This window comes from Erwinia sp. PME.40.26/001, assembly GCF_055556675.1.
The window spans coordinates 56,191-113,185 of record NZ_JBVHNP010000009.1; the positions used below are offsets into that span (position 1 = coordinate 56,191).

Annotated in this window: 56 protein-coding genes (2 of these 56 running past the window's edge); 22 read left to right on the forward strand and 34 right to left on the reverse strand. The window is 54.7% G+C overall.

Going from position 1 to position 56,995, the window contains the following annotated elements; all coding sequences use genetic code 11:
- Positions 1-544 carry the 5' portion of a glycosyltransferase gene (locus ACZ3HG_RS19480; protein ID WP_465333975.1) on the reverse strand. The gene continues 458 nt to the left of window position 1, outside the view, so only the first 544 of its 1,002 coding nucleotides appear in the window; it begins with the start codon at positions 542-544; its stop codon lies beyond the left edge, outside the window.
- A gap of 290 nt (positions 545-834) precedes the next feature.
- Between ACZ3HG_RS19480 and ACZ3HG_RS19485 the strand changes: the two genes are divergently transcribed.
- A complete protein-coding gene (locus ACZ3HG_RS19485; RefSeq protein ID WP_191935388.1) occupies positions 835-1,851 on the forward strand; it encodes a glycosyltransferase family 9 protein in 1,017 nt (338 codons plus the stop codon).
- Positions 1,852-1,893: 42 nt separating this feature from the next.
- Here ACZ3HG_RS19485 and ACZ3HG_RS19490 read toward each other — a convergent pair whose 3' ends face one another.
- Genes ACZ3HG_RS19490 through rfaQ form a run of 3 tightly spaced genes read right to left on the reverse strand, consistent with a single transcriptional unit; the run spans position 1,894 to position 5,188 of the window.
- Positions 1,894-2,997, reverse strand: coding sequence for a glycosyltransferase (locus tag ACZ3HG_RS19490; RefSeq protein ID WP_191935339.1), 1,104 nt, complete (start codon positions 2,995-2,997; stop codon positions 1,894-1,896).
- Positions 2,994-4,124, reverse strand: coding sequence for a glycosyltransferase family 4 protein (locus ACZ3HG_RS19495; protein WP_191935338.1), 1,131 nt, complete (start codon positions 4,122-4,124; stop codon positions 2,994-2,996). Before ACZ3HG_RS19495 ends, ACZ3HG_RS19490 begins: the two co-directional genes overlap by 4 nt.
- Positions 4,121-5,188 carry a putative lipopolysaccharide heptosyltransferase III gene (rfaQ, locus tag ACZ3HG_RS19500; RefSeq protein WP_191935337.1) on the reverse strand — a complete coding sequence of 356 codons (1,068 nt, stop codon included), beginning with the start codon at positions 5,186-5,188 and terminating at the stop codon, positions 4,121-4,123. Before rfaQ ends, ACZ3HG_RS19495 begins: the two co-directional genes overlap by 4 nt.
- Before the next feature lie 178 nt (positions 5,189-5,366).
- On the opposite strand from rfaQ, the gene ACZ3HG_RS19505 reads away from it, so the two are divergent.
- The gene (locus ACZ3HG_RS19505) at positions 5,367-6,329 is read left to right on the forward strand and encodes a polysaccharide deacetylase family protein (RefSeq protein ID WP_191935336.1); all 963 of its coding nucleotides are present in this window, start codon (positions 5,367-5,369) and stop codon (positions 6,327-6,329) included.
- A 60-nt stretch (positions 6,330-6,389) separates the two neighbouring features.
- Here the strand turns inward: ACZ3HG_RS19505 and galE are convergent, their stop codons facing one another.
- Positions 6,390-7,406, reverse strand: coding sequence for a UDP-glucose 4-epimerase GalE (galE, locus tag ACZ3HG_RS19510; protein ID WP_465333979.1), 1,017 nt, complete (start codon positions 7,404-7,406; stop codon positions 6,390-6,392).
- 303 nt (positions 7,407-7,709) lie between these two features.
- Here galE and ACZ3HG_RS19515 point away from each other — a divergent pair, with 303 nt between their 5' ends.
- Positions 7,710-8,786, forward strand: a complete 1,077-nt coding sequence (locus ACZ3HG_RS19515) for a glycosyltransferase family 9 protein (RefSeq protein WP_465333981.1) — start codon at positions 7,710-7,712, stop codon at positions 8,784-8,786.
- A 43-nt stretch (positions 8,787-8,829) separates the two neighbouring features.
- Here ACZ3HG_RS19515 and ACZ3HG_RS19520 read toward each other — a convergent pair whose 3' ends face one another.
- The 5 genes from ACZ3HG_RS19520 to rfaD form a co-directional block, all read right to left on the reverse strand.
- Positions 8,830-9,990: an O-antigen ligase family protein gene (locus ACZ3HG_RS19520; RefSeq protein ID WP_191935335.1), complete on the reverse strand. Its 1,161-nt coding sequence runs from the start codon at positions 9,988-9,990 to the stop codon at positions 8,830-8,832.
- On the reverse strand, positions 9,977-10,876 hold the full coding sequence (locus ACZ3HG_RS19525) for a sugar glycosyltransferase (RefSeq protein ID WP_191935334.1): 900 nt from the start codon (positions 10,874-10,876) through the stop codon (positions 9,977-9,979). The genes ACZ3HG_RS19520 and ACZ3HG_RS19525 overlap by 14 nt, the downstream gene beginning before the upstream one ends.
- A 103-nt stretch (positions 10,877-10,979) precedes the next feature.
- Positions 10,980-11,948, reverse strand: coding sequence for a lipopolysaccharide heptosyltransferase RfaC (rfaC, locus tag ACZ3HG_RS19530; protein WP_191935333.1), 969 nt, complete (start codon positions 11,946-11,948; stop codon positions 10,980-10,982).
- Positions 11,949-12,995 carry an ADP-heptose--LPS heptosyltransferase RfaF gene (gene rfaF / locus ACZ3HG_RS19535; RefSeq protein ID WP_191935332.1) on the reverse strand — a complete coding sequence of 349 codons (1,047 nt, stop codon included), beginning with the start codon at positions 12,993-12,995 and terminating at the stop codon, positions 11,949-11,951.
- 16 nt (positions 12,996-13,011) lie between these two features.
- A complete protein-coding gene (gene rfaD, locus ACZ3HG_RS19540; RefSeq protein WP_191928182.1) occupies positions 13,012-13,944 on the reverse strand; it encodes an ADP-glyceromanno-heptose 6-epimerase in 933 nt (310 codons plus the stop codon).
- A 229-nt stretch (positions 13,945-14,173) separates the two neighbouring features.
- Here rfaD and ACZ3HG_RS19545 point away from each other — a divergent pair, with 229 nt between their 5' ends.
- Positions 14,174-15,385: a glycine C-acetyltransferase gene (locus tag ACZ3HG_RS19545; protein WP_465333985.1), complete on the forward strand. Its 1,212-nt coding sequence runs from the start codon at positions 14,174-14,176 to the stop codon at positions 15,383-15,385.
- Positions 15,382-16,410 (forward strand): L-threonine 3-dehydrogenase, encoded by a 1,029-nt coding sequence (gene tdh, locus ACZ3HG_RS19550; RefSeq protein ID WP_191935329.1) that lies wholly within the window; start codon positions 15,382-15,384, stop codon positions 16,408-16,410. Before ACZ3HG_RS19545 ends, tdh begins: the two co-directional genes overlap by 4 nt.
- 37 nt (positions 16,411-16,447) lie before the next feature.
- Here tdh and ACZ3HG_RS19555 read toward each other — a convergent pair whose 3' ends face one another.
- Together ACZ3HG_RS19555 and envC are read right to left on the reverse strand one after the other, a co-directional pair.
- Positions 16,448-17,365, reverse strand: a complete 918-nt coding sequence (locus ACZ3HG_RS19555) for a divergent polysaccharide deacetylase family protein (RefSeq protein ID WP_465334031.1) — start codon at positions 17,363-17,365, stop codon at positions 16,448-16,450.
- Between the two features lie 3 nt (positions 17,366-17,368).
- On the reverse strand, positions 17,369-18,676 hold the full coding sequence (gene envC / locus ACZ3HG_RS19560) for a murein hydrolase activator EnvC (RefSeq protein ID WP_465333987.1): 1,308 nt from the start codon (positions 18,674-18,676) through the stop codon (positions 17,369-17,371).
- 352 nt (positions 18,677-19,028) lie between these two features.
- On the opposite strand from envC, the gene ACZ3HG_RS19565 reads away from it, so the two are divergent.
- The 5 genes from ACZ3HG_RS19565 (at position 19,029) to cysE (ending at position 22,179) form a co-directional block, all read left to right on the forward strand.
- Positions 19,029-19,460, forward strand: a complete 432-nt coding sequence (locus ACZ3HG_RS19565) for a rhodanese-like domain-containing protein (protein WP_191935326.1) — start codon at positions 19,029-19,031, stop codon at positions 19,458-19,460.
- 17 nt (positions 19,461-19,477) lie between these two features.
- Positions 19,478-19,729, forward strand: a complete 252-nt coding sequence (grxC, locus tag ACZ3HG_RS19570; protein ID WP_191935325.1) for a glutaredoxin 3 — start codon at positions 19,478-19,480, stop codon at positions 19,727-19,729.
- Between the two features lie 82 nt (positions 19,730-19,811).
- Entirely contained in the window at positions 19,812-20,273 is a 462-nt protein-coding gene (secB, locus tag ACZ3HG_RS19575) for a protein-export chaperone SecB (RefSeq protein ID WP_062746879.1), read from the forward strand.
- Entirely contained in the window at positions 20,273-21,292 is a 1,020-nt protein-coding gene (gpsA, locus tag ACZ3HG_RS19580; protein WP_191935324.1) for an NAD(P)H-dependent glycerol-3-phosphate dehydrogenase, read from the forward strand. The genes secB and gpsA overlap by 1 nt, the downstream gene beginning before the upstream one ends.
- 65 nt (positions 21,293-21,357) lie before the next feature.
- The gene (gene cysE / locus ACZ3HG_RS19585; protein WP_062746875.1) at positions 21,358-22,179 is read left to right on the forward strand and encodes a serine O-acetyltransferase; all 822 of its coding nucleotides are present in this window, start codon (positions 21,358-21,360) and stop codon (positions 22,177-22,179) included.
- Between the two features lie 154 nt (positions 22,180-22,333).
- Here cysE and trmL read toward each other — a convergent pair whose 3' ends face one another.
- From trmL to cpxR, 3 genes are read right to left on the reverse strand one after another with little or no spacing between them, the layout of a single operon-like run.
- Entirely contained in the window at positions 22,334-22,807 is a 474-nt protein-coding gene (gene trmL, locus ACZ3HG_RS19590; protein WP_191935323.1) for a tRNA (uridine(34)/cytosine(34)/5-carboxymethylaminomethyluridine(34)-2'-O)-methyltransferase TrmL, read from the reverse strand.
- A 38-nt stretch (positions 22,808-22,845) separates the two neighbouring features.
- Positions 22,846-24,225 carry an envelope stress sensor histidine kinase CpxA gene (gene cpxA / locus ACZ3HG_RS19595; RefSeq protein WP_191935322.1) on the reverse strand — a complete coding sequence of 460 codons (1,380 nt, stop codon included), beginning with the start codon at positions 24,223-24,225 and terminating at the stop codon, positions 22,846-22,848.
- Complete coding sequence (cpxR, locus tag ACZ3HG_RS19600; protein WP_191935321.1) at positions 24,222-24,923, reverse strand: envelope stress response regulator transcription factor CpxR; 702 nt, start codon at positions 24,921-24,923, stop codon at positions 24,222-24,224. The genes cpxA and cpxR overlap by 4 nt, the downstream gene beginning before the upstream one ends.
- Positions 24,924-25,075: 152 nt before the next feature.
- Here cpxR and cpxP point away from each other — a divergent pair, with 152 nt between their 5' ends.
- The 5 genes from cpxP to ACZ3HG_RS19625 all read left to right on the forward strand — a co-directional run bounded on the left by cpxP (position 25,076) and on the right by ACZ3HG_RS19625 (position 29,862).
- The gene (cpxP, locus tag ACZ3HG_RS19605) at positions 25,076-25,585 is read left to right on the forward strand and encodes a cell-envelope stress modulator CpxP (RefSeq protein WP_191935320.1); all 510 of its coding nucleotides are present in this window, start codon (positions 25,076-25,078) and stop codon (positions 25,583-25,585) included.
- A gap of 117 nt (positions 25,586-25,702) precedes the next feature.
- A complete protein-coding gene (gene fieF / locus ACZ3HG_RS19610; protein ID WP_191935319.1) occupies positions 25,703-26,620 on the forward strand; it encodes a CDF family cation-efflux transporter FieF in 918 nt (305 codons plus the stop codon).
- 196 nt (positions 26,621-26,816) lie between these two features.
- A complete protein-coding gene (gene pfkA, locus ACZ3HG_RS19615; RefSeq protein WP_062746860.1) occupies positions 26,817-27,779 on the forward strand; it encodes a 6-phosphofructokinase in 963 nt (320 codons plus the stop codon).
- A gap of 144 nt (positions 27,780-27,923) precedes the next feature.
- Entirely contained in the window at positions 27,924-28,913 is a 990-nt protein-coding gene (locus tag ACZ3HG_RS19620; RefSeq protein WP_191935318.1) for a sulfate ABC transporter substrate-binding protein, read from the forward strand.
- Positions 28,914-29,106: 193 nt separating this feature from the next.
- Entirely contained in the window at positions 29,107-29,862 is a 756-nt protein-coding gene (locus ACZ3HG_RS19625; RefSeq protein WP_465333994.1) for a CDP-diacylglycerol diphosphatase, read from the forward strand.
- 57 nt (positions 29,863-29,919) lie between these two features.
- Here the strand turns inward: ACZ3HG_RS19625 and yhjD are convergent, their stop codons facing one another.
- A complete protein-coding gene (yhjD, locus tag ACZ3HG_RS19630) occupies positions 29,920-30,933 on the reverse strand; it encodes an inner membrane protein YhjD (protein ID WP_191937088.1) in 1,014 nt (337 codons plus the stop codon).
- Positions 30,934-30,987: 54 nt separating this feature from the next.
- A complete protein-coding gene (locus ACZ3HG_RS19635) occupies positions 30,988-31,887 on the reverse strand; it encodes a LysR family transcriptional regulator (protein ID WP_191935315.1) in 900 nt (299 codons plus the stop codon).
- Positions 31,888-32,001: 114 nt separating this feature from the next.
- Here ACZ3HG_RS19635 and ACZ3HG_RS19640 point away from each other — a divergent pair, with 114 nt between their 5' ends.
- Positions 32,002-32,760 (forward strand): SDR family NAD(P)-dependent oxidoreductase, encoded by a 759-nt coding sequence (locus ACZ3HG_RS19640; protein WP_465333996.1) that lies wholly within the window; start codon positions 32,002-32,004, stop codon positions 32,758-32,760.
- Between the two features lie 40 nt (positions 32,761-32,800).
- Here the strand turns inward: ACZ3HG_RS19640 and ACZ3HG_RS19645 are convergent, their stop codons facing one another.
- On the reverse strand, positions 32,801-33,652 hold the full coding sequence (locus tag ACZ3HG_RS19645) for a PhzF family phenazine biosynthesis protein (protein ID WP_191935313.1): 852 nt from the start codon (positions 33,650-33,652) through the stop codon (positions 32,801-32,803).
- Positions 33,653-33,765: 113 nt separating this feature from the next.
- On the opposite strand from ACZ3HG_RS19645, the gene ACZ3HG_RS19650 reads away from it, so the two are divergent.
- Positions 33,766-34,389, forward strand: a complete 624-nt coding sequence (locus tag ACZ3HG_RS19650) for a glutathione S-transferase family protein (protein WP_465333999.1) — start codon at positions 33,766-33,768, stop codon at positions 34,387-34,389.
- Positions 34,390-34,413: 24 nt separating this feature from the next.
- On the opposite strand, the gene ACZ3HG_RS19655 is transcribed toward ACZ3HG_RS19650, so the two are convergent.
- On the reverse strand, positions 34,414-35,865 hold the full coding sequence (locus tag ACZ3HG_RS19655; RefSeq protein WP_191935311.1) for an aminotransferase class I/II-fold pyridoxal phosphate-dependent enzyme: 1,452 nt from the start codon (positions 35,863-35,865) through the stop codon (positions 34,414-34,416).
- A 137-nt stretch (positions 35,866-36,002) separates the two neighbouring features.
- Between ACZ3HG_RS19655 and ACZ3HG_RS19660 the strand changes: the two genes are divergently transcribed.
- Positions 36,003-36,590, forward strand: a complete 588-nt coding sequence (locus tag ACZ3HG_RS19660) for a LysE family translocator (protein ID WP_465334001.1) — start codon at positions 36,003-36,005, stop codon at positions 36,588-36,590.
- 39 nt (positions 36,591-36,629) lie between these two features.
- Here ACZ3HG_RS19660 and mqo read toward each other — a convergent pair whose 3' ends face one another.
- Both mqo and ACZ3HG_RS19670 read right to left on the reverse strand, forming a co-directional pair.
- On the reverse strand, positions 36,630-38,228 hold the full coding sequence (mqo, locus tag ACZ3HG_RS19665) for a malate dehydrogenase (quinone) (RefSeq protein ID WP_191935310.1): 1,599 nt from the start codon (positions 38,226-38,228) through the stop codon (positions 36,630-36,632).
- A gap of 286 nt (positions 38,229-38,514) precedes the next feature.
- A complete protein-coding gene (locus tag ACZ3HG_RS19670; protein ID WP_191935309.1) occupies positions 38,515-38,970 on the reverse strand; it encodes a carboxymuconolactone decarboxylase family protein in 456 nt (151 codons plus the stop codon).
- Positions 38,971-39,030: 60 nt separating this feature from the next.
- Here ACZ3HG_RS19670 and pdxR point away from each other — a divergent pair, with 60 nt between their 5' ends.
- Positions 39,031-40,458 carry a MocR-like pyridoxine biosynthesis transcription factor PdxR gene (pdxR, locus tag ACZ3HG_RS19675; RefSeq protein WP_191935308.1) on the forward strand — a complete coding sequence of 476 codons (1,428 nt, stop codon included), beginning with the start codon at positions 39,031-39,033 and terminating at the stop codon, positions 40,456-40,458.
- A gap of 32 nt (positions 40,459-40,490) precedes the next feature.
- On the opposite strand, the gene tpiA is transcribed toward pdxR, so the two are convergent.
- Positions 40,491-41,258 carry a triose-phosphate isomerase gene (gene tpiA / locus ACZ3HG_RS19680; protein WP_062746833.1) on the reverse strand — a complete coding sequence of 256 codons (768 nt, stop codon included), beginning with the start codon at positions 41,256-41,258 and terminating at the stop codon, positions 40,491-40,493.
- Positions 41,259-41,376: 118 nt separating this feature from the next.
- Positions 41,377-41,970, reverse strand: coding sequence for a YiiQ family protein (locus ACZ3HG_RS19685; RefSeq protein WP_191935307.1), 594 nt, complete (start codon positions 41,968-41,970; stop codon positions 41,377-41,379).
- Between the two features lie 90 nt (positions 41,971-42,060).
- Between ACZ3HG_RS19685 and ACZ3HG_RS19690 the strand changes: the two genes are divergently transcribed.
- Positions 42,061-42,504, forward strand: coding sequence for a DUF805 domain-containing protein (locus ACZ3HG_RS19690; protein WP_465334005.1), 444 nt, complete (start codon positions 42,061-42,063; stop codon positions 42,502-42,504).
- On the opposite strand, the gene fpr is transcribed toward ACZ3HG_RS19690, so the two are convergent.
- Entirely contained in the window at positions 42,495-43,241 is a 747-nt protein-coding gene (gene fpr / locus ACZ3HG_RS19695; protein WP_191935305.1) for a ferredoxin--NADP(+) reductase, read from the reverse strand. The genes ACZ3HG_RS19690 and fpr overlap by 10 nt on opposite strands.
- A gap of 309 nt (positions 43,242-43,550) precedes the next feature.
- On the opposite strand from fpr, the gene emrD reads away from it, so the two are divergent.
- On the forward strand, positions 43,551-44,729 hold the full coding sequence (gene emrD, locus ACZ3HG_RS19700) for a multidrug efflux MFS transporter EmrD (protein WP_191937084.1): 1,179 nt from the start codon (positions 43,551-43,553) through the stop codon (positions 44,727-44,729).
- Between the two features lie 75 nt (positions 44,730-44,804).
- Here the strand turns inward: emrD and glpX are convergent, their stop codons facing one another.
- The 3 genes from glpX to ACZ3HG_RS19715 form a co-directional block, all read right to left on the reverse strand.
- On the reverse strand, positions 44,805-45,815 hold the full coding sequence (gene glpX, locus ACZ3HG_RS19705; protein ID WP_465334007.1) for a class II fructose-bisphosphatase: 1,011 nt from the start codon (positions 45,813-45,815) through the stop codon (positions 44,805-44,807).
- 98 nt (positions 45,816-45,913) lie between these two features.
- Positions 45,914-47,428: a glycerol kinase GlpK gene (gene glpK, locus ACZ3HG_RS19710; RefSeq protein WP_062746819.1), complete on the reverse strand. Its 1,515-nt coding sequence runs from the start codon at positions 47,426-47,428 to the stop codon at positions 45,914-45,916.
- A gap of 33 nt (positions 47,429-47,461) precedes the next feature.
- Entirely contained in the window at positions 47,462-48,304 is an 843-nt protein-coding gene (locus tag ACZ3HG_RS19715) for an MIP/aquaporin family protein (RefSeq protein ID WP_062746816.1), read from the reverse strand.
- A gap of 446 nt (positions 48,305-48,750) precedes the next feature.
- On the opposite strand from ACZ3HG_RS19715, the gene zapB reads away from it, so the two are divergent.
- Positions 48,751-48,990, forward strand: coding sequence for a cell division protein ZapB (zapB, locus tag ACZ3HG_RS19720; protein ID WP_062746814.1), 240 nt, complete (start codon positions 48,751-48,753; stop codon positions 48,988-48,990).
- A 75-nt stretch (positions 48,991-49,065) separates the two neighbouring features.
- Here the strand turns inward: zapB and rraA are convergent, their stop codons facing one another.
- The 7 genes from rraA to priA form a co-directional block, all read right to left on the reverse strand.
- Complete coding sequence (rraA, locus tag ACZ3HG_RS19725) at positions 49,066-49,551, reverse strand: ribonuclease E activity regulator RraA (RefSeq protein ID WP_062746810.1); 486 nt, start codon at positions 49,549-49,551, stop codon at positions 49,066-49,068.
- Between the two features lie 107 nt (positions 49,552-49,658).
- A complete protein-coding gene (locus tag ACZ3HG_RS19730) occupies positions 49,659-50,585 on the reverse strand; it encodes a 1,4-dihydroxy-2-naphthoate polyprenyltransferase (protein ID WP_191935303.1) in 927 nt (308 codons plus the stop codon).
- A 166-nt stretch (positions 50,586-50,751) separates the two neighbouring features.
- A complete protein-coding gene (gene hslU, locus ACZ3HG_RS19735; RefSeq protein ID WP_191935302.1) occupies positions 50,752-52,083 on the reverse strand; it encodes an HslU--HslV peptidase ATPase subunit in 1,332 nt (443 codons plus the stop codon).
- A 12-nt stretch (positions 52,084-52,095) separates the two neighbouring features.
- Entirely contained in the window at positions 52,096-52,626 is a 531-nt protein-coding gene (gene hslV, locus ACZ3HG_RS19740; protein ID WP_013200194.1) for an ATP-dependent protease subunit HslV, read from the reverse strand.
- Between the two features lie 90 nt (positions 52,627-52,716).
- Positions 52,717-53,634, reverse strand: a complete 918-nt coding sequence (gene ftsN, locus ACZ3HG_RS19745; protein WP_191935301.1) for a cell division protein FtsN — start codon at positions 53,632-53,634, stop codon at positions 52,717-52,719.
- 171 nt (positions 53,635-53,805) lie between these two features.
- A complete protein-coding gene (gene cytR / locus ACZ3HG_RS19750) occupies positions 53,806-54,843 on the reverse strand; it encodes a DNA-binding transcriptional regulator CytR (RefSeq protein WP_465334011.1) in 1,038 nt (345 codons plus the stop codon).
- 206 nt (positions 54,844-55,049) lie between these two features.
- Positions 55,050-56,995: the 3' portion of a primosomal protein N' gene (priA, locus tag ACZ3HG_RS19755; RefSeq protein ID WP_465334013.1), read on the reverse strand. The gene runs 253 nt beyond the window's last position; the window shows 1,946 of its 2,199 coding nt (coding positions 254-2,199); its start codon lies off the right edge, out of view; the stop codon is at positions 55,050-55,052.

Sequence of the window (56,995 nt, forward strand, 5' to 3'; positions counted from 1 at the left end):
AGGTCAGGTTACATTGCCGGATGAGTGAAACGCGATAGATACCCAGCCACACGACGTGCAGATAGCGATGCGTTTTCAGCGCCCGATTTAACCACGAGGCACCACTGAGGACCGGAGTGGAATGCAGCCGGCGGGCAGGAATTAATACCTTTTCCTTCCTCCCAGGAGTACTGGTTCGCCAGGCATTACACTGCGCGGCATCCAGATCGTCTGTGGTAGCCATAGCGACTAACGTGCTGAACATCTCCGGTTCAAGAATATCGTCCGCATCGGGGAACGTGACATATGTTCCCCTGATGTACTTCATCCCAGTGTTACGCGCCCGCGAAACGCCGCCATTCTCCTGATGGATAACCCTGATATGAGAGGCCCTGCGGGCATACTCCTCTGCCCGCTCTCCTGAACCATCCGTCGAGCCATCATCCACGATAATGATTTCCAGATCGCGAAAGGTCTGTGACAGCAGAGAGGTCATAAAAGGGGCAAATAACACACCCGCGTTATACAGAGGAACAATCACACTAAGCAGTGGTGTGGCAGACATTGCAGCGTCCTTTTCATTTAAGAAAATCTCAATCCATTGAAATTTCAACTAGTTAGTGAATATTAAATGTTTTGCTGGATTTTTTTTAGCATTAAGTGTGCAATCCATAAAGTAAGATTGTCAGAGCACGACAGGACGTCATCGTGTTACACGCATAGGTTTGCGAATCCACTGGGAAAGTGTGGGCAGAAGGTGGTTTTCACCAGAACAAGGAGGGTTATCAGGCGAGTCACGTCCAGCAGGACGGAACTCCGGTAGACATAAGCAGACTGTTTGTTAGCAGGTTGGTAATGAAGAATATTTTGATTATACGCCGTGACAATATTGGCGATTTGGTGTGTACCACCCCGTTAATCGAGGGGGCAAAAACCGCCTTTCCGGATGCTAACATCTACCTTTTGATTAATACCGTTAGCCACGATGTGGTAAAAAATAATCCTTTCATTAAGCAGGTTTTTATTTACCGTAAAGCCAAACACCGAACAGAAAATGAATCGAAAGTCGGCATCTATGTCGAAAGGATAAAAATCATTTTGCAGCTGCGGCGGATTGCGTTTGATGCGGTGATTCTGGCTAATCCAACACCTTGTAAATACAGCCTGAGAATGGCAAAAATGATTGGGGCGAAAAATATCATTGGCGCTTCGAAGGGCGATCGCGGCATAACCATCCCTTTCAGCCCGGAAGATTTCCAGGGCCAGCACCAGGTGGAGCGGACATTCAGTTATTTATCGGCACTGACCGACAGGCAGATCGCCATCCCTCCGGTGCGTGTCTGGCTGACCCGGGATGAACAGCAACAGGCTGCCAGCCGGCTGAAAAATCGACCATCAGATTACCCGGTCGGATTAGCTGTCCATATCAGTAGCCGGAGTGAAAAGCGTCGATGGCCGCTGGAGCGCTACGCGGCAATCATCCAACATTATCTGCAGGAAAACAGCCACAGCAGCGTCTGCATTTTCTGGTCACCTCAGGGCACGTTGGCCCCGGATGATGTCGGTGACCAGCATCGTGCCGAGCAGCTATTGGCGACATGTCAGGATCCCCGCGTATCACTTTACCCTACCGCTTCAGTGCGTGAACTGCTTGCTGCCTACGAGCATTGCGACCTGATACTGTGCAGTGATGGCGGTCAGATGCATCTTGCGGCCGCGATGAATAAAAAGCAGGTCGTCTTCTTTGGTGATACCGACCGCAACGCCTGGCATCCCTGGTCTGGTCGATATGAGATCATGCAAACAGACTCAGGGAACTGCAGCGATATATCTGTTGACGAAGTGTGGGATAAAATCCAGTTGCAGCATTAAAAATCAGCACGCTGAACGGCTGTCATCAGTAAACGATACTTATCATTTTTGTAGTGATAAGTATCGATCAATAGTGATGTCATAACTGAATTTATTGTACATCTCTTCGCGAATAACCGGAGGCGAATACCATGCCTGGCGCATTTTCTCTGCCAGTGAGGAACTGGTTAACTCGGCCAGGAAAGGTTGAAGTTCACCGGTCATAATCTCAGAAGCGCCACCCGGACAGGCTGTACTGACGACCGGCGTATGGCAAATGAGTGCTTCAATAAGTACAGATGGTAATCCCTCGCTATCTGAACTCAGGGCGATCATTTTAGCCCCTTTAATCACCGGTAGCGGATTGCTGATAAAGCCTGTAAAAATAACGTTATCCTGCAAGTTGAGTTGTAAAACCTTGTCCTGAATTTTTTGGGTGACGTCAGCTTCTCCCTGGCCAATGATAATTAACTTGCAGGGCAGGTTGGCCAGCGAAAAGGCTTCTAATAAACGATCGTGCCTTTTCACCTGATGAAATCGGCCCACATGAGCAATGTATGATTCTTGTTCATAGGGATTGCTTAAAGCCGCACGCGCAGTAATTTCATTAAGATGGAACGGATTATAAATAGTCATTATCGTTTTGGGTTTCAGTCCCACGTTGCTGACTAAATCCTCACCAACGGCATCTGAGACAGAGATAATATTGCGGTTTTTATATACTTTTTTTATTTTGTTTGTTTTTAGCCAGCGGCTGAAACCGGTTTTATTACCCAGATAGGATCGTGAGAACATGCCGTGAACACACAACCACAGATTACAGGCTCTGAGTACGCGAGAGCGCACCACAATGCGATCTGTTTTGTGCAGGCTGCTGATCACCAGGCTGGGTTTACCATATTGAAGAAAAAGCGCAGGTAATAAATGGTCCACTGAAGCAGCACGCCTTCTCAATTCACAAAGTTTACGTAATGGCCCTTTTCCTCCAGTATCTTTATCCACTATATAGTTGATTTCTTTTGGTATTTCATAATCAAGCCGGTCACTTAAAGAGAGAAGCGTGACAGTGTGGCCGCGCTGCGCTATACCTTTTGCCAGCGTGAGGGTGACATTTTCTGCGCCGCCACCGGGCAGCCCATCGATGATAAACAAAATATGGCTTTTCATTGAGTTAGTACTCTTTGATAAAGGTCGATCAATTGTGACGAAAGGCTCGCAGGATGATAAGGCAGAATTTTCTCCCGCGCAGAGTGGCCCATTGCAGAGCCAAGCGCCTCAAGCGGCAACTGCCGGATGGCCGCCGTCAGCGAGGGAATGTCCAGCGCATCGGTGACGAAACCATTGATGCCTTCGCTGATAAATTCAGCACCACCGCAGGTTTCGCTGGTAATAACGGGTAAACCGCAGGCCATGGCTTCGAGAATGACATTGGGAAAAGGATCATAAAGGGTGGGCAATAACAGGGCATCTGCGGCCTGATAAAATGGCAGGGTGCTTTTCTGAACGCCCATAAAACGAACCCGTGACTGGCAGCCCAGAGATCCGGCAAGCGCCTGATAAGATTTTTGATTTTTATCCCGCCCGATCACCATCAGGTAACTCTCTGTCGGTGCAATCGCACGAATAGCGGCTTCCAGTCCCTTTCTTTCAAAACCAGAGCCGACAAAAATCAGGCAATGCGCCTGTTCTGGTAACTGATATGCCTGGCGCAACTGATGCTTAAGGGCGATATCCGCAGGCCGAAAGGCGTGGTTATCGATAGCGTTGTAGATAACGGTGATTTTTTCTGGCGCAACCTGAAACTGCTCAACTATCTCGCGTTTAATCATCTCCGCGTTACAGATCACTGCTTTCAACTCCGGGGCTGAATACATGTCTTTTTCTGCCTGCATCACGAAACGATGATAGGGACTGTTAAACATAAGAGTACGATGCCAGGCGGGAAGCTGACGCGCCCGCTGAAGAAGCCAGTTGCGGTGTACCCCATCCCCTGCACGATAGATATCACAGCCAGCGATACGCTCATGACTCTGTACCAGATCAAAATTCTCACGCTGCCAGATAGATCTCGCTGCTGAGGCAAAGCCCCGTTCCCGGCTGATGCGACCCAGCTTCAGCGGATTACATAAATGGATATGCCAGTCAGGGTGAATGTCACCTTGCCATTCGCGCGTAATCACATTAAGTTCGAGGTCTTTTTTTTCCAGCGCGAGTAACGCACGAGAAATAAAGCGTTCGGCGCCCCCATCCGGACGATATTTTTGGCGTACCAGCGCCAGACGAAACGGCTTCATTCCAGGAGCTCCCTTGTGGCATTGATTACGGCTTCAGTGGGGATTAAATCAAGATAACGTTCACTGGTTTTTGTATCCACATTATCCGGGTCGGGCAGCGTGCCATAGTCTCCTGCCCATATGGTTTTCCCTTTTCCTTGCCACGGGTGCCATAGCGTCAGTTTGCTTGGGCCGAAAAGGGCCACGTAAGGCGTGTTTAGCGCAGCGGCCATGTGCATCGGAACAGAGTCTACCCCAAGGAAAAGATGTGCATGATCAATGAGCGCTGCGAGCTGGCGTAAAGTGAGCTGGCCTGCCAGTGAAATCACCCGTTCTTTCGGACAATTTGCCATAATGGCCGCGACCATTTCCTGCTCTCGCTTGTCAGGGCCTGATGTGATCACCAACGTATAGCCTTCTTTTTGCAGAGCGGTGATAGTGGCCGCCATTTTAGCTTCCGTCCAGCATTTGAAGAACCACCGCGAAGTCGGTTGAACCACAATGAAATGATCCGCAACAGCGTGTTGATGAAGTAATTTTTCAACGTGCTGCCAGTCGCGGGCCTCATAACTCATTGTGACCTGAGTGGTGTACGCCAGGTCGCCCAGGGGTTCAAGCAGCGAAAGGTTTTGCTCAACGGTATGCAACTGACCATGTCCGGCAACCGTGACCCGCTTTGTATGGCAGAAGCGCCATAATGCTCCCTGCCGTTTGGGGAAATCAAAGCCAAGTCTAATCCTTGCACCGGTCCAGCGTGCCGCGAGCGCACTGCGCCATTGGTCTGCCAGATTAATCACTACATCGTACTGGCGTGCGCGCAGCTGCTGCAAAAGCGCCCACTCTTGCTTTACATGGACAGCAGGACCAAGCTTCTTCCACTGTCGGTCGATGGATATCAGTCGGGCGATGCAGGGGTTGGCAGAGAGCATCTCTCTGGTTTCCTGATACAGCAGCACATCCACTTCTGCCTCCGGCCAGTTTTGCTTCAGCGTATTAATGACCGGTGTCGTGAGCAACATATCGCCATGATGACGGAGTTTAATAACCAAAATGCGTTTTGGCAGGGGAACAAGGGCTGAATTCATGATGTATTGCTTTCCAGGATACAGAAGGTGAATTCTAATGGAGCAATGGCATCGTGGCTAGCACTGCTCGGTTTTACCCAGGCGGGTAATCAAGTGGGCGACTGCATGCAAAGTCATTTGCTCTGAGGAAAGGGGCTGCGTAACATAAGGCCAAAAGCATAATTCAGGTTATAAATCCATGGTCAAACCAGCGTTCATTATTACCATCGATACGGAGGGCGATAACCTGTGGGAAAACCACAACCTCATTTCGACCAGGAACACCCAATATCTTCCGCGATTTCAGGCGCTGTGTGAAAAGTATGCCTTTAAGCCGGTGTATCTGACTAACTATGAGATGGCGGTGGATGATGATTATGTTGCTTTTGCCCGCGATGTTATTGCGCGTGGTGCTGGCGAAGTTGGAATGCATCTGCATGCGTGGAACAGCCCGCCGCTTGATCCGCTCACGGATGATGACTGGCGTTATAAACCGTACCTGATTGAATACCCGGCCGGGCTGATCCGCAGTAAGGTTGAGTTTATGACCCGGTTGCTGGAAGACACGTTTCAGACGAAAATGCTGAGTCATCGTGCCGGGCGCTGGGCCTTTAATGAATACTATGCAGCTTTGCTGATTGAGTTCGGCTACGTGGTCGACTGTTCTGTGACACCAAAGGTGAACTGGCAGTTTTCCCCGGGTAATCCAGAAGGGAAAGGGGGGACAAACTATCGCAATTTCCCTTCACACGCCTACTTCATGGATGAAAAAAATATTGCGCGAGCTGGAACGTCATCACTGTTAGAAGTCCCAATGACTATCCAGTACAAACATTCTGGCTTAATGAATTCATTGAAGAGTGGTTATGACCGTTTGCGGGGTAAGCGACGTTCACCCTCCGTAAACTGGCTGCGACCTTCAGGTGGTAATGTTGAGAACATGAAACAGGTTGTGCGGCAGTCGCTGGATGAGGGACAGGATTACGTTGAATTCATGCTGCACTCTTCTGAGTTTATGCCGGGCGGAAGCCCCACATTTGCAACAGAGCAACATATTGAACGTTTGTACCAGGATCTGGAACAGCTCTTTAGCTGGCTCTCTGAACGTACGGTGGGAAAAACACTGGCAGAGTACTATCAGGCTAAAACAAGCAAGGTGTAGTTTTGCGATAAAGCAGCAGTGTGCCGGTGGGCCCGGCACATAAGCTTTAATAAACCCGGTCTATTGCTGATAACCGTTGGGATTTTGTTCCTGCCAGTTCCAGGCATCGCGCATCATTTCTTCCAGGCCTCGCTGTGCTTTCCAGCCCAAATATTGGTAGGCTTTTTCAACATCAGCCCAGCATTCGCCGATATCTCCTTCGCGACGCGGCACCATTTGGTAAGGCACTTTTTTGCCAGATATCTTTTCGAATGCTGCCAGCATTTGCAACACTGAATACCCGACTCCCGTGCCCAGATTATAGGTACTGACCCCGGGAGACTGCCGGATGTTTTGCAGTGCTTTCAGGTGACCTTCCGCTAAATCCATAACATGAACATAGTCCCTTACGCCGGTGCCATCAGGGGTAGGGTAGTCATTTCCGAAAATGGACAACTGCTGTAATTTGCCGCTGGCAACCTGAGAAATATAGGGCATGAGATTATTCGGGATCCCATTGGGATCTTCACCAATCAGGCCTGATTCATGGGCACCAACAGGGTTGAAGTAACGTAGGATGGTTATGTACATCTCTGGCCAGGCTTTTGCTACATCGACCAAAATCTGCTCAACCATCAGCTTTGAGGTACCATAAGGGTTAGTGGTACCACCTATTCTTGCAGTTTCTTTGAGCGGTATTGTCGTTGGGGTGCCATAGACGGTCGCGGAAGAACTGAATATAAAATCTTTCACTCCAGCAGCATACATTTCTTCCAGCAAGACTAAAGTGCCGGCAACGTTGGTTTGGTAGTACTCAAGGGGTTTAGCAACAGACTCACCAACAGATTTCAGACCAGCAAAATGAATGACGGCTGAAATGTTATGTCGGGAAAAAATCGTTCTTAATGTCTCCCGTTCCCGGATATCGTTCCGGTAAAAGGTGACCTTGCACCCTGTTAGGCTTTCGACTTTCCCCAGCGCCACCGGTGATGCGTTGATGAGATTGTCCAGCACCACGACTTCATAATGGTGCTTCAGCAACGAAAGCACTGTGTGCGAACCGATATACCCGGCACCACCCGTTATCAGAATTGCCATACAGATCTTCACACTCTCTCTCTGTGTCTGACGTGACTTCCCGTCGTTCGGCCAACATTTTTAGCTCACGTAATATAGTGCGTGATTAAGAAGGCAAGTGCAACACGCTCCCGGGCCCGCTTACTGCGGTTCTGCGGCATAGCTGAACCGTCGAAACTCCCCCAGAACAGTGCTATCATACGATACATATGTATTATGATTTGTTGATTTAATGACCTTGCTTTGTAGTGAAAGCATACAGCGTCGATGCCGTTCCAGCGTATGAATCTGGAAGTGTTTTATAAGACAAATTGAGTGGTAACAATGAAGGTATCTAAAATTAAGTGGATTAACCGGGTATTAATGTTTTATACCTTTTTTTTTCGCCATTTGAAAAAAAATAGACCTCTGAATTCAGACAGTGAGTTTCAGCGCATTGCGATTTTTTCAACCACGGCGCTGGGCGATTTGATGTTCAACACCTCTGCTATTTTTGCCTTAAAGCAACGTTATCCGCAGGCTGAATTTGTGCTGGTTTCGAGTGAAAAAAACCGTCCGTTAGTGGATAGCAGCCCGTGGTTCGTCGAGGTCCTCTACTGGGATAATAAAATAAGAAATGCACATCGGCTAATAAAATCGTTACGCTCTTTTCGGCCGCAGTTAACCGTTATTCTGCACTCTTATATGCCCTATGATATATTTTGCGCCGTTCTTTCTGGCAGCGAATATATTGTCCGCGATCAGTATCGCGTAGACAGTCCGCTTATGAACCGCTGGCTCAATCTGTATTCGATGCCTTATAACGGACATTTGATCCAGCGTAAACTTGATTTGCTCACCGCCCTGGGATGTCGTAATGACGATCCCCGCATGCGTATTCCAGTCGCATATCGTGCGGCAGAAAAGCAGGGAAATAACATTCGCATCGGTTTTCAGATGGGTGCCTCTGAAGCCAAGCGCTGTTGGCCGGTCGCTCGCTTTGCCGAGTTGGCAACGCTCTTATATCAGCATGAGAACTATCAGATTATATTGATTGGTGGGCCTAAAGACAGAGGATTAGTTGCTGAGTTCGAGCGGCGGGTCGGCGCAGAGATATTTTCTCATGTAGATAATCAGGTGGGAAAAACCTCCCTGGCCGAATTACTCACGCTGATCGATGGATTTGATGTATTAGTGACAGGGGATACCGGGCCACTTCATCTGGCTATTGCGCTGCAAACCGCGACCGTGAGTCTTTACGCTGATGCGGAGCCTAAACATACGGGGCCTTATCAGGATTTAGCACAGCATATTATTATGAAAATGACCCATACCCTGCCTGACAGCAGGCAACCACTGGAACAAATAAGTGCAGAGTCGGTTAAGGAAAAAGTTTCACTGTTAGCCTTCGCTAAGCAATAGACACACCGAAAGGCATCGGTGTGTCGGTGTTTATCGCAGATTACTATCTTCTTGGCAGCGCCATCACCAGAGCGAGTGGGAACCAGAACAGCACCCATGCTGTACCCGGGTTACCAATAACGAACATGCCCTGAGTTATGTAGAACAGCAGGGAAAACAGCAACATCGATGCCTCCAGCGCACGGTGTGCTTTAAAGTGCTGCCATGCCATATAAGCGCCATAAACGATGACCATCAGCAAGAGTAGTCCCCCGACAACGCCGCCTTTCAGCAGCGTGGCGAGATAGAGGCTGTGGGTAGTGTGGACCCTTTGCCCTATCTCGTTCACAAAGTTAATTTCCTGGCCAAAACCCCATCCAAACCAGGGTTTTTGCTGCACATAGCTCAGTGCATCTTCCCAGATACCAAACCGGATAAAACTTTGTGAGTAGCTGCTTTCAATTCTGTGTAAAAGAACGTTATAACCATTGCTGAATATGATGGCCAGGATGATGGCCATTAAGAGCAGAGCGATAATTAACCAGTCTTTACGGTGCAGGCGTTTAATCAGTAAAAGTAGCGGGGCCAGAGCCACAATCAGTGAGAACAAGGGGCCACGGCTCTGCGTAAGCAGTATAGCGAAAAAAAGCAGGGCGATCGGCAGATAGAGCCATTTCTTACCGGTCTCTCTCAGCAGGATAAGACCGCAAAAGATACCGATACCGTAATAGCCTGCCATGTCGATAACATTCTCAGGTGCAAATGGAAATCCATTTTGCAGACGATTATATAACAATGTTTTCTTATTAATATAAATTAACGTTAATATGCAAAGTATCACCACAGAAGCAAAAATCAGGGCTAACATAATGTTCTTTTTATCATGCTGGGTGATGATATAAAAGATAAGAATGAAGAAGATAATATAAACACTGTGAGTCAGGTCGGAAACGACAGTGTCAGCATTGGTACTCCAGAGACCACTGATAGAGAAATAAAAAAGGAATATGGAGGTAAGTACCAGTCCAGTTATTAATTTTTTATTTTTAAATATATCGCGACGAAAATCACTGGCTGAAATTAAATAAATTATGCTAAGTATTAAAGCCATGTGAAAGGAATTGTTAACTTTAGTTAATCCGCCTAAGAGAGGCATGAAAAAAAGGAAGATAGCATAGAAAAAAATCATGCTCTTCTCAATGAAGTTGTTTTTATTTGATATCATCGGGCTTTACCTTTTTAAAGATGCTACTGTCTAACGCACTATATGGAGAAAGATTTAACACATCGATGAAGTGTTCTTTTAAGACGTTACTGGCATGTCTGAAAGCCGGTTCTATTAATCCTGAAAACTGTTTATCAAGACTGCAGGGAGATATGTCATTTTCATTTTCATAAAAGCGGGGTTTGTCAAAGTTATTCATATCCAGGCCAGCAATAATTATGCGGTTAAACCCTAAATACTGGATAATCTGTAATGCCCAGTGCGCCACCGTACCGGCATCAAACACACCTTTGCGTATATCTTTAAAAAAGGCAATGTTACAGTCGGCTTCGCTGAAGCTGACACTTTGTTCATGTTGATAGACTTGGTGTATTTCTTCAGTCAGTACCCTGGGCTGGAAGTTCTTATAGCACGCATCTTCAACGATAGCGACCTGACAGCGAAGGGAAGAATACCCAATATAGTCAATGAGTTGAACAATACAACGAAGTGTGGTGAACAGAATGATTTCCGGATCTCTGACCATGTCCTTAACCATGCTTAAGCGCTGGTCAATAAAGGTCATATCCACAATCACGAAGAACTTGAAATGGGTTTTATCGCGCATAAACCATGAGCCATTCATGCCCATAGCAGGTATGTGCTGCAGGGGGGTGAAATCGGTGTCATTCACAGAAGGGCCAGATGCTATCAGCAACAGATCGCCTGCGTATTGATGATGTAAATCGTTGAGGTTAACGAGTTTCACCAACTGTCCACGCAGGCTCAGACTGCTGATGTGCCCTTCACTGGCACGTGTGATTTTGACATAGGGCCACAGATTTTCGTTATGGCGAAAACGGCGCGAATGGCTGTACCGGTAAAGTTGTTTAAAAAGCGTTCCCATATCTGGTGCTATAACCTCACGTCGTATGACGACTTTCTGCAGTGAATTGCCGGTGATTCCAGAAAAAACCATCCATTATTACAGACAGCTGATCCCTGTATTGCTATGAAAGCAGTGTGGCAAGTTTTTGTAGCACACTTTGCGCGGTAATGGCCGCCATATCGTTTGATCCCATCGGGCGTAACACAAACTGATTCTTCCCATATCCTCCAATCAACCCCGGGTCGGTCGGGCCGTAGAGGGTGATATTCGGCCGGTCGAGCGCGGCGGCTAAGTGGCTTAAACCGGTATCAACCGAGACGACGGCGCGCGCGCCGGCTAGCGTACGGGCAACCTGCTCCAGCGTGAGTTTTGGCAGTACCTCAACAAAGTCGAAGCCTTCTGCCAGCCGCACTGCACGCTGATGCTCATGCTCGGCACCCCAGGGTAATTTAATCTTTAAACCTGAAGGCTGCATTAACCCAATCAGCTCGCGCCAGTGATCTTCCGGCCAGTGCTTATTGTCGCGCGTGGTAGCGTGAAGAAACACCAGATAGCGGTCTGCATCAGCAGGTAACGCCTGCGTAAAATGCTGTGCGATGGCGTAGTCGCCAGTGGTATCGGGTAGCTGATACCCCAGGCTTTTAGCGAACAGCTCGCGGGTACGCTGTACGGCGTGCTGCTGTTTACTGACTTCATGGCGTTTGTCATACCACCAGCTGGCGAAGGGTTCACGTGCGCTGCGGCTGTCCTGGCCATGTTTCTCACCTTTTGCCAGCCGGGTCACCAGGGCCGCACTTTTCATCAGCCCCTGGGCGTCGATAACGGCATCGTAATCGCGAGACTGCAGCGCGCGTTTGAAGACGACGCGCTCTTCCCGCACCTGGCTGCCGAACCAGTGCTTACGCCAGCGACGGATTGCCACGGGTAAGACCCGGTCGACGGCCGGATGCCAGGAGGGGATCTGGGCAAAACCTTCTTCCACGACCCAGTCAAAGCGGATCGCAGGGATAGCGTGCATGGCATCCGTCAGGGCAGGTAATGCGTGAAGGACATCCCCCATTGAGGATGTTTTAATAATTAATACCCGCATTCAGACTCCAGGCCGTGGGCAAAGCGTGGCCAGCTCGTTGAGGACACGCTCTGGCGTAATATCAATCAGGCTCTGGTGATAACCTTCGTCGGCATCCCCTTTGCGGACCTTGTGGTAACCCGTTATCAGACGGATCACGCGGGCTTTCGCAGACAGCGGTGGGGTGAAGTCCGGGCTGCTGGGCCCGTAAAGCGCAATCAGTGGTCGGTCGAGCGCAGCGGCGATGTGCATCAGTCCGGAGTCATTGCTGACGACGGCATCGCATGCCGCCAGCAGAATAACAGCCTGCTCCAGCTGCGTTTCTCCTGCCAGGTTACGGCAGTGCTGGCGGGCATCTTCAGCCAGTGCAGCCAGGATCTGCTGTCCAGTTTCATGGTCTTTGGCCGAGCCGAACAGCACCACCTGATAGCCCTGATCGATCAGGCTCTGTGCCAGCGCGGCGTAGTGATAGTGTGGCCAGCGTTTGGCCGGACCAAATTCAGCGCCCGGACAAAACCCGACCGTCGGCCGCCCGGAGGCGAGATCGAAGGTGTGAGCTGTGGTCTGTTTTTCCGCTTCATTCACGGTTAACTGCGGCCAGAGCAGAGGTTGCGGCAGGTCACTGGCGCTATGGATACGCGCTTTGTCGTACCCGAGCGCAACATAGCGCTGCACCATCAGCGGGAAAGCGGCTTTATCCAGCCGTCGCAGGTCGTTTAACAACCCGTAACGCATTTCCCCGCGCCAGCCGGTGCGACGGGGGATGTCGGCAAAAAACGGCACCAGCGCAGACTTAAACGAGTTAGGCAGAACATAGGCACGATCGTAGCCATTAACCTTGAGCGCTTTGCCCAGGCGGCGGCGCTCGGCAACCTGCAAAGCACCATGCCCCAGCGGCATGGCCAGGGCTTCGTTCACTTCCGGCATCCGTGACAGAAGCGGACGGCACCACGCGGGTGCCATCACGTCAATCACTGCGTCAGGATGTTCGGCCTTCAGGGTGCGATAGAGACTTTGTGACATCATCATATCGCCGACCCACGATGGGCCGATAACCAGAATTTTCATTCCCGGACGGTGCCTCTTACGCGTTACGGTTTAGCCAGGCCATGTAGTCAGCCACGCCTTCAGCAACGGTTTTGAACGGTTTGTCATACCCGGCGGCGCGCAGTTTGGTCTGGTCTGCCAGCGTGAATGCCTGGTAGCGGCCTTTGAGCTTTTCCGGGAAAGGAATGTACTCAATTTCGCCGCTCTGATGGTACTTCAGGGCGGCATCGGCCACTTCCTGGAATGATTCGGCGCGGCCGGTGCCACAGTTAAAGATGCCCGATACCGCATTTTCCCAGAACCACAGGTTCACTGATGCGACGTCTTCAACATAGATAAAGTCACGTTTGAAACCATCGCTGCCTTCGAACAGTTTCGGGTTTTCGCCGTTGTTTAGCTGGGTATTGAGGTGGAATGCCACGCTCGCCATGCTGCCTTTGTGTCCTTCACGTGGACCGTAGACGTTGAAGTAACGGAAACCACACACCTGCGACTGCGCTTCCGGCAGGATATTACGTACATAGTGGTCAAACAGCATTTTGGAGTAGCCATAAACGTTGAGAGGCTCTTCAAACTGACGCTCTTCAATAAAGTCGCTGTTGCGGCCGCCGTAAGTCGCGGCGGAAGAGGCGTACAGGAAGGGGATCTGATGTTCCAGGCACCAGTGCAGCAGCTCTTTGGAATACTGATAGTTGTTATCCATCATGTATTTCCCGTCCCACTCGGTGGTGGACGAGCACGCCCCTTCATGGAATACGGCTTCCACATCACCAAAATCTTCATCCGCCAGGATAGAGATGAGGAAGTCTTCTTTATCCATGTAGTCGGCAATATTCAGATCGGCCAGATTGGCGAACTTGGTGCCGTCTTTCAGATTGTCCACCACCAGAATGTCGGTGTGACCCTTATCATTCAGCGCCTTAATAATATTGCTACCGATGAATCCAGCGCCGCCAGTGACGATAATCATGAGCTTAAACCCTAAAAAGTGGGGTGGAACAGGAGGTTCCACTCGCTAATGGTTCATATCATAACATCTCATCGCAAAGTCGACAGCCAGAGGAGTCTGTAACGCGGAGAGGAGAAGTTTCCTTTCCGTGAGTTATGCTGCAAAAAAGAGATTATTCCGCGTATATCATCAACCCTGTGCTTCAATTTCAGATATCTGTTTTGTGAAAATATTGATTTGGAGAATAAAGGTGAGACAGGAATTCTATCAGCAGCTTACGACCCAACTGAGCGATGCAGAGCAGGAAGGATTATTTAAAAGGGAACGACAGATTACGCTGGCCCAGCAGGCCATCATTGCCCTGGCAGATGGCAGCGAGCTACTGAACTTCTGTGCCAACAATTATCTGGGGCTGGCGAACCATCCAGCGGTGATTGCTGCGGCGAAAGCTGGCATGGACAGCCACGGGTTTGGGATGGCCTCAGTGCGCTTTATCTGCGGAACCCAGGATATCCACCGTCAGCTGGAGCAGGCGTTAGCGACCTTTCTCGGCATGGAGGAGGCGATCCTCTACTCCTCCTGTTTTGATGCCAACGGCGGGCTGTTTGAGACCCTGCTGGGACCCGAAGATGCTGTGATTTCTGATGCCCTGAATCATGCCTCGATTATCGACGGTATTCGTCTGTGCAAAGCCCGGCGCTATCGCTATGCCAATAATGATATGGCTGAACTGGAGGCCTGTCTTGAGCAGGCCAGAACCGACGGCGCTCGTCATATTTTGATCGCCACCGATGGCGTATTTTCCATGGACGGGGTGATCGCTAACCTGACGGGCATTTGCGATCTCGCTGACCGGTATGGGGCACTGGTGATGGTCGATGATTCCCACGCTGTTGGATTTGTGGGGGCGCAGGGGCGCGGCAGCCCTGAGCACTGCGGCGTGATGGGGCGGATAGACATTATCACCGGCACGCTGGGCAAAGCGCTTGGCGGCGCTTCAGGCGGCTACACAGCGGCGAAAAAAGAGGTGGTGGAGTGGCTGAGACAGCGCTCACGGCCTTATCTTTTCTCGAACTCGCTGGCGCCCGCCATTGTCACCGCTTCCCTTGAGGTCCTGAAGATGCTGGAAGACGGGCAGGGTTTACGTCGGCGGCTTTGGGATAACGTCTGCTATTTTCGGGAAAAAATGAGCGCCGCCGGTTTCACCCTCGCGGGGGCCGATCACGCAATTATCCCGGTGATGCTGGGGGATGCCCGGCTGGCGCAGACGTTCGCGGCCCGGCTTCAGCAGGAGGGGGTTTTTGTCACCGGCTTCTGTTATCCGGTGGTGCCGAAAGGACAGGCACGGATACGGACCCAGATCTCGGCAGCGCATACGCAGGCCCAGCTAGAGCAGGCAGTAGCTGCCTTTTGTCGTGTTGGCATTGAACTGGGCGTCATAACAGGCGGGGAGGTCTTATGAAAGCGCTGTCAAAACGCTATGCCCGTCCCGGGATCTGGATGACGCATGATGCTCCGGTGCCTGAACCCGGTCATAACGATCTGCTGATCAAGATCCGTAAAACGGCGATCTGCGGTACCGACGTGCATATTTATAACTGGGATGAATGGTCGCAGAAGACCATTCCGGTGCCGATGATCACCGGCCATGAATACGTCGGGGAAGTAGTGGCTGTCGGTCAGGAAGTCGCGGGCTTTCAGCCCGGTGACCGTGTGTCGGGTGAAGGTCACATTACCTGTGGGCACTGCCGCAACTGCCGGGGCGGCCGTACGCATCTGTGCCGCAATGCCATTGGCGTTGGCGTTAACCGTCAGGGCTGTTTTGCCGAATATCTGGTGATCCCGGCGGTGAACGCCTTCAAAATTCCCGATAATATTTCCGATGAGCTGGCCGCGATCTTCGACCCCTTTGGAAATGCCGTTCACACGGCACTGTCATTTGACCTGGTAGGCGAAGATGTTCTGATCACCGGTGCGGGTCCGATTGGCATCATGGCGGCGGCCATCTGCCGTCACGTGGGGGCCCGCCATGTGGTGATCACAGACGTGAATGAGTATCGCCTGGGGCTGGCGCGAAAGATGGGGGTAACACGGGCGGTTAACATCAGCGAAGAGAGTCTGCCGCAGGTGATGCGTGCGCTGGAGATGACGGAAGGGTTTGATGTCGGACTGGAAATGTCCGGCGTCCCTGATGCGTTTCGCTCCATGCTGGATGTGATGAACCATGGCGGGCGCATTGCAATGCTGGGTATCCCTCCGGCATCGATGTCAATTGACTGGAATCAGGTTATCTTCAAGGGGCTGTTTATCAAAGGCATCTATGGCCGTGAGATGTTTGAAACCTGGTACAAGATGGCGGCACTGCTGCAATCGGGGCTCGACCTGTCGCCGGTGATCACCCACCGCTACGGGATTGACGATTTTCAGCGAGGGTTTGACGATATGCGCACCGGGCAGGCGGGGAAAGTCATCCTCGACTGGAACTGACATCAGGGGCGGCCAGACATGGCCGCCCCCCGCATCCCTATTTTCCAAACAGACTTTTCTTCAGATCCTGCACCAGCGGGCTGTTGCTGATGCTCTCGGCCACGACTGTCAGCGCACGTGTTGCCGGCACCGGCGGCACGGTCACTTTGCACACCTCGCTGCCGTGGAAAGGATTATGTGGTTTGACAGGCTGGGGTTGACTCTCCGGCGCGAGAGGCTTGTTATTTATGCGCTGTGGTTCGTTCAGAAGCTGGCTCGGGCGCACCAGGGTGATATCAGCAGGCAGCGTCGGGAGCATCTGCTGCAGGACTCTGACCGTGGCCGGATGAGGGTGACCGATGGCAATCGCTGAACCATCCCGCTGTGCCAGACGTACCGCGCGGGTAAACTGCTTGCGGATATCCGCTTCGTTCTGGCTGTCGTCCAGGAACACCCGACGTTTGATCACTTTCACGCTGGTGCCGGCTGCGGCCCGGGTGGACTGGCTGTTGCCGATGGTCATACTGTCGAGGAAATAAAAATTGTAGTGATCCAGCACCTGCATGACTTTCTGCATCCCCGGCAGGCTGGAGGTCATCGCACTGCCCATGTGGTTATTCAGGCCGACGGCAAAGGGGACGGCCGCTGCGGCATCACGAATAATGCGTGCGATCTCTTCTGCGGACATGTCAGGGCGCAGGGTATCTTTTTCCAGCGGCTGCTTGCTCAGCGGTGCCATCGGCAGGTGGATCAGCACTTCATGTCCCCGCTGATGGGCTTTAGTGGCCATTTCCCGTGCGTACGGGGCGTTGGGCAGCACGGCCACGGAGAGGGCGGCAGGCATCTGCAGCACCTGATTTTCCTGGGCAGGGCGGTAGCCAAAATCATCAATGACGATCGAAAGCTTACCGGCGAAGACCGGGCTGGATAAAAGCAGTCCTACCAGCAGCCCGCTGAGTTTTCGATGTTGGAACAACACTTATCTTCCTAACCACGGTTGTGGATTGACTGCCCGTCCCTGACGGCGGATTTCAAAATAGAGCGAAGGCGTGCCGCGACCACCGCTGGTCCCGACCAGCGCAATCGGCTGCCCTGCACGTACCTGGGTTCCGACGCTCACCAGCGCACTCTGGTTGTAGCCATACAGGCTCATATCACCCTTACCGTGCTCAACCACCACCACCAGTCCGTAGCCCTGCAACCAGTCAGCCATCAGGACGCGGCCATCGGCAATCGCTTTCACTTCAGTGCCTTCCGGTGCATCGATGACCAGCCCCTTCCAGCGCAGCTCGCCCTGAAGCTCTTCACCGAACCGGTGTTCGATCGTGCCCCGTACCGGCCATATTGCCTGGCCGGACGGTTTACCCAGGCCACCGGTACGCGACATCAGGGAGCGTTCACTGTCGGTGGGTTTATAGGTGCTGCCTTTACGCTTCGCCTGAGCTTCACGCTCACGCACTTTTTCTGCCTCACGCGCTTCCCGTTCGGCACGCGCTTTGGCTTCCCGCTCTGCTCTGGCAATTTTGTCACGCAGGCGGCTTTCGTTTTGACGCAACTCGACCAGCTGTGCCTGATCTTTTTCCAGCGAGGACTCCAGTGTGTTCAGGGTTTTCTTACGCGCCTGGCGTGCGCCTTCCAGTTTTTGCTGCTGGCTCTCCTGCTGGGTCAGCAGTGATTTTTGCTGTGCCTGTTTGTCGATCAGGCTGGCTTTCTGCGCTGACAGATCGCTACGGGTCTGCTTCAGTGTTTCTATCGATTTCTGTCGGGCATCGTTCAGATAACCAAAATAGGCCAGCATTCGCTCGCTACGCTGGCTCTCTTCGCCACTGAGGATCAGCTGCAATCCACTGTGCTGCCCCTGACGGAATGCCGCATCCAGCTGCTGCGCCAGGATGCCTTCCTGCTGTTTCTGCTGCTGCTGGAGTTTATTGATAGACGCGGTCAGGCTGGCGATGTCTTTATTGATCGCGCTGAGGCTGCCCTGAGTCTCACGCAGCTGACGACTGGCCTGCGCAATGATTTTCTCCTGGCTCTGCAGCTGATCGAGAAGCTGACTGCGCTGCTGCTTTTGCCGCTGGACACTCTTCTCTTTTGCGGCGATATCCTGCTGGAGGGTCTGTAGCTGGGATTTGTTGTCTTCTGCGGCTGACGCAGAAAAAGAGAACAACAATGCGCCGGTGCAAAATGCACTGACGGCCAGGGCGGACAAGCTTGCACGTAATGGCGGAACAACGGCCGTGGGCTTACGCGGGGTCCATGAATGTAACACTGTCGCTTTTTCCCTCATATCTGTGGATTATTCCACGATGAACAGCAGCTTACCAGCCATCTCTGGATGGTTTTCTATTTCTGTCAGTAACAGTCGTATGCTTTACCCACCGGGGACAATCAGGCGAAAGCGCTCTCAGCGACAAAGCAAAGTGAAGTGTGAAAAAGCGACGATGCACAACAATTAACCGCTTAACTTCGCCGCAGTCCCTTCACAGGATAGCGGTTTTCACTTAAGGCAACTTTTTTTTGTAATCTGTCGCAGAAAACATAACTCTGAAGGGCTTCTCGACTGTACATGACACTCCTGGCAGGTATACTCAGAAGCCTTGTTTTTAGCTTATTAACCCTTTCGGGAGTTGTTACCCCTCATGCAAGATATTATGCAGTTCGCAGGCAATCACACCATTTTAGGTCTGGCGTGGGTTGTTTTGCTGGTACTGGTGATCGTGACCACCGTTAAGGGCATGTTCTCCAAAGTAAAAGTGATTAGCCGGGGTGAAGCCACCCGCTTAATTAACAAAGAAGAAGCCGTGGTAGTGGACGTGCGTGGGCGCGATGATTACCGCAAGGGCCATATTTCTAACGCGATGAACGTGCTGGCAGCAGATATTAAAAAAGGCAGCTTCGGCGAGCTGGAAAAACATAAAGCGCAGCCACTGATCGTCGTGTGTGCAACCGGAACATCGGCCTCTGATTCAGCGACCAAGCTGAATGCAGCGGGCTTCGAGCGGGTTTACGTGCTGAAAGATGGTGTATCCGGCTGGAGTGGCGACAACCTGCCGCTGGTTCGCGGTAAATAAATTACGGGAGTTCTGGCATGGCAAACGTTGAGATCTACACTAAAGCGACCTGCCCTTTCTGTCATCGTGCGAAAGCATTGCTGAGTCAGAAGGGCGTGAATTTCAAGGAAATCCCCATTGATGGGGATGTTACCCTGCGTGAAGAGATGATAAAACGTAGCGGCCGGACAACCGTTCCGCAGATTTTTATTGATGCACAGCACATCGGCGGCTGTGACGACCTGTTTGCACTTGAAGGTCGTGATGGTCTTAGCCCGTTGTTAAACTAGGGAAGGCTGCGCATTCTGGCGCATATTGCCTGACGATTGCTGCAGCAGAGTAACGGATTATTAACCTATAGGATTACGTACCATGTCAGAACAGAACAACACCGAGATGTCTTTCCAGATCCAGCGTATCTACACTAAAGATGTCTCTTTCGAAGCGCCAAACGCACCTCAGGTTTTCCAGAAAGAGTGGGAGCCGGAAGTCAAACTGGATCTGGACACCGCGTCAAGCCAGCTGGCCGACGATGTGTATGAAGTCGTGCTGCGCGTGACGGTGACCGCTACCGTCGGTGAAGACTCTGCGTTCCTGTGTGAAGTTCAGCAGGCGGGTATCTTCTCGATCGGCGGCATCGAAGGGACGCAGATGGCCCATTGCCTGGGTGCCTACTGCCCGAACATTTTGTTCCCGTATGCGCGTGAGTGCATCACCAGCCTGGTCTCCCGTGGCACCTTCCCGCAGCTGAACCTTGCTCCGGTTAACTTTGACGCGCTGTTTATGAACTACCTGCAGCAGTCAGAAGGTGCAGCGCCTCAGCAGGATGCTTAATGGATAGCCCTCATGCATCCATGAGCGTCATCGGTGCCGGCTCGTACGGCACCGCTTTGGCGATTACGCTGGCTCGTAACGGCCACAATGTGGTGCTCTGGGGGCACAATCCCCGGCATCAGGCGCAGTTACAGGCCGACCGTTGCAATACCGCTTTCCTCCCCGATGTTCCTTTCCCGGATACCCTTCATCTTGAAACCGACCTTGCGACGGCGATAGCGGCCAGTCGAGATTTGCTGGTGGTGGTGCCAAGCCATGTGTTTGGTGACGTGCTGCAGCAGATCAAACCCTATCTGCGCGCGGATTCGCGTCTGGTCTGGGCAACGAAAGGTCTGGAGAAAGAGACGGGACGGCTGCTGCAGGATGTGGCCCGTGAGATCCTGGGGGATGCCATTCCGCTGGCGGTGATCTCCGGCCCGACCTTTGCCAAAGAGCTGGCAGCCGGTCTGCCGACAGCCATTGCTCTGGCGGCAACGGATACGGTGTTCGCTGATGACCTGCAGCAGCTCTTGCACTGTGGCAAAAGCTTCCGTGTCTATAATAATCCTGATTTTATCGGCGTGCAGCTGGGCGGTGCGGTGAAAAACGTTATCGCTATCGGCGCTGGCATGTCAGATGGTATTGGCTTTGGAGCCAATGCGCGCACGGCGTTAATCACCCGCGGCCTGGCAGAAATGAGCCGGTTGGGCGCGGCGTTGGGTGCCGATCCGACCACATTTATGGGCATGGCGGGGCTGGGCGATCTGGTGCTGACCTGTACCGATAACCAGTCTCGTAACCGTCGTTTTGGCATGATGCTGGGGCAGGGTGCCGATGTGGAAGGTGCGCAGGATACCATTGGTCAGGTGGTGGAAGGCTACCGTAATACCAAAGAAGTGAAGGCACTGGCTGCGCGGTTTGGCGTAGAAATGCCGATCACCGAGCAGATTTATCAGGTGCTCTATTGCGGAAAAAATGCACGCGAGGCAGCATTGAGTCTGCTCGGGCGCACAAGGAAGGACGAAAACAGCGGAAGCTGAACCGGACCGACAGTGTTGTAGCCAGTGGCGTCTGACCGGACGCCATTTTTAATGGGGAGAGATCCATGCCGTGTGTAGAGCCAGAAATTATCTGGGATAGCATTAAAACGGAGGCGCGTGCGCTGGCCGACTGTGAACCAATGCTGGCCAGCTTTTACCACGCCACTCTGCTCAAACATGATGACCTGGGGAGCGCCCTCAGCTACATGCTGGCGAACAAGCTGGCGAACCCCATCATGCCGGCGATTGCCATCCGTGAAGTGATTCAGGATGCCTACCGTCAGGACCCGTCGATGATCGTTTCTGCGGCCTGTGATATTCAGGCAGTCCGCCAGCGAGATCCGGCTGTCGACAAATACTCCACGCCGCTGCTCTACCTGAAAGGCTTCCACGCATTGCAGGCATATCGTATCGGACACTGGCTGTGGAACGAGGGACGTCGGGCGCTGGCCGTCTATCTGCAAAACGAAATCTCCGTTTCGTTTGCCGTCGATATTCATCCGGCAGCCAAAATCGGCCGTGGGATTATGCTCGATCATGCTACCGGTATTGTGGTGGGTGAAACCGCCGTCATCGAAGACGATGTTTCCATCCTGCAGTCCGTCACCCTCGGTGGTACGGGCAAAACCAGCGGCGACCGCCATCCGAAGATCCGTGAAGGGGTGATGATCGGCGCAGGCGCGAAGATCCTCGGCAATATTGAAGTGGGACGCGGGGCGAAGATTGGGGCGGGTTCAGTAGTATTACAGCCCGTACCTCCGCACACCACGGCGGCGGGCGTACCGGCGCGCATTGTCGGCAAGCCGGGCAGCGATAAGCCGTCAATGGATATGGATCAGCATTTTAATGGCATGGTGCCAGGCTTCGAATTCGGCGACGGCATCTGATTAAGCCTGGTTTACTTGCCATTTTTTGTCCGGGCAGTGCTCGTCACCCTCACGTACTGCATGCACGCTGCGGTGACTGCGCGCTGGCCGAACGCAAACTGGCTGCGACACCGACGGCCCTTGATAGAGGTGTAAAATCTGTCCTCACGCTCCGCTACTCCTTAATTAACGCCCCTGCGTAACCCAACTGCCGCCACGCTTCATACACCACCACTGAAACGGCGTTAGAGAGATTCATGCTGCGGCTGTCCGGCATCATCGGGATGCGGATTTTTTGCTGTGCGGGCAGGGCGTCAAGAATAGCGGCGGGCAGGCCGCGCGTTTCCGGGCCAAACAGCAGGTAATCACCCGCCTGATAGCTGACAGCGCTGTGGGCCGGTGTGCCCTTGGTCGTCAGGGCAAACACACGCTGGGGGGCTTCTGACGCTGTAAACGCCGCATAGCTGTCATGATGAGCGATCGCGGTGAACTCATGATAATCCAGCCCGGCACGCCGCAGTCGCTTGTCATCCCAGGCAAAGCCGAGCGGTCCGATGAGGTGTAGCTTAAAGCCGGTATTGGCGCACAGGCGAATGATGTTGCCGGTGTTAGGGGGGATCTCGGGTTCGAATAAAACGATATTTAGCATGTAACGGCCCTCAGGAACGAGGGCCGAAGGATAGCAAATTATTCACGCTGAGTGGTATACAGCGGCAGCCAAATCGTCAGACGCAGACCGCCCAGCGGGCTGTCGTCGGCTTTAACCCAGCCACGGTGCTGCTGGATAGCATTATCAACAATCGCCAGCCCCAGCCCTGTTCCGCCGGACTCACGGTCGCGGGCTTCATCCGTGCGGTAGAACGGTCTGAAAATCTGTTCGCGGTCTTCAGCACTGACCCCGGGACCGTCATCATCAACGTGGATGGTAATGCCCTGTTTATCCACCGCAAAGCTGACGGAAATCCGGCTGTGAGAATAACGCAGTGCATTACGCACGATATTCTCCAGTGCGCTTTCAAGTGCGCTGGGGTTACCGTACAGCGGCCACGGGCCTGGCGGGTAAGGAACCTCAAGCGTTTTCCCTACCTGTTCGGCTTCAAAGCGCGCATCTTCCAGCACTCCTGACCACAGATGGTTGGCCTTAATCGCCTCGCTGATCAACGCATTGGTGTGCTGCGTGCGGGATAACACCAGCAGATCGTTGATCATACCGTCCAGCCGCTGTGCTTCCATTTCAATACGTCCCAGCTCTTTGCCCTCACCGTGGCGGCGGCGCATCAGCGCGGTTGCCAGCTGCAGGCGCGTGAGCGGGGTGCGTAACTCATGGGAGATATCGGACAGCAGCCGCTGCTGGGCATTCATCATGCGTTCCAGCGCACTGACCATCTGATTGAAGCTGGCCCCGGCCGCCAGAAACTCCTGGGGCCCGGATTCCAGTTCCGGCCGCTGACGCAGATTCCCCGCCGCCACATCGTCGGCAGCGTGTTTCAGCTTACGCGCCGGTTTTGCCAGGCTCCATGCCAGCCACAGCAGCAACGGTGAGCTGATCAGCATAGTGACGATCAGCAGCAGCAGCGGGCGGTCAAACAGCAGGTTAATAAAATCGAGCTGAGAACTGCCTGCCGGACGGATCAGATACAGCTGGTAGTTATCCTCCCCATCGCGAATGGAGAAGGGGCCTGCCATCTCTACCCGGCCATATTTCTTCTTCTGCGGATGATCGGCATTATCGGCCTGGCCGATAAAGTTACGGATCACCTGCATCTCATTATGCTGTGCACCAATCACACGCCCTTCGCTGGTGACCAGCAGAAGGCGTTGACCGGGCGGAGCCCATTTATCGATGGCGCGGAACAGCCTGCGCCACCACATTAAATCATTGGGCGGGTCCTGACTCAGCTCCGCCTCAACGTGCTGCTCAATCATGATCCCCTGACGCTGCTCGTTATCCAGCAGCGGCGTCATCTGACGGGAGTCAAGTTTAGGCAGCATTAACACCAGCATCAGTACCAGCGCCAGAGTCAGCCAGAAAATGGCAAAGATGCGGGTGGTCAGGCTGGATATCATGTTGCCGACACCATCAGGTATCCCCGGCCGCGCAGTGTTTTAAACCACGGATGGCCATCCCTGCGCTCCGGCAGCTTACGCCGCAGGTTGGAGATATGCATATCAATGGCGCGGTCAAACGGCGTCAGACGTTTGCCCAGCACTTCCTGGCTGAGATGTTCACGTGACACCACCTGCCCCAGATGCTGTGCCAGCAGATAGAGCAGCGTAAATTCGGTGCCAGTTAAATCCAGCGTCACACCGTCGAAACTGGCTTCCTGACGTCCCGGGTTCAGGCGCAGTAAGTCCACTTCCAGCGTAGGTGAGCTGTTGTCATGCTGTTGCTGCTGCTGTTCGCTCCAGTTAGAACGGCGCAAAATGGCACGAATACGTGCAACCAGTTCACGGTCGTTAAAGGGCTTCGGCAGGTAATCATCTGCCCCCAGTTCCAGACCCAGCACACGGTCCAGTTCACTGCCACGCGCGGTTAGCATAATGACCGGCGTTTGGTGTTGTTGACGCAGTTCCTTAAGGGTATCGATGCCGTTTTTCTTCGGCATCATCACATCCAGTAATAACAGATCGACAGAGCTGTCCAGTAGCGCCAGTGCCTGCTCGCCGTCACCGGCAACCAGCACGTTGAATCCTTCCATTTCAAGCAATTCTTTAAGCAGCGAAGTCAATTCGCGGTCATCGTCAACCAACAGGATTTTATTCATTTTTTATTGCCCTCCGCAGGCAAAATACCGTGAACGAATGCGCTCAATCCATGACTTTACGTAGTTTTACACCCCCTGACGCATGTTTGCAGCAGGCACCGTAGACTCATTCTCGTTGAATCGAAATACGGAAACAAACCTGGGAGTAGACGATGCGTAAAGTTACCGCCGTCGTTGTCGTTCCGGCGCTGATGTTCACTCTCTCCGCCGCATGGGCAGATAACGTCGCGACGACTGATGAGATGCATCAGGATGACGCAGCAAACCATACGCTAAGACAGGTTCCGCAAAGCCATATGTTTGATGGCATCAACCTGACGGAACAGCAGCGACAGCAGCTACGCGATCTGATGCAGCAGGCACGGCACGATCGTTCTCCTATAAGTATTAACGATTTAGAGCGACTGCACGAACTGATTATTGCAGATAAATTTGACCAGACGGCCTATCAGGCTCAGGCAGAGAAAATTGCACAGGCGGAAGTGGCGCGCCAGGTCGAAATGGCCCGGGTTCGCAACCAGATGTACCACCTGTTAACGCCTCAGCAGCAGGACGTTTTGGAACAGAAACACCAGCAGCGCTTTAACGAAATGCGCAGGCTGACGAATATGCAGCAGTTTTCACCGCTGCAGGCAGCAAGTAGTACCGGCAGTACCCAGTAACATAGTATCCCTGTTTTTCCTTGCCATAGACACATCCCTGTCTTCCCCCGCCATGATGGCGGGGTTTTTTTTGCCTGAAACCCAGTATACTCAGCATTCGTTATTATGGAGTTTTCCATGAATGCAAACTATGCCCGTCTGGTTAATTCGGCGGCACTGGCGGCCACGACGCTGGCTTCACTCCTGCTGATAATCAAAATATTTGCCTGGTGGTACACGGGGTCGGTCAGCGTACTGGCTGCGCTGGTGGATTCTCTGGTGGATATCGCTGCATCGCTGACCAACCTGCTGGTGGTGCGCTATGCATTACAGCCTGCCGATGCGGAACATACCTTTGGCCATGGTAAAGCCGAATCTCTTGCGGCGCTGGCGCAGAGTATGTTTATCTCTGGCTCAGCACTGTTTCTCTTCCTTACCGGATTGCAGCACCTGGCCTCTCCCGAACCAATGAAAGCTCCGTTGGTTGGTATGGTGGTTACTCTGATTGCGCTGCTATCGACGATGGTACTGGTGACGTTCCAGCGCTGGGTCGTTCGGCATACACGTAGCCAGGCGATCCGCGCGGATATGCTGCACTACCAGTCTGATGTCGTGATGAACGGCGCTATTCTGCTGGCGCTGGCCTTAAGCTGGTACGGCTATCATCGTGCCGATGCGCTGTTTGCGTTAGGGATTGGTGTGTGGATTTTGTATAGTGCTTTGCGCATGGGATATGACGCGGTGCAGGCCCTGCTTGACCGTGCTCTGCCTGCCGAAGAACATCAGGCCATTGTGGCGATCGTAGCCGGCTGGCCCGGTGTGCAGGGCGCACATGATATCCGCACCCGGCAGTCAGGCCCCACACGCTTTATCCAACTGCATCTGGAAATGAACGATGATCTTCCTTTGCACCAGGCTCACCAGTTAGCGGAACAGGTTGAACAGGCTTTACTGCATCGTTTTCCGGGTTCTGATGTCATTATCCATCAGGATCCCTGTTCGGTGGTGCCGGAGGGGCGTAAAGGCAATTTTGATCAGGAAAGCGTTTCTAAATGAAATGGTTAGCGATTACACTGGTTATAACGTGACGTAACGCAAAAAAAATAGCCGAAAGTTGCCTGACCTGAATCAATTCAGCTTTCAGGGTTTGATATACTATTGCCAATAATTGAGTCGGTTATCTCGTTCGCCTACGTCGACCCGCTCCGGCGTCCAGAATTCATCATTTGCATCATCAAGTTCAGAGGTTGTCATGATCAAAAAAATCGGTGTACTGACAAGCGGCGGCGACGCCCCAGGTATGAATGCTGCGATCCGGGGTGTTGTTCGCGCCGCGCTCAGTGAAGGACTGGAAGTGTGTGGCATTTATGACGGCTATCTGGGCCTGTATGAAGATCGCATGGTTAACCTCGACCGCTACAGCGTGTCGGATATGATTAATCGCGGGGGCACCTTCCTGGGCTCAGCGCGTTTCCCTGAATTCCGTAATGACGATGTGCGCACCGTTGCCATTGAGAATATGAAAAAGCGCGGTATTGATGCGCTGGTGGTGATTGGCGGTGACGGTTCTTATATGGGAGCCAAGCGTCTGACCGAGATGGGCTTCCCGTGCATTGGCCTGCCGGGCACCATTGATAACGACGTCGCGGGCACTGACTACACGATCGGCTACTTCACCGCGCTGGAAACCGTCGTAGAAGCGATTGACCGCCTGCGTGACACCTCCTCTTCACATCAGCGTATTTCTATTGTCGAAGTAATGGGACGTTACTGTGGCGACCTGACGCTGGCGGCGGCGATAGCGGGCGGTTGCGAATTTATTGTTCTGCCAGAAATCCCTTACACGCGTGAAGAGCTGGTGAGTGAGATCAAAGCGGGCATTGCCAAAGGTAAAAAGCACGCTATCGTGGCGATCACCGAACACATCTGTGATATCGACGATCTGGCGAAATACATCGAAGAAGAAACCAAACGCGAAACCCGAGCCACGGTGTTGGGCCATATCCAGCGCGGTGGTGCGCCTGTCGCTTACGATCGTATCCTGGCCTCCCGCATGGGTGCCTATTCCATTGAGCTGTTGTTACAGGGCTACGGCGGCCGCTGCGTGGGGATTCAGAACGAGAAGATGGTACACCACGACATCATTGACGCGATTGAAAATATGAAGCGTCCGTTTAAAGGTGACTGGCTGGATACCGCGAAGAAACTGTACTGATTAACAACAGGGCGCTGTCGGTCAGCGCCCTGCTTATGCAGTGCTTTATTCCATATAGTTATTACAGCTAATTTTTAATTCTTTAATCCGCAGATTACTTTGTGTCACGCTCCCTGACAGAGAAAACCTTTGGGAGTGCGTGCAATGAAGAAGTGGAGTGTGGGAATTACCCTGTTACTGGCCTCAACCAGCGTGCTGGCGAAGGATATCCAGCTACTGAATGTCTCTTACGATCCAACCCGTGAGCTCTACGAGCAGTACAACAAAGCCTTCAGCGCACATTACAAGCAGGAAACGGGTGACAACGTGGTGATCCGCCAGTCACACGGTGGTTCGGGCAAGCAGGCCACCTCCGTTATCAACGGCATCAAAGCCGATGTGGTGACGCTGGCGCTGGCTTCTGACGTTGATGCGATTGCTGAACGTGGCCGTATCGATAAAAACTGGATCAAACGTCTGCCGGACAATTCTGCGCCTTATACCTCCACCATTGTTTTCCTTGTACGAAAAGGCAACCCGAAACAAATCCACGACTGGCAGGATCTGATCAAACCTGGCGTGTCGGTTATTACGCCAAACCCGAAAACCTCTGGCGGTGCCCGCTGGAACTATCTGGCCGCCTGGGGCTGGGCGCTGGATCAAAATCATGGCGATCAGGCTAAAGCACAGGAATACGTGAAAGCGCTGTTTAAAAACGTCGAAGTACAGGATTCTGGCGCACGCGGTGCGACGAACACCTTCGTCGAGCGCGGCATCGGTGACGTACTGATTGCGTGGGAAAACGAAGCGTATCTGGCGGTGAACAAACTGGGTAAAGATAAGTTCGATATCATTACCCCAAGTGAATCCATCCTGGCGGAACCGACGGTCTCTGTGGTCGATAAAGTCGTGGATGACCGCGATACCCGTAAAGTGGCAGATGAATACCTGAAGTATCTTTATTCTCCGGAAGGTCAGGACATCGCCGCACAGAATTACTATCGTCCCCGCGATACCGCGGTAGCGAAGAAATATGCCAGCGCGTTCCAGCCGGTGAAACTGTTTACTATCGATAATAAGTTTGGAGGCTGGGCTCAGGCACAGAAAACCCACTTCGCCGAAGGCGGCACTTACGATCAGGTGATGAAGCGCTAATTTGCTTTATGTGCGATATTTTACAAGGGCCGACTATTGTCGGCCCTTTTTATTTGTCTCAGTGTTAATAGAATTAAGAGCTTGCTGATTTTCTTTGCTTTAAATAAATGTTGCACCCCGGGATAATTTCGCATGATATTTTTCACGTCTTAGACTACATTGTGAGCAACCAAGGTACAGAGGTTCAGAAAAAATGCTGGGACGAAGGCGGGTTGTTATCACGCTGGTCGCTATAGTGGTAGTAGTAACCGTCGGTTTTGCTTGTATCACACTGAAATTTAACAGTAATGCAGACCAGCTGTGGAACATTGTTAGCCAGCAATGTGTGCCCGGTCAGGAGCAAAAAAACAATCCTTCTCCCTGTCGCCTGGTCAATATTCCGGATGGATACGTGGTGCTTAAAGACAGGAATGGTCCTTTGCAATTTTTGCTGATGCCGGTGGCGAAAATTACCGGCGTGGAGAGTGAGAAATTGCTCAACCCCGCCACGCCTAATTACCTGTCAGAAGCCTGGCGGGCGCGTCATTTTATGGAAGAGAAGCACGGCGCCATTATGGACGATCGGGTATTTTCTCTGGCGGTTAATTCGCGCTGGGGCCGTTCTCAGAATCAGTTGCACATTCACATCTCCTGTCTGCGGCCAGATATCCGTCAGCAGCTGGACAAGCTGGATCACCGTCTGACCGCAAAATGGCAAAGCCTGCAGTTGGGCAGCCATGAATATGAAGTCCGAACGATGACGCGCGATGAGTTCAAACGGACCAGCCCGTTTATCCGTATTGCTAATGAGTTGCCTGGTGCGCGCGAGGATATGGGGAGTTACGGCATCGCCATTGCCGTATTAGCGGACGGCAGACGCGTGTTGATGGTCGTAAAACGTAATTTGCTGCTGCTCAACCGGGCCTCTGCCGAGGAGTTGCAGGATCACAGCTGTGCGTTAGTAAAATAATTTCGCCCGTCGTTGTATCGGGTCGACCTTCTGTCCGGTCGACCCGCCCTTTATAAGCTACTTCACACGTTGATTTTGTTCTGGTTCCGGGTCATTTTTGTACTGGGCGGTGGCAATCCAGGCCGCGCAGAACAGCGTCAGGCGCGCAAAGAAATAGAAAAAGGCCATCAGACCCAGTACCGATCCGAACGCAGCGCCGGATGGCGAAGATGCCAGCTTTGGCAGTGTCAGGGTCATAATAAATTTAATCACCTCAAATCCAATCGCCGCCAGCAGCGTGCCGCGAAACAGGGCTTTTTTGCGTGGCTTATGGCGCGGCAGTATCCAGAAAATCCACAAAAACAGCAGGTAGTTGGCGAAGATCGAGATCGATAACGCAATCAGCGTCATGGCCGGACGCAGCCACTCAATGCCTTCCAGCCCCAGCGCACGCACGATAGCTGCCTGCGCCGCCCCGGCAATCGATGTCAGCGACAGCGTGATAATCAGCGCCAGTACCAGCCCGGTCAGAGAGATAAAGTCCCGCGAGTATTTGAACCAGATTTTTTCCTCGTCCTGGGGGGCTCGCTCCCACACATCCCGCGACTGAGCGCGTATTGCTTCGCGCAGATTCCCCATCCAGCTAATCCCGGAATAGAGCGCCACCAGCAGCCCGGTCAGACCGACGGTGGTACGCTGCTGAATCGCGGTATTTACGGTGCTTTTCAGCGTGGCTGCCAGCGAGGGATCGCTGATATTACTGACGATCGTGTTGATCAGTTTTGCCAGCAGGTCGGGGTTCGAGGCCAGCACAAAACCAACACCGGCAAAGGACACCATCAGGATGGGGATCAGGGAGAGAAAGGAGAAGTAGGTAATGGCGGCTCCGAACTGACTGCCGAGACGATCGTTAAAGCGCTCCCCGGCGCGTATAAAGTGTGCCACCGCAGGGATGGCCCGGAACCACTCGACCCATTTCGAGACGCGCGACAGGGATTTATCCACCGTATGATTACCGGTTTTTAGCGAGATAAGCGGTTTTTCTGCCGGCTTCTCTGTGGGCCTGATTGGGCGCTGTTGATTGTCTGCCATGAATCTTTCGTTATCCTTATAAAAAACTGACTGCCGCTCATTATAGTCTGCTGGTCAGGTGACGTAATGCGTAAGCGTCTGACTCAGCCATTCAATAAATACCCGCACCCGACGCGCCAGGTTCCGGCGATGCGGGTACAGCAGGGCGACGGGCATCGGGCGCGCGGTAAACTGGGGCAGGATTTCGACCAGTTTTTTTTCTTTCAGGGCCTGTAATACCCCCGCCCGTGGCACCTGAATAATACCCAACCCGGCGATGCAGGCAGCCCGGTACGTTTCTGTGCTGTTAACGGTCACTGCCCCGCCGGTCTTAATCAGCCGGGTGGTTTTTCCGTCGTCATATTCGAATCCGTCCGGCAGCCCGCCGAGGTGCTGGCTGTAATGAACCATCGCATGCTGAGAAAGTGCTTCCAGGGTGTCAGGTGTGCCAAAACGCGCCAGATAGTCCGGACTGGCGCAGTTAATCAGCGGCAGATGGCCAATCTGACGGGCGATCAAACCGGAATCCTCCAGTACGCCAACGCGTACCACACAGTCAAAGCCTTCGCGGATCACGTCCACACGACGGTCGCTGCTGCTGAGTTCCAGCTCAATGCCCGGATACTGTTGCAGAAAGTCCGGCAGCAGCGGGATCAGGTAATTACTGGCCAGACTGACCGGCATATCCACCCGCAGCCGTCCGCTGAGGGTGGCGGGATCGTGTTGAAACAGGGCGTCCATCTCATCCAGGGTGGCCAGCACGTCACGGCAGCGTTCGACGTAAACCTGCCCGTCCTGAGTAAGCTGCACGCGACGCGTAGTCCGGTGCAGTAAACGTGAGCCCAGACTGTTTTCCAGTGCCTGGATCTGTCGCGACAGGCTGCCTTTAGGCAGGCCGAGACTTTCCGCTGCTTTGGTAAAACTCTGCATTTCTGCCACCCGGACAAACACCTGCATTGCGTGAATTTTATCCATTGCTGTGCTCATTGTTGTGATAAATGGAACAGTGAAGCGTAGATGAAGACATTTATAGAACATATGAGAGGTAATATCCTCCTTTTTGTCCACAGCACACAACGGGAGTATAAAATGAGCCAGAAAATAGCACTGATTACCGGCGGAAGCCGGGGTTTAGGCCGGAATGCGGCCTTAAAACTCGCAGAAAAGGGCATCGACGTGATTTTGACCTATCGTAGTCAGAAGCGGGAGGCAGAGTCCGTTGTCGCCCGGATTCAGGCGCTTGGGGCCCGTGCCGTGGCGCTGCCGCTGGACGCAGGCGACAGTCAGGGTTTCAGCGCCTTTGTCAGCGAAGTCACGCACCAGCTGAAAAAAATCTGGCAGCGTGAAACATTTGATTATTTATTCAACAACGCCGGTACGGCACTGTATGCGCCCTTTACCGATACCACCGAGGCGCAGTTTGACCAGCTGGTGAACATCCATTTTAAAGGTCCGTTTTTCCTGACGCAGGCCCTTCTGCCGCTGATGGCGGATGGCGGACGCATACTCAATGTGTCCAGCGGCCTGGCGCGTTTCAGCCTGCCGGGTTCCAGCGCTTATGCCGCTGTAAAAGGGGCGATGGAGGTACTGACACGCTATCAGGCGAAAGAGCTGGGCGCGCGCGGTATCACCGTCAACATCCTGGCTCCGGGGGCGATCGAGACGGATTTTGGCGACGGGCGTGTACGGGATGATGCGGCGATGAATGCCTTTGTGGCATCACAGACGGCACTGGGTCGGATCGGGTTACCTGATGATATTGGTGATGCGGTTGCTGCGTTGTTCAGCGAGGGGTGCCGCTGGGTGAACGGGCAGCGCATCGAGGCATCGGGAGGGATGTTTCTGTAAAGGTGGGCGGAATGAAAAGCTCCGCCCTGTGGATGCCGGGCTATACCCGGATTGTGCCGTCGATCACTGTGACGGTCTGGCCGCCAATCCACACGCCATCTCCGGTCCAGGTGACGCTCAGGCGACCGGCCCGCTGCATGGCCGTTCCCTGACGCACGCGGTAATCCAGCTCGACGCCGCGCGCCTGCAGGTAGCGGGCCAGGCAGGCATTGGCACTGCCGGTCACCGGGTCTTCAACCAGGCTGCCCTGCTCAATCAGCAGGCCACGCACTTCATATTGTTCACTCCCGCCAGCTAACGGACCAAAGGGCATCACCCCGTCGACACCGGCTTGTTGCACCAGCCGGGTAAACGCCACCACGTCTGGCTTAATCGCCAGCACGGCATCAGCAGACGTCATCGGCACCAGCAGCCAGCGAATCCCCATATCGGCAATCATCACCGGAAGCTGTGCTTCCAGATCGCTGCTGTTGAGAGCATGAGTGATGGACGCGTCGCTGAACGGGGTGAGGATGGCTTCCGGGGCGGCGAAAGCCAGTATGCCGTCGTCACTGATGTTGACACGCACCAGCCCCAGGCCACACTCCTGCACAATCTGGCCGGGCGTTTTCAGCGCGATCCCGGCTTCGAGCAGCGCATGGGCGGTGCCCAGCGTCGGGTGGCCGGCAAAAGGGAATTCAGTATCCGGCGTGAAAATACGCACACGATAATCGGCAGCAGGGTCGGTCGGCGGCAGTACAAACGTTGTCTCAGACAGATGGGTCCAGCGGGCAATGGACTGCATCTGGTCGTCGCTCAGGCCGCTGGCATCCATGATCACCGCCAGCGGATTGCCGTTGTAGGGGGTGGAGGTAAATACATCAACCTGTTTAAAAGGACGTAATGGCGTCATAGCGCTTCCTGTCAGTGTGAAGGTTCTGCCGGCCGGGTCTCCGGATGAAGGTTGTCAGCCCCGACTATTATCGGTATTAATAAACCACAGTGGTTTAAAAAAGTGATGTTTTTATGCTGAAAATATTGGGTCGTGCGTCATCTATTAATGTCAGAAAAGTGCTGTGGTTGTGTGATGAGCTGGCGATCCCCTTCCGGCGTGAGGAGTGGGGCGAAGGTTTTAAGTCGCCGCAGGACGCTGAATTTAAGGCAATGAATCCGAATGCGCTGATCCCGGTTATCCAGGACGGCGACTTTATCCTGTGGGAATCGAACACCATTATTCGCTACCTGGCCAATGCGTACGGTGGGGAAGCGCTGTACCCCACAGCACCTCAGCAGCGTGCGCGCGTCGATCAGTGGATTGACTGGCAGGCCACGGAGCTGAACACCGCCTGGCGTTACGCGTTTATGTCACTGGTTCGCCACTCTCCGGCTCATCAGGACCCGCGCCTGCTGGCTGCCGCCAGTAAAGGCTGGGCGTACACTATGGGCATCCTTAATCAGCAGCTTGAGCGAACCGGCGCTTACGTGGCCGGGGATGCCTTCTCTCTGGCGGATATTCCCATTGGCCTGTCGGTGAACCGCTGGTTTGAGACGCCGCTTGACCACGCGAACCTTCCCGCCGTCCGCGCCTACTACGAACGTCTGACCGGACGCAAAGGCTATGCCACCTGGGGGCGCAACGGCACACCTTAACCCCTCAGGGATACCGTGCCGCTGTTACATCCCGGCGGCAATCCCACTCATTTCACAGGCCACCGCCCCGGTGCGCTTCAGCGCCCAGGTATAACGCTCGTCAAAGGGGTAACAGCAGGAGAGCCGCAGCGCGTGGTTGCAGCGTTCGGACAGCGTATAGAGTGCGCCGGGCGTCAGGCAAATTTTCTCCTGCAGCAAGCGATGGAACAGTTCCAGAGTGTCAATATTGCCCGGCAGTTCCACCCAGAACACAAAACCGCCGCTGGGCCGGGTGGCGCGTGTCCCCTGTGGGAAATGGCGGGCAATAATACCGCGCGCCTCCTCCAGCTGCGCGGCGTAACGACGACGCAGCGAGCGCAGATGATGGTCATAGCCGCCCGATTCGAGAAAATGCCCCAGCGCCTCCGACAGCAGTCGCGACTCCGCCAGAGAAGAGACGGCCTTTAGTCGTGCCAGCTGCTGGCTGAAGCGTCCGGCGGCAATCCAGCCGAGATGGAAGTCTGGGGCGACGGTTTTGGTAAAGCTGGTGCAGTACATCACCCAGCCATCTTCATCAAAGGCTTTCACTGCCGGGGTCAGCGGCCAGCAGAACTGCAGCTCGCTGTAGAGCCCATCCTCCAGCAGCGGTACCTGATAGTGGTTCACCAGGCGCGCCAGCCGCTTTTTCCCTTCCAGCGTCATGCTGCTGCCCAGGGGGTTCTGCGCATTCGGCATGGCAATCAGCGCCTGGATGCGCTTCTCCTGTAGCAGCAGCTCAAGCGCATCCAGCGACAGCCCGAACTGCGGATCGGTCGGGATCTCCACCACTTTCAGGCCCAGGCTGGCCAGCAGGGGGAACAGGTAAAAATAAGTGGGTGTCTCCACGCCGACGCAGTCGCCGGGCCGGGTGACGGCGCGCAGGCCCAGCTGTAGTGCTTCCATGCAGCCGTGTGTGAGGGTGACGTCATCGGCGCTGAGGCTGATGCCCAGGGCCATCGATCGGCGGGCAATTTCACGCCGCAGGCGCAGGCTGCCCGGTGGCAGAGCGTAGCGGCCAATCAGATCGGGCTCACGTCGCATCAGCGAGGCGATAATCCGGCTGATTTTTGCCGTTGGAAAGAAGTCCCCGCTCTGCGGGCAGGCCAGGGAGATATTGGTGTACTCACTGTGGTTCTGGGCGGCAAACACCGTATCAATCAGATCGAGCTTTTCGCTACTGGGGGAGCGGACGCCGGTGGGCTGAAATGCCTGCCGGGTCAGCGAGGGCAGCGTATCACGCACGTAATAACCTGACTGAGGGCGGGCCTCGATCAGGCCGCGATCTTCCAGAATACCGTAGGCGGTGAGGACCGTATTCACGCTGACCTGATGGCTGCTGGCACAGCGGCGGATCGCCGGAAGACGAGTGCCGGGCATAAAGGTCCCCTGATGTATGGCCTCTGCCAGCGTTTCTGCCAGCTGATGATAGAGCGTAGCCTGCGGTTCGATGGTGGACACAATATCCTCCTTAACTCATGGGTACAGTTATCGATTATTCATTATTGTACTCATTACAATAACTCGTTTCTGCATCTGTTACCATTGGGGAGGTCTGATTACACTGAGGGCCTCACTTGAAATGCAGGACAAAAATCATGCTTGATCCCTCTTTTATCAGCTATGTGACCGTGATGTCGATTACCCCTGGCCCGAACAATCTCATGCTGGCGACCTCCGGGGTTAATTTTGGCATCCGCCGCACGCTGCCGATGGTCAGCGGCATCCTGATCGGGTGTGGCTTACAGACGGTGCTGGCGGGGGTCATGCTTGAACTGCTGCTGCAGTGGATGGGGGCGATGCGTCTTCCGCTGACTCTGCTGGGCTGTACCTATCTGCTGTGGCTGTCGTGGAAAATCTTCCGCTCCGGTGCGCCGCAGCTGCGTGAGAAAGCGCGGCCGATGACGATGATCGGCGGCGCACTCTTCCAGGCGGTGAATCCGAAAGCCTGGCTGATGGCGATCAACGTCGCGCTGATGTACACGGTGAACAGCACAATCCTCACGGTGATGCTGAGTTTTATGGTGCTGAATCTGCCCTGCATCCTGATCTGGGCAATGATGGGCGATCGGCTGGGGAAACATTTACAGGTGGCGTGGAAACTCCAGCTATTTAACACCCTGATGGCGTTATCACTGCTGGCTACGACGCTGTGGATGCTGGTGGAAGCGTTTCAGGTGGCATAAAACGCAGGGCCGATCGCAACGTGCAATCGGCCCGGGGACTTATTTCCCGACCACGGAATCCACCACAGCGACGGGTTCGTCATTGGCAGCCGGGTTCATGGGGGCATAATCCAGCTGCAGTATCCGGCTGGTTTCAGCCAGCTCACGCTCGGTCGCTGCAACGTTGCCGTTTAGCCGCTGGCCATAGAACGGTATGATCGCCTTCAGCTTGCTCTGCCATTCAGGGGACTGCATCTGCTGCCTGAACACTTTGCTCATCAGATCGAGCATAATCGGCGCGGCGGTAGAGGCGCCGGGTGAGGCACCCAGCAGGGCAGAGATGGTGCCGTCCTGCGAGGTGACCACTTCGGTACCCAACTTCAGTACGCCGCCTTTATCGGCATCCTTCTGAATAATCTGCACCCGCTGTCCGGCTTTCACCCGCCGCCAGTCGCCTTTTTTGGCTTCCGGGAAGTATTCACGTACAGCATTCATGCGGTCATCTTCATTCAGCATTACCTGGCCCACCAGATACTTCACCAGGTCGAAGTTGTCGAGGCCTACACGGACCATCGGCATCAAATTCGACGGCGTGATGGAGCCGAACATATCCCACAGCGAGCCCTGCTTGAGGAACTTGGTCGAGAAGGTGGCAAACGGCCCGAACAGCAGCACCTGTTTGCCGTCCAGCGTGCGGGAATCCAGGTGCGGCACCGACATCGGCGGTGCGCCCACGGACGCTTTGCCGTACACCTTCGCGTGATGGCGCTGCACGACCTCCGGGTTATCGGTAACCAGGAATTCGCCCCCGACCGGGAAGCCGGCATAATTTTTTGCTTCCGGGATGCCGGACGCCTGCAACAGCGTCAGCGCCGCCCCACCGGCACCGATAAACACGTATTTCGCCCTGATGATGGTTTTTTCATCGTTATTTTTCAGGTCGGTGACGGTAATGCTCCAGGTGCCGTCGTCGTTGCGCCTGATGGTCCGTACTTCGTGTCGGCTCTGGCGCTCAAAATTGGGGCTTTTTTCGAGGGAGGCGACCAGCTGGCGGGTGATCTCACCAAAATTGACATCGGTACCGGTAGGAATGCGGGTGGCCGCCACTTTCTGCGTGTTGTCACGCCCTTCCATCACCAGTGGCACCCATTCTCTGACCTGCGCCGGGTCTTCTGAAAACTCCATGCCGCGGAACAGGGTGCTTTGCTGCAGGGCGGTAAACCGTTTCTTCAGGAAATTAACGTTGTCCTCACCCCAGACGAAACTCATATGCGATACGCTGGTGACAAAACTGCGCGGATTGCGCAGGACGTTACGCTGTACCTGGTGGGCCCAGAAACGACGGGAGATCTGAAACGCTTCGTTGATTTCCACTGCTTTCTTAATATCGACAGAACCGTCGGCGTTCTCCGGCGTATAGTTCAGCTCCATCAGCGCTGAGTGACCCGTACCGGCGTTATTCCAGCCGTTGGAACTCTCTTCTGCCACACCATCCAGACGTTCTACCATGCCGATACGCCAGTCTGGCTCCAGCTCCTGCAGGTAGGTGCCGAGCGTGGCACTCATCACGCCCCCCCCGATCAGTAAGACATCGACGTGCTTCTCTACTGCCATTTTACGCATGAGACAACATCTCCGTGTGATAAAGGAAATCAACATGTTAAGTAGAGAGGCAGGGCAGAATTTCTGTTCCCCGTCTGACTGCTTTGCCCTGATAAGGATTGCTGACAGTAAAAAACCACACCAACAGAATGTGTTTAATTGCTGTTCAAAAGCGTTGGAAAATATAGCATTGTTACGGGGTAATTAAAAAAGTGTTTAAAGATTAAAAATAAGAATGATAGGTCTTATAAAATAAGTAACATTTATACGGGCCGTTGAACGGCCCGTGAGGGCAGGGAAGATGACAGCGGAGGAAGAGGGGTAACTCTCTGAACAGTAAGAATTAATCTCGTGGGGCGCTGTCAGGTAACTTGCGCAGGCCGATGGCCAGTCGGTTGTAAGCATTCATCAATCCGATGGCAATGGTCAGGTCCGTTACCGCGGCGTCGTTAAATTCTGCTTGCACCTGTGCGAAAACCTCATCGGGGGCATTGGTCTGGGCGATCAGCGTTAGCGATTCGGCCCAGGCAAGCGCGGCCCGTTCCCGGGGGCTGAACCACTGACCGGCTTCACGCCAGACCTGAGTGAGCACAATTTTGTCCCACGGCAGGCCAGCTTTGTGTAACGCTTTCGTATGCATATCGATACAGTAGGCACAGCCGTTAATCTGTGAGACGCGCAGAAAGGCTAACTCGACGACATCATGCGGCAGACCGCTTTTGGCTACAAAGCTCCCAACGCCTGCCAGCGCTTTCATACCTGCCGGTGAAGCAGAGTAAAAGTCGATACGTTCGCTCATTGTCTTATCCTTTTATCGGGGGTTGGACGTTATTTTCCTTCGTTTTATGGGCTGCAGAAAGTGCCAGGAATTCACAAAAACATTGGTCCATCGGTTCCCGGGATTCTGTTGCGGCGTGATACCGGCCGCTCGCTGAGTGAACAGATACGCGAGGGGATATCCCAGGCGATTGACGAAGGTCGCCTGCAACCTGGTGCACGGGTGCCTTCCTGCCGTGACCTGGCCGCCCAGCTCGGCGTGGCGCGCGGCACGGTAAGGGTGGCCTACGACATGTTGGTGGACAGCCAGCGGTTGGTGGCCAGAGGCGCTGCGGGGACCTGGGTCAGTGAGGTGGCGCGGCCACAGGACGATCGCCAGCTGTCGGAGACGGCCGTTGTAGCCCCGCTGGCGGCCATTATTCACGCCTTCGATCGTCCACCGCTGACCTTCCAGATGGGGGTGCCTGCCAGCGATGCTTTTCCGGCAAAAGTCTGGTCGCGCATTCTGACGCGCCACGCCCGGGAGATGGTCAGTAACCCCGTGGGCTATGCCGATCCACGCGGCAGCCTGGCGCTGCGCCAGCAGTTGGTCAGCTATCTGTCGATGGCGCGCGGTCTCCGTTGCCAGGCCTCACAGGTGATCCTCACTAACGGTTATGCCGGAGCGCTGGGGCTGATCTGCCTGGCGCTCGGTTTACACGGCCAGCGAGTATGGATGGAAGATCCGGGGTATCTGCTGGCACGTAAGGCCCTGACGCTGGCTGGCGTGGAACCGATCCCCGTCCCGGTCGATGAGCAGGGGCTGTGTGTGGAGCAGGGGATACGCCTTGCAGCAGAGGCCGCGGCCGTGCTTGTGACGCCCGGTCAGCAGGCTCCGCTGGGCATGACGCTGTCGCTGGCGCGGCGTGCAGCCCTGCTGGCGTGGGCGAAGCGACAGGGCAGCTGGATCATTGAGGATGATTACCTGGGCGAACTGCAGCTTGAAGGGCGGGCGGCACCCGCGCTGGCCGCGCTGGATAGCGGTCGCGTGCTGCACATCGGCACTTTCAGTAAAACCCTGACACCCTCCCTGCGTCTGGGGTATCTGGTGGTACCGGCGGATCGGGCGGCACATTTTGGTGAGGCGGCCGCGCTGCTTGCCCCAGCCTCGTCCTTCGTGCTGCATAATGCGGTGGCGGAATTTCTCCATGAAGGCCATTTTATGCGTCATCTCCGCCGTATGAAACGGCTTTACAACGAGCGGCTGCTGGCGCTTTTAGAAGCCCTCACACCCTATTTCCCGCAGGCATCCCGTGCTGCACTGGCTGTGATCATCGAGCTTCCGGCAGGCAGCCAGGATACGCGTATCGCCCATGAAGCGCTGGCGTATGGTATGGCACCGACACCGCTTTCAGTGTGGTATCAGGATAACGGACGTCGGGGGCTGGTACTGAGTGTGACGACGTTGCCACGGGAGGGGTTTAACGGAAGTGCGCAGCGGCTAAAAGCCTTAGTGGATGCGTTCGGTTAAATCCTGCCCCGGGGAGGGGCAGGAGGCGATCATCAGGCTTTTTTCGCTGCGGCAGCAGCTTTAACGATCACGGCGAAAGCATCCGCTTTCAGTGATGCGCCGCCCACCAGGGCACCGTCGATATCCGGCTGGGCAAACAGCTCTGCAGCATTCTTATCGTTCACCGAACCGCCGTACTGGATGATAACCTGAGCGGCTACCGTCGCATCTTTCCTGGCAATGTGGTCACGAATGAATTTGTGAACGGCCTGAGCCTGAGCCGGAGTGGCAGATTTGCCGGTACCGATGGCCCATACCGGTTCGTACGCCACGACAACACCGTTGAAGGCATCAGCGCCCTGGGTATTCAGCACAGCGTCGATCTGGCGAGCGCACACTTCTTCCGTTTTACCTGCTTCGTTTTCCGCTTCGGTTTCACCGATGCACAGCACAGGGATCAGACCCGCTGCTTTCAGCACGGCAAATTTCTTCGCGATCAGCTCATCGCTTTCAGCGTGGTAAGTACGGCGCTCAGAGTGACCAATGATGATGTACTGTGCGCCCAGATCTTTCAGCATGTCAGCAGACACTTCACCGGTGAAGGCACCAGACAGGTTCACGTCGACATTCTGCGCACCCAGTGCGATATGGCTACCGGAAATGGCATGTTTAGCCTGATCCAGATACATCACAGGCGGCGCAATCGCCACACCACACCCATCAACACCGCTCAACTCGGTACGCAGACCGGCGATCAGTTCGTTGACCATGTGCTTGTTGCCGTTCAGTTTCCAGTTACCCATAACTAATGGATGTCGCATTGTATCCTCCACGCTTAGAGAGTATTAAAGCTGCCAGCAGGCAGCATTGTCTGCCAGACAGTATAGAGATCAAACACCGGAAAGGCTTTGCTTTTCGTCATCCTTTGGATCTGTCTTCTCAGGGATTGCTTAACGCCAGTTTCAGCGGTTCCACAGCAAATGTTAATCCTTTATCGCCGTTATCGGCCACGATGTAGCGCAATGCTCCTTCTGTCTGCTGATAAAAGCGCGACCCCTTACCTTTTTCCAGCAGTTCTTCTGCACGTTTCGTACTCTGTTCGTCACTGAGCATCGGTTCAAAGAAGCGGATGAGTGCGGCAATATACGCCACCGCTTTGTCGCGTGACGGTTTCTGTTCAGGGCCGGGGATAGGAAGCCAGGTAATCTGCAAGGTTTTGATTTTTCCTGTTCCCTGTTCCAGTGCGGTCGACGAATAAAGATTTTCGTTGATCTTGCTGGCGGCACGCGTCAGATTGCTTTTATCATCACGACTGTCAATGGCGCGATATTCACTTAACGGTAACGTTGTATTGGCAGCATTATACTTTTCGCGAAACTGGCCGATAGTCATATCAAAGGTCGGGGCGCCTGCCTGCAGATAGGGAGCGGCAGGAAGATGCTCTGTACGGTTTTGTGGATCGGGACTGGCGTGTGCCGCAGGGAAAATGATGGCGGATAGCAGTGCCATCCCTGCCCAAATCGCGTTCTTCATATCAATGGCCCTAACCTGTAAACTCAGCCCAAGATTAAACGGACAATGGCCCGCAAAGTCAAAGGGCACCCGGACTCTGAGATAAAAATAATGACGTTACAGCAATGGTGTTTCTCTTTTCGTGGCCGTTTGGGTCGGCGGGATTTTTGGATCTGGCAGGCCGCCTGGATTTTAATGCTGGTTCTGATGTTCACTCTGGCGGGCAACGGCTGGCTGGATACCCAGACGGCAGCCTTCTGCGTCGTGGCCCTGCTGTGGCCTGCGAGTGCGGTTCTGGTCAAGCGGCTGCATGACCGCAACAAAGGCGGCCAGTGGGCGCTGCTGTTTATTCTGGCCTGGATGCTGATGGCGGGACACTGGGCGATGCTGCCCGGGGATCTGCAGTGGGTCGTGGGGCGTTTTATTCCTACGCTGATTCTGGTGAGCATGGTGGTCGAGCTGGGGGGCTTTACCGGAACGGCGGGGGATAACCGTTATGGCAAAGCGACGCAGCCGGTTGTTTTTCTGCGTCGCCGTGCCTCTGACTACCAGTAATGTTCACTGGTCATATGTCCGGGTTTGCGTTTCAGATGCTTACGCATTCCCCGGCTCTCCTTAAGCACCTGCTGGGTATCACGCACCATTTGCGGGTTGCCGCACAGCATCACATGGCTGCTATCCGCATCCATCGTTAATCCGGTTGCCGCTTCCAGTTCACCGCTCTCAATCAGCGCGGGTACTCTGCCGGTGAGCGAGCCGGGGCTCTCTTCACGGCTGACGACTGTCTGGATCTGTAATTTCCCGCTGTAGCGCTGCTGCAACGCCTGCATCAGCGGCAGGTAGCTCAGGTCCTGTGCATAACGCGCGGCATGAACCAGAACGATATTATCAAAGCGATCCAGCCCTTTGCCTTCCTGCAGAATGGACAGATATGGGCCAATGGCGGTGCCGGTTGCCAGCATCCACAGGGTTTCACACTGGGGAACCTCATCAATGACAAAGAAACCCTGGGCATCCTGGGTGATCATCACCTCATCGCCGGGTTTCAGCGCGTGCAGTCTCGGGCTGAGTTTCCCCTCCGGTACGGTAACCAGGTAGAACTCCAGATTTTCATTGCTGGGCGCGTTTACAAAGGAATAGGCGCGTACGACACGTTCGCCGTCAATTTCCAGCGCCAGTTTGGCATATTGCCCGGCTGTGAAGGGATCGACAGGGGCCGTCACCGTCAGACTGAACAGGGCGTCGGTCCAGTCGGTAACCTGTTTAACACGGGCATTGACCCATACGGCCATAAAACTCTCCTTTCTTCACTTGCAACAGTATTCGCGTCTCTGTGGCTATCTTCCTTACCCAATGGACTTTTTTCCAGTCATGGGAGCAGGTCAGAGCTCATATCGACAAAGTATGCGCACTATTTAAACGTAGCGTAAAAAATGTTTTACAGTATCGCCCGTATTTGCTGACAGTGAAGCACGGGTTATTTCACTGCGGCCTCTCGCTTTGCCACGTAATCCTGATATTTTCACCGCCATAATGCCGGCCTGGCTGGCAAATCTTCTTAACTGCGCGAAATTCTTCGCACTTTATACTGATGTGAGTCGATGAAAAAGATTGAGAACGGCCACCTGCTGGTGATGCTGATTGCCCTGCTGGCGGTGGGTCAGATGGCCCAGACTATTTATGTTCCGGCGATGTCGGCTATCGCGGAGGTCTTCCATGTCCGTGATGGGGCGGTGCAGCGGGTGATGGCCGCCTATCTGATGACCTATGGCGCGTCGCAGCTGTTTTACGGTCCGCTGTCGGACAGCATCGGCCGTCGCCCGGTGATCCTGATGGGGATGGCGGTATTTATCATCGGATCGCTGACCGCACTCTTTGCGGTCAGCCTGAACGGCCTGGTGCTGGGGGCCGCTATTCAGGGGATGGGAACCGGCGTCGCCGGCGTGATGGCCCGAACCATGCCCCGTGACCTGTATGCCGGCAGTGCGCTGCGCTACGCCAACAGCCTGCTCAATATGGGCATACTGATCAGCCCGCTGATCGCCCCTCTGATCGGGGCGGGGCTGACCCACCTGTTTGGCTGGCAGGCCTGTTTCGCCTTTTTACTGCTGCTGTGCCTGGCAGTTACGGCAGCGATGCTGCGCTGGCTGCCCGAAACCCGGCCAGCGGGCCAACAGAAGCGGCCGTTCTTTTCCCGCTATCGTCCCCTGCTGGCCGATAGCAGTTTTATCCGTTATCTGGTGATCCTCATAGGGGCACTGGCTGGCATTGCCGTATTTGAGGCCAGCTGCGGCGTGCTGATGGGGGGCGTGCTCGGCTACAGCAGCTTGGCGGTCAGCGTGCTGTTCATTCTGCCTCTGCCTGCAGCCTTCTTCGGGGCCTGGTTTGCCGGGCGCAGTGAGAAACCTTTTACCACCGTGATGTGGTACGCAGTGAACAGCTGCCTGCTGGCGGGCGTCATGATGTGGATCCCCGGCTGGCTGGGGGTGATGAACCTGTGGACGCTGATAGTGCCTGCCTCGCTGTTTTTCTTTGGGGCTGGCATGCTGTTTCCGCTGGCGACCACGGGCGCAATGGAGCCCTGGCCCTATATGGCGGGCACCGCCGGGGCCCTGGTGGGGGGCTTACAGAATCTGGGTTCCGGACTGATTGCCTGGCTGTCAGCCCTCCTGCCGCAGACCGGACAGTTCAGCCTCGGGATGCTGATGTTTGCCACCGCGCTGCTGATCCTGCTGTGCTGGCTGCCGCTCTCGAAGCGACCGCAGGCACACGCGGTATAAACCGTGCATCGCCTGCAGGGTCGCCATTCGGTCCGGCAGGTGATGCCTTTTTTCTGCCCGCCCTGCCACGGGCGGTTATAAAATATACTGATGCAGGTTCGGGTCTTTCAGGTCCAGGTAGTGAATGGACTGAATACGGCGAATAGTGCGCGATTTTCCCCGGATCAGCAGAGTTTCAGTCGTGGCCATATTGCCCTGGCGGGTGATGCCCTTTAACAGATCGCCGCTGGTGATGCCGGTGGCAGAGAAGACGACGTTGTCGTTCCGCGCCATCTGCTCCAGCGTCAGGACCTGGCCCGCTTCAATCCCCATTGCCCGGCAGCGCGCCAGCTCCTCTTCACCCAGACGACGATTGTCCGGCGTATCCCCTTTTACCTCGTGGCGTGCCAGCAGGCGGGCCTGCATATCACCATCCAGTGCCCGGATCACCGCCGCTGACACCACGCCTTCTGGTGCTCCGCCGGTACCGTACATTACGTCCACTTCGCTGTCCGGCATGCAGGTGAGGATCGAGGCGGCCACATCGCCGTCCGGGAAGGTGAAGACGCGCACCCCAAGCTGTTGCAGGCTGGCAATCACTGCATCGTGGCGCGGCTTCGCCAGCAGCGTCACCGTCAGCGCCGTCAGGGGCTTGTTGAGGGCAGCGGCCACCCGGACCAGGTTCTCTTCCAGCGGCAGGTTGAGGTCGATAGTGCCTTTGGCACCCGGCCCCACCACCAGTTTTTCCATGTACATATCCGGGGCGTTGAGGAAGGTGCCTTTATCCCCCACCGCCATCACCGCCAGCGCATTGGCCTGGCCCAGTGCCGTCATGCGGGTTCCTTCGATGGGATCGACAGCAATATCTACGGCATCACCGTTACCCGTGCCGACTTTCTCACCGATATACAGCATCGGCGCTTCATCAATTTCCCCTTCGCCAATCACGATCTGACCGTCAATATCCACTTTGTTAAGCATAATGCGCATGGAGTGTACGGCCGCGCCGTCTGCGGCATTCTTATCGCCGCGCCCCAGCCACTTATAGCCAGCCAGTGCCGCCGCTTCGGTTACGCGGGAAAATTCAATCGCCAGTTCTCGTTTCATGACATGCCTCGGGAAAGTAATGAGGCGGGAAGTTTATCACAGGGAGCGGAGGGGGGAAGGGAGATACCCGTGGTCAGGCGACCACGGGTTGGGGACTGTTACTTGTCGTCAGCCTCTTCCCATGCCTGCGCACGGGCAACCGCTTTCTTCCAGCCAGCGTACAGCACATTACGCTGGGTGGTTTCGATGCTTGGACGGAATTCACGCTCAATCACCGACTTGGCACGGACTTCATCCAGATCTTTCCAGAAGCCTACCGCCAGGCCCGCCAGGTAAGCGGAACCCAGTGCGGTCACCTCACGGACTTCAGGACGCTCAACGCGTGCGCCCAGAATGTCGGACTGGAACTGCATCAGGAAGTTGTTGGCTACCGCACCGCCGTCCACGCGCAGCGACTGAAGGCGGGTGTTGGCGTCGTTCTGCATCGCTTCCAGCACGTCACGCGTCTGATAGGCGATGGACTCCAGGGTGGCGCGAATGATGTGGTTGGCATTGGCACCACGGGTCAGGCCAAAGATGGCCCCGCGGGCATACGGATCCCAGTATGGTGCGCCCAGACCGGTAAACGCCGGTACCATATAGACACCGTTGGTGTCTTTCACTTTAGTCGCGAAGTACTCAGAATCCGTAGAGTCGTTGATCAGCTTCATTTCGTCACGCAGCCACTGGATCGATGCGCCGCCGATAAACACCGCGCCTTCCAGCGCATAGTTCACTTCACCGCGCGGTCCGCAGGCAATGGTGGTCAGCAGGCCGTGCGTGGAGGTAACGGCTTCGGTACCAGTGTTCATCAGCATGAAGCAGCCAGTGCCGTAGGTGTTCTTCGCCATTCCCGGCTGGACGCAGAGCTGACCATACAGGGCTGCCTGCTGGTCACCGGCAATACCGGCGATCGGAATACGTGTGCCACCTTTACCACCAATGTTGGTCTGGCCATACACCTCAGAAGACGACTTCACTTCAGGCAACATTTCACGCGGGATATCGAGGATCTCCAGCATGCGCTGATCCCACTCGAGTTTATGAATGTTAAACATCATGGTGCGTGAGGCGTTGGTGTAATCGGTAATGTGAACCCGTCCCTGCGTCATCTTCCACACCAGCCAGGAGTCGACGGTACCGAACAGCAGCTCACCACGGCGCGCGCGTTCACGAGAGCCTTCAACATGGTCGAGGATCCATTTCACTTTGGTACCGGAGAAGTACGGGTTAATCACCAGCCCGGTTGTGTGGCGGATATACTCTTCCAGGCCTTCTCTTTTCAGTTTGGCGCAGTAGTCAGCGGTGCGCGGATCCTGCCAGACAATGGCGTTATAAATCGGCTTACCGGTCTCTTTATCCCAGACAATGGTGGTTTCACGCTGGTTAGTGATACCAATGGCGGCAATCTCGTCAGAGTTGATATCCGCATGGGCCAGCACTTCGACCAGGGTGGAGCTTTGCGACGCCCAGATATCCATTGGGTCATGCTCAACCCAGCCAGCTTTCGGATAAATTTGCTGGAACTCACGCTGCGACACCGCGACGATGTTGGAGTCATGATCCAGAATCACGGCGCGGGAGCTGGTGGTTCCCTGGTCGAGAGCGACGATATATTTTTTTTCTACGGTCATAATCAATTCCTGATAATAAACAGTGAGCAGGAGTTACGCTTTACGCTGTGCGGCACGCGGTGCTGATTTTTCCTGTTTCTCCACAACCTTGCCGGGAAGGTTGTTGGCAATCAGGACACGGTAGCCAAAGGCGCCGAGGCTTGCACCGACCAGCGGGCCAAAAATCGGAACAAGGAAGTAAGGAATATCGCGGGCACCGGTGAAGGCAACATTACCCCAGCCAGCCAGCCAGGCGAATAGTTTTGGTCCGAAATCACGCGCCGGGTTAAGGGCGAAGCCGGTCAGCGGGCCCATTGCAGCACCAATGATTGCGATCAGGAAACCGATCAGCAGCGGGGCCATCGGGCCACGCGGCAGGCCGTTACCGTCATCGGTCAGGGCCATAATCAGCGCCATCATGATCGCGGTGATCACCATTTCGACAAGGAATGCCTGGCCTACGCCGATATGGGGGTTAGGGTAGGTCGAGAAGATACCTGCAAGGTCGAGGCTTTCAACACTGCCGCGCACCATATGATGTGTCTGTTCGTAGTCGAGGAAAAGGTTATGGTACAGGCCATAAACCAGTGCAGCGGAGCAGAATGCGCCAGCAACCTGGGCGATGGCGTAAGGCAGTACCTTACGGCCTTCGAAGTTGGCAAACAGCCAGAGTGCAACGCTGACGGCGGGATTAAGGTGTGCCCCGGAAATACCGGCGGTGAGATACACGGCCATCGCCACGGCAAGGCCCCAGACGATGCTGATTTCCCACAGGCCGAAGCTGGCTCCGGCGACTTTCATGGCGGCGACACAGCCAGCACCAAAAAAGATGATCGTGGCAGTGCCGAGAAACTCGGCGATGCACTGCCCTTTAAGCGTGCTTGTAGCATGACTCATGATGAAATTCCTGAAGGCGAGGTTAATTGTCAACGGTCTTAGTTTTGTTTCATCCGTGAACCAGCCCAATCTTATGTAGGGCTGATGTGAATTTATCGTTAACGAGCATAAACGAGAAATAGCGAACTCAATATTTGTGTTCTGTGTCATAAAAATGAGCGTTTTCGCGTGTTTTTGCTTTCCGAAAATCACCTGATGCGCGTTTAATCGCGTGTGAAATGTGCAATTTTTTAACCCGCACCTTACAAGCTGCCCCTTCAGATGTTACTTAAACCAGGTATAGACTGAAAATTGTTACAGACTGCGCCCTGTAAAGGTTCGTTGCTGGACTTGAGCGGTCGCTCTACTTACAATCGAAGCATCGTTGTTATCCGCGGAATGCCGGTTCATTCCTCACCCCTGCGGCTAGCATCATCAACGCGCTGCGATTAGGAGAGGTTACAGACATGTCATTTGAAGTATTCGAGAAACTGGAAGCAAAAGTGCAGCAGGCGATTGATACCATCACGCTGTTGCAGATGGAAATCGAAGAGCTTAAAGAACAAAACGGTCATCTGAACCAGCAGGTTCAGCAGGCAGCTGGCAGCAGCGATGCGCTGGTACGTGAAAATCAGCAGTTGAAGGAAGAACAGCACGTCTGGCAGGAACGTCTGCGGGCTTTGCTGGGAAAAATGGAAGAGGTGTAATGCTGCGCCTGGCGTAAAAAGCAGGAAGCAAGCAGAAAACGGGTGCCGAAGGCACCCCTTTTTTGGTGTTCGTTTTTATTCGATGTCGAGCGGATCTTCTGAGAGGATCATCCCGGTGTTATCGGCATAAAGGTGGTCGCCGGAGAAGAAGGTCACACCGCCAAAGTTCACCCGTACGTCGCTTTCACCAATGCCTTCACCCGCGGCACCCGCAGGAATGGCGGCGATGGCCTGGATACCGATGTCCAGCTCTTCCAGATCGTCGACCTGACGCACAGAACCATACACCACAATGCCTTCCCACTCGTTTTGCAACGCGATCCTGGCCAGCGCGGCGTCGACCAGCGCACGGCGTACCGAACCGCCACCGTCCACCAGTAATACGCGGCCACGGCCGTTCTCCTCCAGCAAATCATAGAGCAGCCCGTTGTCCTCGAAACATTTTACCGTGGTGATTTGCCCGCCAAACGAGGTGCGCCCACCAAAGTTTGAGAAAAGCGGTTCAACGACATTCACATCTTCATGATAGATGTCGCACAGTTCTGACGTATCGTATTTCATAGGGGGTTTCGTCTGTTTGCCACAGGGGAGATAAGTATATCGCTTAAAGGGGGCTGTTGGCAAAATCATCAATTGTTAAAAGTTGCGATGGGTCAAGCACATCGCGTTTAACTGAGCAGCAGTCCCGCCGCGAACAGCACATTGATTAACAGCGCAGTTTTGACGGTTTTTTCCAGCATCGGACGCATGGCCAGTGCGCTGGTTTCCCGCAGAATATAACGCCCCTGCTGCCAGAGGAGAGGTGCCGCTAACAGGAACAGCCAGCCAGGCAGACGCAGCCCGGCAACGCCGCTGTAAAGCGCAAAGCAGGCCAGGGCCGTCATCAGCAGCCCGGCGTGGTAACGCCGCGCTCGTGTTGCTCCCAGACGCACGGCCAGGGTGAACTTACCGTTCTGCCGGTCGCTGTCAATATCGCGCAAATTATTCACGTTCAGCACTGCCGTGGCCAGCAGGCCGCATCCGCTGGCGGGCAGCAGCAGTAACGTATCAAGCTGGTGGGTCTGCAGGTAGCTGCTGCCGATGACACCGAGCCAGCCAAAGAAAATCATCACCGAGAGGTCGCCCAGCCCAAGATAGCCGTAGGGCTTTTTCCCCACGGTATAGGCGATGGCGGCGACCATTGCCAGCGCGCCCATTACCACGAATCCCAGCATGTCGGCGGGTGACTGGCACGCCCGCAGGATCAGCAACAGGCCACAGCCGGTCGTTACGCCGACGGTCAGAATCAGGGCAATACGCATCTGTGCCGGCGTGATCGCTCCTTTCTGCATGCCACGCAGCGGGCCAATACGCTGCGGCGTATCGCTGCCTTTTAGCGCATCGCCATAGTCATTGGCCAGGTTCGAGAGGATCTGCAGCAGTATGGTGGTCAGCAACGCCAGCAGGGCAATGGCGGGATCAAAATGTCCCTGATGCCACGCCAGCGCGCTGCCAGTAATAACGGAAGCGCAGGCCAGCGGCAGCGTGCGAAGGCGCAAACTGTCCAGCCAGGCCCGGGGCAGTGAGGGGGGGGAAGCCAGTTGGCTATGTTCCATAAGAGGTGGCGCCTCCGTTCCGCTTCAGGTCGCGTGTGGCGGGTGCCAGCACGATATCAGCCCCATGGTAGGACGCTTTTCAGTGGCAGGTGTTAATCCTGGTCAAGGATAGTGTTCGGACATAAAAAAAGGAGGCCGTAGCCTCCTGTTCGTTATGGACAGCGATTTACAGGATAAAGCGGCTAAGATCTTCGTCAGCCACCAGTTCATCCAGGTGTTTGCCCACATACTCCGCGTCAATGGTGATCGACTGGCCGTTCAGGTCGCTGGCATCGTAGGAGATCTCTTCCATCAGACGCTCCAGCACGGTGTGCAGACGACGTGCGCCAATATTTTCTGCGGTTTCGTTGACCTGCCAGGCAGCGGCGGCGATTTTACTGATGCCGTCCGGGGTGAAGTTGATCTCAACGCCTTCGGTGTTCATTAGCGCTTTATACTGCACGGTAATTGACGCACTTGGCTCCGTCAGGATGCGCTCGAAATCGTTGGTCGTCAGCGCCTGCAGCTCAACGCGGATTGGCAGGCGACCCTGCAGTTCCGGGATCAGATCTGACGGGCTGGCGACCTGGAATGCACCGGAGGCGATAAACAGAATATGGTCTGTTTTCACCATGCCGTGTTTGGTAGAGACAGTACAACCTTCAACCAGCGGCAGCAGATCGCGCTGTACGCCTTCGCGGGAAACGTCCGGGCCGGAGGATTCGCCGCGCTTACAGACTTTATCAATCTCATCGATAAACACGATGCCGTGTTGCTCAACAGCGTCAATCGCTTCCTGCTTCAGCTCTTCCGGGTTCACCAGCTTGGCAGCTTCTTCTTCCACCAGCAGCTTCATCGCTTCTTTGATTTTCAGCTTGCGCGGTTTCTGTTTCTGACCGCCGAGGTTCTGGAACATCGACTGCAGCTGGCTGGTCATCTCTTCCATGCCCGGAGGAGACATGATTTCCACCCCGCCGGAGACAGCCGCGAGATCAATTTCGATCTCTTTATCATCCAGCTGGCCTTCACGCAGCTTTTTGCGGAATGACTGGCGCGCAGCGGAGGGTTCCGCGGCGGTTTCATTCTGGCCCCAGTTGTTTTTTGCCGGGGGGATCAGTACGTCAAGAATGCGTTCTTCCGCCATCTCTTCGGCGCGATAGCGGTTTTTATCAATCGCCTGTGAACGCACCATTTTAATCGCTGAATCGGTCAGATCGCGGATAATCGAATCCACTTCTTTACCGACATAGCCCACTTCAGTGAATTTCGTCGCTTCTACTTTGATGAACGGCGCGTTGGCCAGTTTAGCCAGACGACGGGCAATCTCGGTTTTACCGACTCCGGTCGGCCCGATCATCAGAATGTTCTTTGGCGTCACTTCATGACGCAGGTCTTCGTCCAGCTGCATCCGGCGCCAGCGGTTACGCAGGGCAATAGCCACCGCTCGCTTGGCGCCATCCTGGCCGATAATGAATCTGTTCAGTTCGCTGACAATTTCGCGCGGAGTCATAGCAGACATAAATTAGGGTCCTTACGCTTTAGAAGGTAATGCTTCAATGGTGAGGTTGTGGTTGGTATAAATGCAGATATCCCCTGCAATACCCAATGCTTTTTCCACAATATCGCGCGCGCCAATCTCGGTGTTTTCCAGCAGCGCACGGGCAGCCGCCTGGGCGTAAGGGCCGCCTGAGCCGATGGCAATCAAGTCGTTTTCTGGCTGGATGACGTCACCATTACCGGTAATGATCAGCGAGGCGTTTTCATCCGCCACGGCCAGCAGGGCTTCCAGTTTGCGCAGCATACGGTCAGTACGCCAGTCTTTCGCCAGCTCCACGGCGGCTTTCACCAGGTGGCCCTGATGCATTTCCAGCTTGCGTTCAAAAAGTTCAAACAGGGTGAAGGCATCTGCGGTACCGCCGGCAAAACCGGCAATGACTTTGTCATTGTAGAGACGACGCACTTTTTTGACGTTGCCCTTCATCACGGTATTGCCGAGGGTAGCCTGGCCATCACCGCCAATCACTACCTGGCCGTTGCGTCGTACACTTACTATTGTTGTCACGGGCAGACCCCTTATTGCAGTCGGAAGATGACCCCGCACGTTTTGTACGGGGCACTGATGCAATCAGATATGGGGCAGGTTTGAAGGGTTTCAACCCCCGATGGAAAGAGGAATACAATTTGAGTGGCCGGAACCACGCAGTCGTTTCAGCGTCGTATCTGCTGCGCTACGGCTGTTATAGGGCCCAATAACCACGCGATTCCAGCCGCCGCCGGTAGTGATGCGACTTTCAAATCCCTCAAAGGCTAACTGAGCGCGAATGGACTCGGCCTGATCGGTACCTTTGAAGGACCCACACTGCACCATCCAGCGCTGTGTGCTCTCTTTTTCTACTTCCTTCGGCTTTGTTTCAACTTTCGGTTTGGTTTCCACTTTTGGCTGCACTGCCACTTCCTGCTTCGGCCGAACCGGCTCGCGCGTCACCGATGTGACGGGGGCCGTATGCTGCGTTTGCGTTGGTGTCTGGACCGGTGGCGGCGTGCGCTGAGTCTGCTGCGGCATCCGCGACTGCTGCTGAAGCTGCTGACTTTGCTGTTGCTGACGCTGAAGGGTCTGCTGTCGTTGTGCCGGCGTCTGTTCGTTCCATGGCACTTCGTTAAGCTGCGTTGGCTGCTGACGCATATCTGCCTGCATCTGATCCAGCAGCTGACGCTGCTCGTCGGTTAACTGTGTCTGTGAATGAGCCTCACCGCCGGAAGTGGGTTCGGTTGGCGAAGGAACGCCAAGCTGGCGGTTTTCCAGTTCTTTAATATAACGCCAGCGCTCTTCAGGTTTCGGGGGCAGGCCGTTACCGGTGGCTTTGTGATCCGGGATGACCGGGGTCTCTTCTTTTTTATGGTGTGCGATAAACCACAGCCCACCAATAAAGGTGACCAGAACGGCAACCGCCAGCACTATCATGATTTTTGATACACCCGATCCACTGCTGCGCTTCTTGCTGCGACTGTTGGTCTTTTTGCTGCGCGTCCCTGTCGAACGCCCGCGGCCTACATAATCTTTTTGTGCCACTATCGTTCCGCTAATAATCGATGAAGGTAAGATCGGGCTGAAAGCGTGACGATAAGTGCCCGATGAGTGCCCGCCATGTTACTGAAGGGCCGGAAGTTTGACCAGCGGCGATCTTACTAAGAATCCACTGATTTTCCTGATGAGCGTTTGCGCGGTGTGCTGACGGGCCCGTCAGTCCTCATCACGCAGCGAGGGAGCGGTGCTGCCACGAATTTTCAGCTCAAAATCCAGCAGACGTGAACCATTACTCACCATCCTGCCCTGTAACTGCTCCAGCAAGAGTAGCATTGCTTCACGACCGATGTTGAAACGCGGCTGAGCCACCGTGGTGAGCTGGGGATCGCTGTAGCGCGACAGCTCGATATCATCAAAACCGATAATCGACAGATCCTTGGGCACGCGCAGACCCATATTTTTTGCCTGCGACATGGCACCCAGCGCGATGATATCGCTGTGGCAGAATAAGGCATCGGGTGGCCTGGGGAGCGTCATCAGATGCTTCATCGCCTGGGAGCCGGCATCAAAGGTGAAGTCACCACGCACAATATAGGTGGGATCGACAGTCATTCCGTGGCGGCGCAGCGCCTGAATGTATCCCTGGAGGCGATACTGGCACAGCGGCATCTCTTCCGGGCCTGAAATACAGGCAATGCGGCGATGCCCGAGCTTTTGCAGATGATTAACGGCTTCAAAGGCGGCGGTCAGGTTATCGATATGAACCGTAGGTAGCTCCAGCTCTGGCGCAAACTCATTCGCCATCACCATGGGCGGCAGATTGCGCTGTTCTTCGACACCGGTCTCAAACGGCACATTGGATCCCAGCAGCACCATTCCGTCGATCTGACGGGTCAGCATCAGGTTGAGGAACGATTTTTCCTGCTGATTCTGGTGCGCGCAGTCACCGATCAGCACCAGATAACCCTCAGCGGCGGCCACCACTTCAATGCCGCGAATTATCTCACTGAAAAACGGATCGCAGATGTCCGGCACAATCACCAGCACGGTACGGGACTCGCTGCGCCGTGCGCTGCGGGTCATCGAATGCGGGGAGTAGCCAACGGCAATCACTGCCTGTTCAACCTTATAGCGCGTTGCGGCGGAGACCTTTTCCGGGTTCATCAGGGCGCGGGAGACCGTTGCCGTTGATACGCCTGCTTTCTCAGCCACGTCCTTCATGGTCGCTACGGTTGACTCTTGATTGTGATCCAACGCTTTTCTCCTCACGCCAGTCTGCGCTGGCCTGAACAACGAATGACAAGTGATATCCGGTACCTGAGGTTATCGCGTCCACGGCGGATAACCCCCGCATTCTTAACAGATAAGCGGGGGGGCTGTTACTTAATTTGCATAAAAATTGTGACTTGTGCGACTTTTTTCGATCCAATACGCATCTTTGCCATGCAAACGATTACGCCTTAACTTTCCGTCGGGTCGATATCCAGCGTCCATTTCACTTTGCGTGCCTGGGGCAGGGTAGTGATCAGCGGAAGGCTGGACTTGATGAGTCGCTGCAGAATGGCGCGTGAAGGATGCTGGAGCAGGAGCTGCCAGCGGTATCGCCCGCTGCGTTTTGCCTGCAGGGCAGGGACAGGGCCCATCACCCAGAAGGATTCACTGTTTAACGGGCTGGCTTCCAGCAGATTACGCAGCTGCTGCAGGAACAGGCTGGCCTGCTGGTTATCGTGATCTTCCGCCCGGAACAGGGCATGGCTGGTGAACGGCGGCAGGAAGACGCTGTTGCGTTCACTGAGTGCCTGGTGGGCGAACGCATCGTACCCCTGATGCAGCAGGGTGTGCAGCAGCGGATGGTCCGGGTGGTGCGTCTGCAACAGCACCTCGCCCTGTTTACCGGCACGTCCGGCGCGGCCGGCGACCTGCACGTAGAGCTGGGCAAAACGCTCTGCGGAGCGGAAATCGGCAGAAAACAGCGCGCCGTCGACGTCCAGCAGCGACACCAGCGTCACGTCGGGGAAGTGATGCCCTTTTGCCAGCATCTGCGTTCCGACCAGAATACGCGCTCCGCCGCGATGCACTTCCGCCAGCTGCTGTTCCAGAGCCCCTTTTCGGCTGGTGGTGTCCCGATCGATACGCGTCAGGGGGACACCGGGGAACAGTGAACCCAGATTATGCTCCAGCTGTTCGGTGCCCAGCCCGACCGGTACCAGGTGAGTGGAACCGCACTGCGGGCACTGATGGGGTACCGGGCGCTGGCTGTCGCAGTGGTGGCAGCGCAGCTGACGCTGGTTCTGATGTAGCGTGTAGTAACGGTCACAGCGCTGGCATTCGGCAATCCAGCCACATTCGTGGCACAGCAGCGTCGGGGAGTAACCCCGGCGGTTAAGGAATAACAGTACCTGATTATCCGCTTTCAGATGCTGGCCAATTTTCTTGATCAGCATCGGAGACAGGCCACCCTGCAGCTTCACGCCTTTCAGATCGACCAGCAGCTGGGTCGCTTTGGTGGCATTTCCGGCGCGTTTGCTGAGGTTGAGCTGATGATATTTCCCGGACTGGACGTTGTGCAGCGTTTCCAGCGCCGGGGTCGCTGACCCCATGACAATCGGGATATCTTCCTGACGGGCGCGAAACACCGCCAGATCGCGGGCGTGATAGCGCCAGCCTTCCTGCTGCTTATAGGAGCTGTCGTGCTCTTCATCAATGATGATGGCACCCAGTCGGGCAAAGGGAGTAAACAGCGCAGAACGGGTACCAATAACAATCGCCGTCTCACCGCTGCGGGCGCGCAGCCACACAGCCAGACGCTCACTGTCGTTTAAGCCGGAGTGCAGCACATCAACCGGTGCGCTGAAGCGCTCGCGAAAGCGGGCGATGGTCTGGGGCGTCAGGCCAATTTCCGGCACCAGCACCAGCGCCTGCCGGCCGTTAGCCAGAATATTCTCCAGCATACTGAGGTAAACTTCCGTTTTGCCCGAGCCGGTGATCCCAGCCAGCAGCCACGCTGAAAAGTGGTCGTCTGCGCTGCGGATCGCCCCGACGGCGGTGGCCTGCTCGGTGTTAAGCCGCAGACGTTCACCCTGCAGGGTGAGATTATCGCGCCAGTCCTGCCGGGCGCGGGGCTGCGCGCGCAGCACGCACAGGCCTTTCGCCTGTAATGCCTGAAGGGTGGCCTCGGTAATGTCGTGCTGGCTGACTTCATGACGGTACAGGCCGCGGTTGCGCAGCGCGGCCAGCGCCTGCTGCTGTTTCGGTGCACGCTTCAGGCTTTCTGGTGCTGTCGCTTTACCCTCGTCAGTGATCAGCCACTGCCAGAGGGGGGCCTCTTCCGCCGCTTTACCCTGACGCAGTAGCACCGGCATCGCGTGGAACAGCACTTCTCCCAGCGGATAGTGATAGTAGTCGG

Bases quoted from the DNA above. Each gene is read 5' to 3' on its own strand.
- ACZ3HG_RS19485 (WP_191935388.1), top strand. From the start codon at position 835: ATGAAGAATATTTTGATTATACGCCGTGACAATATTGGCGATTTGGTG.
- ACZ3HG_RS19490 (WP_191935339.1), bottom strand. From the start codon at position 2,997: ATGAAAAGCCATATTTTGTTTATCATCGATGGGCTGCCCGGTGGCGGC.
- ACZ3HG_RS19495 (WP_191935338.1), bottom strand. From the start codon at position 4,124: ATGAAGCCGTTTCGTCTGGCGCTGGTACGCCAAAAATATCGTCCGGAT.
- rfaQ (WP_191935337.1), bottom strand. From the start codon at position 5,188: ATGAATTCAGCCCTTGTTCCCCTGCCAAAACGCATTTTGGTTATTAAA.
- ACZ3HG_RS19505 (WP_191935336.1), top strand. From the start codon at position 5,367: ATGGTCAAACCAGCGTTCATTATTACCATCGATACGGAGGGCGATAAC.
- galE (WP_465333979.1), bottom strand. From the start codon at position 7,406: ATGGCAATTCTGATAACGGGTGGTGCCGGGTATATCGGTTCGCACACA.
- ACZ3HG_RS19515 (WP_465333981.1), top strand. From the start codon at position 7,710: ATGAAGGTATCTAAAATTAAGTGGATTAACCGGGTATTAATGTTTTAT.
- ACZ3HG_RS19520 (WP_191935335.1), bottom strand. From the start codon at position 9,990: ATGATATCAAATAAAAACAACTTCATTGAGAAGAGCATGATTTTTTTC.
- ACZ3HG_RS19525 (WP_191935334.1), bottom strand. From the start codon at position 10,876: ATGGGAACGCTTTTTAAACAACTTTACCGGTACAGCCATTCGCGCCGT.
- rfaC (WP_191935333.1), bottom strand. From the start codon at position 11,948: ATGCGGGTATTAATTATTAAAACATCCTCAATGGGGGATGTCCTTCAC.
- rfaF (WP_191935332.1), bottom strand. From the start codon at position 12,995: ATGAAAATTCTGGTTATCGGCCCATCGTGGGTCGGCGATATGATGATG.
- rfaD (WP_191928182.1), bottom strand. From the start codon at position 13,944: ATGATTATCGTCACTGGCGGCGCTGGATTCATCGGTAGCAATATTATT.
- tdh (WP_191935329.1), top strand. From the start codon at position 15,382: ATGAAAGCGCTGTCAAAACGCTATGCCCGTCCCGGGATCTGGATGACG.
- envC (WP_465333987.1), bottom strand. From the start codon at position 18,676: ATGAGGGAAAAAGCGACAGTGTTACATTCATGGACCCCGCGTAAGCCC.
- ACZ3HG_RS19565 (WP_191935326.1), top strand. From the start codon at position 19,029: ATGCAAGATATTATGCAGTTCGCAGGCAATCACACCATTTTAGGTCTG.
- grxC (WP_191935325.1), top strand. From the start codon at position 19,478: ATGGCAAACGTTGAGATCTACACTAAAGCGACCTGCCCTTTCTGTCAT.
- secB (WP_062746879.1), top strand. From the start codon at position 19,812: ATGTCAGAACAGAACAACACCGAGATGTCTTTCCAGATCCAGCGTATC.
- gpsA (WP_191935324.1), top strand. From the start codon at position 20,273: ATGGATAGCCCTCATGCATCCATGAGCGTCATCGGTGCCGGCTCGTAC.
- cysE (WP_062746875.1), top strand. From the start codon at position 21,358: ATGCCGTGTGTAGAGCCAGAAATTATCTGGGATAGCATTAAAACGGAG.
- trmL (WP_191935323.1), bottom strand. From the start codon at position 22,807: ATGCTAAATATCGTTTTATTCGAACCCGAGATCCCCCCTAACACCGGC.
- cpxA (WP_191935322.1), bottom strand. From the start codon at position 24,225: ATGATATCCAGCCTGACCACCCGCATCTTTGCCATTTTCTGGCTGACT.
- cpxR (WP_191935321.1), bottom strand. From the start codon at position 24,923: ATGAATAAAATCCTGTTGGTTGACGATGACCGCGAATTGACTTCGCTG.
- cpxP (WP_191935320.1), top strand. From the start codon at position 25,076: ATGCGTAAAGTTACCGCCGTCGTTGTCGTTCCGGCGCTGATGTTCACT.
- fieF (WP_191935319.1), top strand. From the start codon at position 25,703: ATGAATGCAAACTATGCCCGTCTGGTTAATTCGGCGGCACTGGCGGCC.
- pfkA (WP_062746860.1), top strand. From the start codon at position 26,817: ATGATCAAAAAAATCGGTGTACTGACAAGCGGCGGCGACGCCCCAGGT.
- ACZ3HG_RS19620 (WP_191935318.1), top strand. From the start codon at position 27,924: ATGAAGAAGTGGAGTGTGGGAATTACCCTGTTACTGGCCTCAACCAGC.
- ACZ3HG_RS19625 (WP_465333994.1), top strand. From the start codon at position 29,107: ATGCTGGGACGAAGGCGGGTTGTTATCACGCTGGTCGCTATAGTGGTA.
- yhjD (WP_191937088.1), bottom strand. From the start codon at position 30,933: ATGGCAGACAATCAACAGCGCCCAATCAGGCCCACAGAGAAGCCGGCA.
- ACZ3HG_RS19635 (WP_191935315.1), bottom strand. From the start codon at position 31,887: ATGGATAAAATTCACGCAATGCAGGTGTTTGTCCGGGTGGCAGAAATG.
- ACZ3HG_RS19640 (WP_465333996.1), top strand. From the start codon at position 32,002: ATGAGCCAGAAAATAGCACTGATTACCGGCGGAAGCCGGGGTTTAGGC.
- ACZ3HG_RS19645 (WP_191935313.1), bottom strand. From the start codon at position 33,652: ATGACGCCATTACGTCCTTTTAAACAGGTTGATGTATTTACCTCCACC.
- ACZ3HG_RS19650 (WP_465333999.1), top strand. From the start codon at position 33,766: ATGCTGAAAATATTGGGTCGTGCGTCATCTATTAATGTCAGAAAAGTG.
- ACZ3HG_RS19660 (WP_465334001.1), top strand. From the start codon at position 36,003: ATGCTTGATCCCTCTTTTATCAGCTATGTGACCGTGATGTCGATTACC.
- mqo (WP_191935310.1), bottom strand. From the start codon at position 38,228: ATGTTGATTTCCTTTATCACACGGAGATGTTGTCTCATGCGTAAAATG.
- ACZ3HG_RS19670 (WP_191935309.1), bottom strand. From the start codon at position 38,970: ATGAGCGAACGTATCGACTTTTACTCTGCTTCACCGGCAGGTATGAAA.
- tpiA (WP_062746833.1), bottom strand. From the start codon at position 41,258: ATGCGACATCCATTAGTTATGGGTAACTGGAAACTGAACGGCAACAAG.
- ACZ3HG_RS19685 (WP_191935307.1), bottom strand. From the start codon at position 41,970: ATGAAGAACGCGATTTGGGCAGGGATGGCACTGCTATCCGCCATCATT.
- ACZ3HG_RS19690 (WP_465334005.1), top strand. From the start codon at position 42,061: ATGACGTTACAGCAATGGTGTTTCTCTTTTCGTGGCCGTTTGGGTCGG.
- fpr (WP_191935305.1), bottom strand. From the start codon at position 43,241: ATGGCCGTATGGGTCAATGCCCGTGTTAAACAGGTTACCGACTGGACC.
- emrD (WP_191937084.1), top strand. From the start codon at position 43,551: ATGAAAAAGATTGAGAACGGCCACCTGCTGGTGATGCTGATTGCCCTG.
- glpX (WP_465334007.1), bottom strand. From the start codon at position 45,815: ATGAAACGAGAACTGGCGATTGAATTTTCCCGCGTAACCGAAGCGGCG.
- glpK (WP_062746819.1), bottom strand. From the start codon at position 47,428: ATGACCGTAGAAAAAAAATATATCGTCGCTCTCGACCAGGGAACCACC.
- ACZ3HG_RS19715 (WP_062746816.1), bottom strand. From the start codon at position 48,304: ATGAGTCATGCTACAAGCACGCTTAAAGGGCAGTGCATCGCCGAGTTT.
- zapB (WP_062746814.1), top strand. From the start codon at position 48,751: ATGTCATTTGAAGTATTCGAGAAACTGGAAGCAAAAGTGCAGCAGGCG.
- rraA (WP_062746810.1), bottom strand. From the start codon at position 49,551: ATGAAATACGATACGTCAGAACTGTGCGACATCTATCATGAAGATGTG.
- ACZ3HG_RS19730 (WP_191935303.1), bottom strand. From the start codon at position 50,585: ATGGAACATAGCCAACTGGCTTCCCCCCCCTCACTGCCCCGGGCCTGG.
- hslU (WP_191935302.1), bottom strand. From the start codon at position 52,083: ATGTCTGCTATGACTCCGCGCGAAATTGTCAGCGAACTGAACAGATTC.